The sequence below is a fragment of the Streptomyces lanatus genome (assembly GCF_014655715.1).
Lineage (GTDB): Bacteria > Actinomycetota > Actinomycetes > Streptomycetales > Streptomycetaceae > Streptomyces > Streptomyces lanatus.
The window spans coordinates 1-56,206 of sequence record NZ_BNBM01000014.1 but is presented as its reverse complement, the minus strand read 5'-3'; the positions used below and the strand labels follow the sequence as shown (position 1 = coordinate 56,206).

The following is a 56,206-nucleotide window of genomic DNA, read 5'->3' as shown; positions in this document are numbered from 1 at the left end:
CCAGAGCGGACGGCGATCCTTCCGCGACCCTTCCGCGATCCTTTGTAGCGGCCATCCGAGTCACACGTACCTCTCGGGTCACGCTTTTGTCACAGAATCACGACACGCGTTTCGGTCCATTGGACAAGCCTTAGGCATCGACCGGCCGTCACACGGACGAGGGATTCTCTGGGCCTTGTGCAGGCATTCGATCGTAATTCCCGCGTGTCGCGCGGACCGGTTCGAGAGCCCGGCGGAAAAGTTCCCGAGGAACTGTCCGCTGCGTCTCTTCTTCCCGATTCCACGCGAGCCGCGGGAGGGAGCGCCGCACAGAAAGTACATGGTTCCACCACAGAACCTCCGTACGCCCCCTGTCGGAGCGCGGCCGACGCGAGCATCATGGCGTGAACTCGCGTCGACGGGTGCGACGCGGGCTTCAGCGGGCCCGGGACGCGACGAGCGAAGGGGCGAGCGAGCGATGGGGACGCAGTCCGCGCAGGCGACGGCACGGCCCATGCCGAGCAGACAGCCGGGCGGCCGGGTGGTCGTCGACTGGCTCACCACCACCGACCACAAGAAGATCGGCCATCTCTACCTGATCACGTCGTTCGGGTTCTTCCTGGCCGGCGGTGTGATGGCCCTGCTGATGCGGGCCGAACTGGCCCGGCCCGGGATGCAGTTGCTCAGCAACGAGCAGTTCAACCAGCTGTTCACCATGCACGGCACGATCATGCTGCTGCTGTTCGCGACCCCGAGCTTCGCGGGCTTCGCCAATGAGCTGATGCCGCTGCAGATCGGCGCCCCGGACGTCGCCTTCCCGCGGCTGAACATGTTCTCGTACTGGCTGTTCCTGTTCGGCGGCCTCATCGTGATGGGCTCGCTGATCGTGCCGGACGGACCGGCGGGCTTCGGCTGGTTCGCCTACGCCCCGCTCAACAGCCTGGAACGCTCCCCCGGCATCGGCCCCGACCTGTGGATCATGGGCCTGGCGCTGGCCGGCTTCGGCACCATCCTCGGCGCGGTCAACTTCATCACCACCATCATCGGGATGCGCGCCCCCGGCATGACGATGTTCCGGATGCCGATCTTCGTGTGGAACACGCTGTTCACGTCGATCCTGATCCTGATGGCGTTCCCGGTGCTGGCGGCGGCGCTGCTGGTGCTGGAGGCGGACCGCCGGTTCGGGTCGGTGGTGTTCGACGCGGGCAACGGCGGGGCGCTGCTGTGGCAGCACCTGTTCTGGTTCTTCGGCCATCCCGAGGTGTACATCATCGCGCTGCCGTTCTTCGGCATCATCAGCGAGATCATCCCGGTGTTCTCGCGCAAGCCCATGTTCGGCTATCTGACGCTGGTCGGGGCGACGATGGCGATCACCGGTCTGTCGATCGTGGTGTGGGCGCACCACATGTTCGTCACCGGCGCGGTGCTGCTGCCGTTCTTCTCCTTCATGAGCTTCCTGATCGCCGTGCCGACGGGAGTGAAGTTCTTCAACTGGACCGGGACCATGCTCAAGGGCTCACTGTCCTTCGAGACCCCGATGCTGTGGGCGACGGGCTTCCTGGTGACGTTCCTGTTCGGCGGTCTGACGGGGGTGATCCTCGCCTCCCCGCCGATGGACTTCCATGTCTCCGACTCGTACTTCGTGGTCGCCCACTTCCACTACGTCGTCTTCGGCACGGTCGTCTTCGCGATCTTCGCCGGGTTCCACTTCTGGTGGCCGAAGTTCACCGGGAAGATGCTCGACGAACGGCTCGGCAAGATCCACTTCTGGACGCTGTTCGTCGGCTTCCACACCACGTTCCTGGTGCAGCACTGGCTGGGCGCGGAGGGCATGCCCCGCCGCTACGCCGACTATCTGGCGGCCGACGGCTTCACGGCGCTGAACACGGTCTCGACGATCGGCGCCTTCCTGCTCGGCCTGTCGACACTGCCGTTCCTCTACAACGTCTGGAAGACCGCCAAGTACGGCAAGAAGGTCGAGGTCGACGACCCCTGGGGCTACGGCCGCTCCCTGGAGTGGGCGACATCCTGCCCGCCGCCGCGGCACAACTTCCTCACCCTGCCGAAGATCCGCTCGGAGTCCCCGGCGTTCGATCTGCACCATCCCGAGCATGCGTTGGAGGCTCCGCGGCCCGCGCCAAGCAGCGAGTGAGCAGACCGTGGGCCGCCCTGATCGTCTCGACCAGCTCGGCCGGCTCCACCACCTCGAACTCGAAGCCCATGAGCATCACATGGATCACCATCACATCGAGGCTCCCGGCCCCGGTGCGCAGCAGACAGCTGTCGGGGCCGGCCGCCTCCAGCTGGCCCGCCGTCGGCGAGATGCTCTCCGCCGCCACCTCCAGGGGCACCAGCAGCCGGATCACGGCCTGCGAGGCGTACGCGCGCGTGGAGACGCCCCGGGAGACATACGCGGCGAGATCCTCGGCGGGCGGGGTGCGCGGGGTGAAGCGCGGGCCGTGCGGGGGCTTCGGGGTGACGCGGTCGACGCGGAACGTCCGCCAGGCCTCACGGTCGAGGTCCCAGGCGACCAGGTACCAGCGGCGCTCGCTGCACACCAGGCGGTGCGGTTCGACGCTGCGGCGGGTGGCGGCGCCCTCGTGGTCGCGGTACTCGAAGCGCAGCCGCTCGCCGTCCCGGCAGAGGTGGGCGAGCTCGGTGAGCACGGCCGGGTCGACGGCGGAGGGCTGGGGGCCGCGCAGCATGGGCACGGTGAAGGCGTTCAGGGCGCCGACGCGGCGGCGCAGCCGGTTCGGCAGGACCTGCTCCAGCTTGGCGAGGGCCCGTACCGAGGTCTCGCCGATGCCCTCGATGCCATGGCCGGCGGCGGTGCGCAGGCCGACGGCGACGGCGACGGCCTCGTCGTCGTCCAGCAGCAGGGGCGGGAGTTCGGCGCCGGCGCCGAGCTGGTAGCCGCCTCCCGTGCCGGGGCTGGCGTTGACCGGGTAGCCCAGCTCGCGCAGTCGGTCGACGTCGCGGCGGATGGTGCGCGGGGTGACACCGAGGCGGTCGGCCAGGTCGGCGCCGGACCATTCGCGGTGGGCCTGGAGGAGGGAGAGCAGCCGCAGGAGCCTGGCCGACGTGTCCAACATGGTCCGAGTCTGCCAGTCGCCTAGAAGGTGGCCTCTAAGGGCGTCACCCTGAGCGGCGTCCCCTCATGGCGGCATTCCACGCTGAGGTTGCCACCGCGCGTCTCGTACGGCACCCGGGACGCCGACGGATGCACTTCCATGGCGCCCGGCACCAGCCGGTCCGGGTGTTCGTCCCTGACGCTGGCGTACGCGTCCCAGTGGCCCTCCGGCAGCGGGACACTGCTGGGCAGGGCGGCGCGCAGCCGGCCGGTCGTAGCCGGCGTCAGGGGCAGGGTGACCTCCTCGTCGCCCTCGCGGTGGCGCAGCACGAGATGGGCCTCCGCGGCGGACCCGACGGCGGTGACGTCGAAGGTCAGTCCGCCCGCCGAATCCGCGATGCAGTCGGCGCTCAAGGGTGCGGCCTGCGGCACGGGCGTCATGCGCTGCGGCTCCTCCCTCGGCTCTCGGCTCTGTCGGTTGGACCGGCGATACGGCCTTTTGGTTGCCCGTCACGGCTGGTACGGCAGCTGCGGAACCTCGAAGCAGGTGGTGTTCATGTCGCCCTGGGAGATCCAGCCGCGGCCGTCCTCCCAGCGGGCCACCGACAGACAGGTCCGGCGGCTCTTCGGCGGCTCCGGCAGCCGCTCGAAGGTGACCGGGATCAGCAGGCCGTCGGCGGTGTATCCCTGGCTGCGGTTCATGTGGTCGTCGACGCACGCGCGCGTGACGCCCTGTTCGGCGCAGGCCTTCGCCGCGTCCGTGAACCACATGGCCGCCGCCCAGCCCTCCAGCTGCCACTGCGAGTGGGTCTCCAACCCCTTCGTGGCGTCCCTGAACTCCCGTACGGCGTCCTGGTCCGTGTCCTCGTAGTCGCGGGACGACCCGGTCGCCCACAGGGCGTTGCGGCAGCGCGGGGCGTCCTTGTAGTCCTCGGCGACGGTGGACGTCCAGTTCTGTACGTTCGTGACCTTGGCGGTGACATCGGCGCCGACGTCGTCCATCGCCTCGCACAGCCGGGCGTTGCCATGGGTGTCGATGGCGTCGAAGACGAGGTCGGCGCCCTGTTTCTTCAGGTCGGCGGCGACCGCGCGGAAGTTGGGCAGGGCGAAGTCGACCTGTTCGGTGACCACCTTGTAGCCCTCGGCCTTCAGGCCCCGTTCGACGAGCCGGGCGTAGGCGGCCGACGCGGGCTGGTTGTAGGAGACGACGGCGGCCGTACGGGCACCGTGCTCGCGTTTGAAGTAGCGGTAGACCTCCGTGCCGCCGTACTGCTGGCCGTCCCAGCCGGTGGTGCCGTCGCGGGGCGCGAGGCTGCCATAGATGCCGTACAGGTGCGGATAGGTGTCGTAGGCGGCCCCGATGGGCTGGCCGCCGATGTCGGGCACGCGTGCGCGTGAGACGCGCGCGGCGCCGGCGTAGTCCAGGGCGGTGGTGGCGACGAGGGCGACGACCTTGTCCTCGTCGATCAGCTCGTGCACGCACTCGTTGTTGCCGACGCCGCTGCCGCCGTCGTCGCACAGGCGTACCTCGACGCGGCGGCCGTCGATGCCGCCGCGCGCGTTCAGGCGGTCGAAGTACGCCTTGGCGCCGTCGCGCGGGCCGGTGAAGGCGTTGCCGCCGACCGGGCTGGTGGCGCTGGTGATGATGCCGACGCGGATCGGGCCGCGGTCCGGCTCCGAGGGAGTTCCCCGGTCCCGGTGCTCGAAGTCGCTCTCCGGCAGCCTGCTGCCGCACGCCGTGCTCAGAGTCAGCAGCAGCACGAAGATCGCCGCCTCAGCACCCCGGGATCGATGACCCATTGCCGCTCATCTGGACCAGCGCGCACAGGGTCTTGGCGGACACCTTCCAGGTGCCGTCCTGTTCGATGGCGGTTCCGGCGGCGTTCGGCAGGGCGGTGGCGCCCTTCAGGGTCAGGTCGTAGGTCACGTTGGCCTCGGTCGGCGAGGTGAACTCGACCTTGGAGACCTTCGCCTGGACCTGTCCGCCGCGCTCGTCACCGCTGAACGCCTGCAGGACCGGCGCCATCTGCTCGCCGTTCTCCAGGACGGTCTGTTTGTCCTCCGTGGTGGTCTTCGGGTCGAAGAACTTCTGCCAGTTCTGCCTGATCTCCGTCTCGGCCGCTCCCGCGTCGGCGGGGGCGGAGGCGGCCGGCGACTGCTCGGTCCGCTCGACGGTCGGGGTCGGCGGGGTCTCGCTGCCGCCGCCTCCTTCGTCGTCGCTGCATGCCGCGAGGGCCGGAGCGAGGAGGAGAAGCAGGGCGGCCGCCAGTGCCGTACCCCGTCCCCTGCGCGCGTCGCGCCGCCTGAGGTCGCTCCCGAGAACCATCTGGCTCACCACCGGGTGTCGATCCGGGCCGTGTGCGCCCGGTGCTTTCAGGGTCAGCTTGCAGGAGGCATAGTGCAAGCCATTGGCTGACATGGACAGGCACATGCACGGAAACCCCGTGTGCATGCGTGAGAACCCGACGTGTGGGAGCCGGCGATGCGGACAGCGCGACTGCGGACCGTGCACCCCGTCCTGTGGGCCGGCTGGGCCGCGCTCGCCGCGGGGGCGGTGCTGTGCGTCATCGGCTGGTACGGCGTCTCCGGCGAGCGGTTCGCCGAGCGGCAGCTGCCGTATCTCGCGTCCTGCACGGTGCCCGGCGCCGCGCTGATCATCGCCGGGGCGGTGCTGCTGACCCATGGCCGCAGCGCCCTCGCCGCCGCGCGCGTGGAGGAGCTGTACGCCCTTCTGGTGGCCGCGGAGCCCACCGACGCCGAAGAGTCCGGGCCGGGCGCCACCGCGCCGCTGGCGGTCAGCGGAGACCTCCTCATGGTCCCCGGCGGCACGCTCTGGCACCGGGCGGACTGTCCGCTGGTCGCCGGGAAGGTGGAGGCCGTCCCCGTCGATGCGAAGCTGGTGAGGAGCGGCGAACTGGGCCCGTGCCCGATCTGTGAGCCCGCCGAAGCGGATGACTGATGTCCTCCCTGACGTACGACCTCACCCTGGCCGGTCTGTCGGTCGGCAGCGCCGCCGCGCTCACCGGGATCGGCCTGATCGTGACGTACCGCGCGACGGGCGTGCTGAACTTCGCGCACGGCGCGATCGCGATGGTGTGCGCCTACCTGCTCCGCCAGTGCGTGGTGGAGTGGGGCTGGCCGCTGTGGGCGGGCGCGACGGTGACGCTGCTGCTCGTGGCGCCCGGGATCGGGATGCTGCTGGAACGGTTCGTCTTCCGACCCCTGTCCGTCCTGGGCAGCGACCCGGCGCAGACCCTGGTGGCGTCCATCGGGGTGTTCGTGCTGCTGGTGGGCGGGGCGGCGCTGCTGTGGGGCCAGGGGGCGCGGGACGACGCGCCGGAGCTGGTGTCGGCTGACCCGTGGGGCCAGCTGGCGGTGGCGCTGCTGCTGGCGGCCGGGGTCGGGGCGGTGATCCGCTGGACCCGCTTCGGCCGCGAACTCCGCGCGGTGGTGGACGACCGTCAACTGGCGGTCCTCGGGGGCATCGACGCGGACCGGGTGGCGGCAGCGGGCTGGGCGTTCGGCTCATTCACGGCGGGCCTGACAGGCGTACTACTCGCCCCCTACGTCCGCCTGGACCCGTACGGCATGCCGCTGCTGGTCATGGAGGTCGTGGCGGTGGCAGTGGCCGCGAGGATGCGCAGCCTTCCGGTCGCCGTCGTGACGGCGCTGGCCATCGGCGTGGCCCAGAGCCAGCTGACGCGCCTGCACCCGTCGGGCTGGGGCGCGCCCCTGCTCCAGGCGGTCAGCACCAACCTCTTCGTGGTGGCCCTGCTGATCGCGGCCCTGGCCCTGCCGAGCGTGGGCACGCGCGACGCGCTCCCGCGCACGGCCACCGCGCGCGTGCCGACACCTCCGGGCGCCTGGATCGTGGCGCTCGTCCTCTTCCTGCTCCCGCTCGGCTTCGCGGGCTCGGATCTGCACACGTCGGTGCAGGTGCCGGCGCTGGGCGTCGTCCTGCTCTCCCTGGTCGTCGTCACCGGCCGCGGCGGCCAGATCTCCCTCGGACAGGCGGCCTACGCGGGCCTGGGCGCGCTGTTCACGGCCCTGCTGGCGGCCGGCCGCTTCCCGGGCCTGCCCCGCCTGCCGGAGCTCGCCGCACTGGCGCTGGCGGTCATCCTGGTGGCTCCGCTGGGCCTCCTGACCGGCTGGCCGGCGATCAGCCGCCGCGGCCTGGCGCTGGCCCTGGCCACCTTCGCGGTCGGCGTCGGCGTGAGCCGCTTCGTCTTCGCCCAGCCGTACGCGATCGCGGGCCTGTCGCTCGGCCGCCCGGCGGGCTTCGAGGGCGACCGCGCGTACTACGTCCTGGAACTCACCCTCCTCGCGGCGGCCCTGCTCGCGACCTGGCTGCTGCGCCGGGGCCGCACGGGCCGGGCCCTGGCGGCGATGCGGGACCACGAGTCCGGGGCGTCGGCGGCGGGCGTCCAGGTGCCCTCCCTCAAGCTCCTGGCCTTCGTCTCGGGCGCCGCCCTGGCCGCCCTCGGCGGCGGCATGCTCGGCATGGGCCTGCGCGCCTTCGACCCCGCCGCCTACGACCCGGTCCGCGGCCTCCTCTGGTTCGCCGCGGTGGTCGTCCTCGGCGCCGACAGCACCCTGGGCGCCCTGCTGGCCGCGGCCCTCCTCGTAGGCCTCGACGCGGGCGCCAAGGGCGGCGTGGCGGCGGCCCTGATCGGGGTACTGGCGGTGACGGTGGGGCGCTTCCCCGGGGGACCGTACGAGGCGCTGCGAACGGCGACGGAGACATTCCGGCTCCGGCGGGGGGTGCGGCTCACGGGGCTGGGCGCACGGGTGCGGGGGCGGCTGCGGCCGGCGGGGCGGGGAGTGGGGCCGCAGCCTGCTTTGGCGGGGGTGACGGCGTCCGGATCGGCGGAGACGACTCCCCCCACGAACCCGACACCCGCCGACGGCGCCAAGCCCCCACAAGGGCCACCCACACCCGACGACGATGCCCGCACAGGCGGTGCGGGTGGGAATCCGAACGCGGCCGAAGGCCGCGCGCACCCCCACCCCCCGGCACTCTCCACGCACCACCTGCACGCCCGCTACGACGGCTTCACCGCCCTCTCCGACATCACCCTCACCATCCCACCCGGCCACATAACCGCCATGGTCGGCCCCAACGGCGCAGGCAAATCCACCCTGTTCCACTGCCTGGCAGGCACCCACCACCCCACACACGGCCAAGTCCTCCTCGGCCCCCGGGACATCACCCACCTGTCCGCCCACACCCGCACCCGCCTCGGCATCGCCCGCACCTTCCAGCAACTGTCCGTGTTCCCGACCCTGACCGTCGCGGAGAACGTCCGCGTGGGAGCCGAACAGGGCCACGTCCAGGACCCGTCGGCCGTGGAGCGAACCCTGAGACTCCTGGGCCTGGACGGCCCCGTACGCGCCCTCCCCGCCGCCGACCTCCCCACCGGCACCCTCCGTCGCGTCGAACTCGCCCGAGCCCTCGCCGGCGCCCCGCGCGTCCTCCTGCTCGACGAACCCGCCGCCGGCCTGGACACGGCGGAAGTCACCGCACTCGTCCGCGTCCTCAAGGCCCTCGCCGCCGACGGCATGGCCCTCCTCGTCGTCGAGCACGACCTCGACCTGGTCGCCGACCTCGCCGACACCGTGCACGTCATGGCGGCGGGCCGCATCGTCGCCTCCGGCCCACCCGACCGCATACTGGACGCGGCAGGCACCCAGGAGGCCCCCGCATGACGGCCGTCTCCCTGCGCCACGCGCGCGTGCGCTACGGCCCCCTGGAGGCCCTCCACGGCGTGACGATCGCCGCCGCCGGCCCCGGGCTGACCGTCCTGCTGGGCCGTAACGGATCCGGCCGTACGACCGCCCTGCGCGCCCTGGCCGGCACGGTGCGGCTCTCGGGCGGCGCGGTGGTGTGGGACGGCGTCGACGTGACCCGAGTCCCGGCGTACGAGCGGGCCCGCCGCGGACTGTGCCTGGTCCCCGAGCGGCAGGCGGTGTTCGGCTCCCTCACCGTGCGCGAGAACCTCGAACTGGCGGCCGTGTCGTACGACATCGCCCTCGACGCCTATCCGGCGCTTGAGCCGCTCCTGGCGCGCCGCGCCGGCACCCTGTCCGGCGGTGAGCAGCGCATGCTGGCGCTGTCCCGCGCCCTGCTGGCACGCGCGCGTGTCGTGCTCGTGGACGAGCCCGCGCAGGGCATGTCACCCACGGTCGCCGCGCACACGTACGAGTTGCTGAGCGGACTCGACGCGTGCGTGATCGTCGCCGAACAACGACTGCCGCCCGTGCTGCGGGACCGGGCGGCACTCGTCCACGAACTGCGGCGCGGCGCGGTCGTGTTCAGCGGAGAGGCGTGTGAATTCGCGCGCCGGGCAGCAGCGCGCCCCACCGGTTCAGGCCCTTCGGCCTGAGCAGCAGCGAGCCGGGGGTCAGCCGGTGGTCGGCGGCGACGCCGGGCTTCTCCCACTTCATCCGGCCCTTGAGCCCGTACCGCCGGGAGCAGTGCGGCCAGGCCCCCCAGCCCTGCACGGCCACGACCTTGCGGGCGATGGTGATCTGCTCCTCGCGGGAGGCGAGATCCGCGCGCGGGGCGTACTTCAGCCCGCCGAAGCCCTCCCAGGTCGGCTGCGAGAACTGGAGCCCGCCGAAGTGGCCGTTGCCGGTGTTGATCCGCCAATTGCCGCCGCTCTCGCACTTGGCGACACAGCCCCAGGGCCAATGGTCCTTGGCACAGGCCAGTGCCGCGGGTTTGGGCGGTGGTCCGGCGGCCGGTAGAGGAGGCGCCACCTGGGGCGCGTGTGTGGCGTGTGCGGCCCCCGGCGTGACGGCGGTCAACAGGGCGGTGGCCAGGGCGATCGTGAGCGATGCGTATTTCATATCAGCACGCTAGGCAGCTTATTGCCGCCGGCCGGTGCGGCACGTCGAAGGGCCGCGGGGCCCCACCCGGTCGGCGGACCGGGCGGGGCCCCTGGAGCCTCGCTCAGAGTTCGAGACGCTGTCCGGGCACGATGACATCGGGATCGCCGCCGATGACGGACTTGTTGGCGGCGTAGAGCTGCCGCCAGGTGGTCCCGTGCCGGGCGGCGATGCCGCTCAGCGTGTCGCCCTCGCGGACGGTGTAGTCACCGCGGGAGGCGTCGCGGGTCGTGTGTCCCGACGAACGCTCCGGCGTCCGCGCCGGAGTCGACGGGGCGGCCTTCGCGGAGGACGAAGACGCCTCGGGTGCGCTCCCGTACGCTCCGGCCCGGGCCGAACAGGTGGGCCACGCGCCCCATCCCTGGGCGCGCTGGACCTTGGTGGCCACGGCGATCTGCTGGGCCTTGCCGGCCTGGTCCGCCGTCGGCGCGTAGGCCGTACCGCCGTACGCGCGCCAGGTGGAGGCGGAGAACTGGAGCCCGCCGTAGTAGCCGTTGCCGGTGTTGATGTGCCAGTTGCCGCCGCTCTCGCACTGGGCGATGCGGTCCCACACTCCGCTGTCCGCCGCCGCGGCGTTGCCGGTGGCGGCCAGCAGTCCGAGCGGGGCGAGCAGTGCCGCCCCGGCGAGGACCGCCGTCGTACGCGTGCGACTTCCGTTCGAAGCCTTCGGCGCCTTGCGAGCGTTGTCGTGAGTGTTATCGGCACATTCGGACATGTAGTTCCCTCTCGAAGCACTCGGGGTCCCCCAAGGCGGAACACCGCCGACCACGCCATGGGGCGCGTCGGTGGCGCTCGCCCCGTCCGCCGGAAGGTCGTGCTGCGAGCTGGCTGGTGCGGTCGGCGGACGTACCCGAGCGGTGCTCGTTGCACACGGCGGAGGAATGTAGGGACCCGGAGCGGCCGAGATCAACCAACTCTTTGTCATTCCAGGCCAGTTCGCCGTTACCTCCGGTATCGGCGATTTTCGGCCACCCACTTCATTCGCTGATTTCCGGATTTGTCGACCAGTGGACCTGACGATCTGTGATGCACCCCACGCAACCAACTTCCTTGGATTTCCTAGGACTTGACGGTGAGTGGGCAATTCCGCACGCAAGGTGACCCTGCGCTTCGGATGGTTCGATTCCGTTCGCTGTCGTGCGTGACTCCCGCCACAGATCCTCCGTTGTCTTCTTCATGAGCCCGGGACCCGCCCGGATCACGGGCCGGGAGCCACCCGGCCCCACCCGCACCACATCCCGAGGAGCCACCCGTGCCGCGCATGCTCGACGTCAGCGACGAGGTACGTGCCGAGATCGGCGACGAGGAAGCCGACCGGCTGCTCGCCGGAGAGAACTCCCCCGGCAGTTACGACTGCACGTCCTGCCGCACCCCGGGCGATTCCGAGCAGGAACGCACCAGCACCGTCCTGTTCATCGGGGACGAGACCGCCGTCCTCGCCTTCGCCCACGCCACGTGCCTTCCGTCGCAGGTCGTCCAGGTCACCGAGGAGCAGCTGCAGGGCGCCGTGAAGTCCATCACCGGGGACACGGTCGACCTGGAGCCGGACAAGATCGTGCCCGAGCAGGCCGTGCTCGGGGTGACCAGCGGACTGGTGCTGATCGCCGGGGAGTTGCACCCCGCGCTCGTCGTCGAGCCGACCGGCCCCATCGTGCGGCCCGGCGCGATCGGCGCCGGGGACGACTTCCTGCCGCTGCTCATCGAACAGGGGTTCATGCCGGTGACCGAGCTGGCCGATGTGCCGCCGGTGCTGCACGGCTGGTCGGTGCTGCTGGCCATGGGGCAGCTGCACGCGGTGCTGCAACCGGGGCCGAACGGGGGGCAGCCGGTCGCGTGGTGGCAGGCGCATCAGCCGCTGCTGGTGACCGACGGGTGGCGCGCGGCGGCCAACAAGCACCAGCAGGTACTGATGTTCGCGGCACCCGTGGGCTCCATCGGCCGCCAGCCCAGGGAGGACCTGCTCCGGGAGGCGCTGGACAAGGCCGCGGCGAACGGGAAGCTGGTCGGAGCGGCACTGCCCCTCGCGGGCACGTGATCGCACCCATGCGGCGGAGCGGCACACCGGCGCGGCCCCGCGCCCCTAAAGGCATGCCGCCGAACCGCATCCCATGAAGCCTGACGTCGTTTGGACATACGTGCATGCATACGACGTTCCCCGCCTTCAGGGCGGGCCATCGCCCACGCCGATCTACGACGCGCTCTACGCCGAGTACGTCAAGTCCTTCCGTTCGCTGCCGGGTGATCGCAGTGGTGAGGAGGACCTGGGGTTCATCGCGTTCGGGAACATCCAGCGGAGTACGGGCTCGTACGGCGGCCATCGCCCGGGGTCGTTCAGCAGTTCGTACAGCGCCTACAGCGCGGGGGCGCACAGCGCCCGCAACGGCAGCGGTGGTCAGCAGCCGCAGTGGCAGCGCGTGGGGCACATCGGTCCGCAGGGCACGGGGATGCACCATGTCCCGGCCGCGCTGCCGCCGGCGCGCCGGGGCTGAGCACACACGACGAAGGGGCGGCCCGCCACGGGCCGCCCCTTCGTCGTGTGTCCGTTACTTCTTCTTGCCGCGCTTCTCGCGCACCCGCACCGAGAGATGGATCGGCGTGCCCTCGAAGCCGAACTGCTCGCGCAGCCGGCGTTCGATGAAGCGGCGGTAGCCCGCCTCGATGAAGCCGGAGGCGAAGAGCACGAACCTCGGCGGCTTGGTGCCCGCCTGGGTGCCGAACAGGATGCGGGGCTGCTTGCCGCCGCGGATCGGGTGGGGGTGGGCGGCGACCAGCTCACCGAGGAAGGCGTTCAGCCGGCCGGTGGGGACCCGGGTCTCCCAGCCGGCGAGGGCCGTCTCGATCGCCGGGACCAGCTTCTCCATGTGGCGTCCGGTCTGCGCCGAGACATTCACCCGGGGCGCCCAGGCGACCTGCCCGAACTCGGTCTCGATCTCCCGCTCCAGGTAGTAGCGGCGCTCCTCGTCGAGGGTGTCCCACTTGTTGTAGGCGATGACCATGGCACGGCCGGCCTCGACGGCCATGGTGACGATCCGCTGGTCCTGCACGGAGATGGACTCGGAGGCGTCGATGAGGATGACGGCCACCTCGGCCTTCTCCACGGCGGCCGCGGTGCGCAGCGAGGCGTAGTAGTCGGCACCCTGCTGGAGGTGGACGCGCTTGCGGATGCCCGCGGTGTCGACGAACTTCCAGGTCACGCCGCCCAGTTCGATGAGCTCGTCGACCGGGTCACGGGTGGTGCCGGCCAGTTCGTTGACGACGACGCGCTCCTCCCCCGCCACCTTGTTCAGCAGGGAGGACTTGCCGACGTTCGGGCGGCCGATGAGCGCGATCCGGCGGGGGCCGCCGATCCCGGCGCTGCCGAAGGTCTGCTGGGGCGCCTCCGGCAGCGCCTCCAGGACGGCGTCCAGCATGTCGCCGGTGCCACGGCCGTGCAGCGCGGAGACCGGGTGCGGCTCGCCGAGGCCGAGGGACCACAGGTAGGAGGCGTCCGCCTCGCCGCTGGGGCCGTCGACCTTGTTGGCGCACAGCACCACGGGCTTGCCGGCCTTGCGCAGCAGTCGTACGACCGCCTCGTCGGTGTCGGTGGCGCCCACCTTGGCGTCGACGACGAACACGACGGCGTCGGCGGCCTCGATCGCGAACTCGGCCTGCGCTGCGACGGAGGCGTCGATGCCGAAGACGTCCTGCTCCCAGCCGCCGGTGTCGACGACCTTGAAGCGGCGGCCCGCCCACTCGGCCTCGTAGGTCACGCGGTCGCGGGTGACGCCGGGCTTGTCCTCGACGACGGCCTCGCGGCGCCCGATGATGCGGTTGACGAGAGTCGACTTGCCGACATTGGGCCGCCCGACGACGGCGAGGACGGGCAGCGGGCCGTGGCCTGCCGCCTCGATGGCGCCCTCGACGTCCTCGAGGTCGAAGCCCTCTTCCGCGGCGAGCTCCATGAACTCCGCGTACTCGGCGTCGCCAAGCTCTCCGTGGTCGTGCTCCCCGCCCGAGCCCTCGGAGTGGATGTGGTCGTTCATGAAGTCCGTACCTCGTCGTTCATCGTGGTGATCGGTGGAACGCCCGGTTTCTCCCGGCTGATCCACTACTCAGTGTCGCCTAGCGGCCGGTCAGCCGCCTGGCGTTTTCCAGGTGCTCGGTGAGCTGCTTCTGGATGCGCACGGTCGCCTCGTCCAGCGCCCTGCGCGTGCGCCGCCCGCTGCCGTCGCCCGCGTCGAAAGGCTCGCCGAAGACGACATCGACCCGGTGCCGCAACGGAGGCAGCCCCTTGACCAACCGTCCGCGCTTCTCGGAACTTCCCAGCACCGCGACCGGGACGATCGGGGCGCCGCCGCGCACGGCGAAGTAGGAGAGCCCGGCGCGCAGCGAGGCGAAGTCGCCCTCGCCGCGGGTGCCCTCGGGAAATATGCCGAGGACGCCGCCGTTCTTCAGGACGTCGAGGGCCTGTGTGATGGCGGTGCGGTCGGCGGAGTGCCGGTCCACCTTGAGCTGGCCGATGCCGGTCAGGAAGGGGTCGAGCGGGCCGACGAAGGCTTCCCTCTTGATCAGGAAGTGCACCGGCCGGGGTGCCACGCCCATCACCATCGGCCCGTCGATGTTGTGGCTGTGGTTGACCGCGAGGATCAGCGGCCCGGTCGCGGGCACCTTCCAGGCACCCAGGACCCGCGGCCGCCACAGCCCGTACATCAGGCCGACGCCGATGCGCCGCCCGATGTCGGCACCCCGCTCTGACGGAAGGCTCACTTCGCGGCTCGCTTCTCCTCGACGAGCGTCACGACGCACTCGATGACCTGCGGCAGCGTCAGCGCGGTGGTGTCCACCTCGACCGCGTCGTCCGCCTTGGCGAGCGGCGAGGTCTTGCGGCTGGAGTCGGCCGCGTCACGCTTGATCAGGGCCTCACGGGTGGCGTTGACGTCGGCGCCCTTGAGCTCACCGCTGCGCCGGGCCGCGCGGGCCTCCGCGGAGGCGGTGAGGAAGATCTTCAGGTCGGCGTCGGGCAGCACGGTCGTACCGATGTCGCGGCCCTCGACGACGATGCCGTACTCGGCGGAGGTGGCCAGCGTGCGCTGGAGCTCGGTGATCCGGGCCCGGACCTCGGGCACCGCGCTGACCGCGCTGACCTTGGAGGTGACCTCCTGGGTGCGGATCGGGCCGGCCACATCGGTGCCGTCGACGCTGATCGTGGGGTTCGCCGGGTCGGTGCCGGAGATGATCTCCGGCTTGGCGGCGACGGCCGCGATCGCGGTCGGGTCCTCGATGTCGATGCCGTTGCTCACCATCCACCAGGTGATCGCCCGGTACTGGGCGCCGGTGTCGAGGTAGCTCAGCCCGAGCTGCGCGGCGACGGCCTTCGACGTGCTCGACTTGCCAGTGCCGGAGGGGCCGTCGATGGCGACAATCACGGGCTTGGCGGCACCGTTTTCCACGGGGGGACACCTTCCTGGTGCGGTGAGGCGGGAGTGTGGGGACGCGAGGGCGCCCCGCACAAGGTTACCGGGCTCCCGTCACTCGTCCGGCCGCGCACTGTTCAGGGCCCTACTGCCGGATCGCCCAGCCCCGCTCCCGCAACGACGCCGACAGCACCGGCGCCGCCTTCGGCTCCACCATCAGCTGGACCAGACCGGCCTGCTGCCCCGTGGCGTGCTCGATCCGCACGTCCTCGATGTTGACCCCGGCCCGGCCGGCGTCGGCGAAGATCCGCGCCAGCTGTCCCGGCTGGTCGTCGATGAGTACGGCGACGACCTCGTAGACCCGCGGGGCGGCCCCGTGCTTGCCGGGCACCCGCACCTGGCCGGCGTTCCCGCGCCGCAGCATGTCCTCGATCCCGGCGGTGCCCTCGCCCCGCTTGGCCTCGTCGGACGACTGCAGCGCGCGCAGCGCCCGCACCGTCTCCTCCAGGTCGGCGGCGACATCGCCGAGGAGGTCGGCGACGGGGCCTGGGTTAGCGGAGAGGATGTCGATCCACATCCGGGGGTCGGAGCCGGCGATCCGGGTCACATCGCGAATGCCCTGGCCGCACAGCCGTACGGCCGTCTCCTCGGCGCTCTCCAGCCGCGCGGCGACCATGCTGGCCATCAGATGGGGCATGTGGGACACCAGGGCGACCGCGCGGTCGTGGGCGTCGGCGTCCATGACCACCGGCACGGCACGGCAGTGCGAGACCAGTTCCAGGGCGAGGTTCAGCACCTCGGTGTCGGTGTCGCGGGTGGGGGTGAGCACCCAGGGGCGGCCCTCGAAGAGGTCGCCGCTCGCGGCCAGCGGGCCGGACTTCTCGCGGCCCGACATGGGATGCGTGCCGATGTACGACGACAGGTCGAGCCCGAGCGCCTCCAGTTCGCGGCGCGGTCCGCCCTTGACGCTGGCCACGTCGAGGTAGCCGCGGGCCACGCCCCGGCGCATGGCGTCGGCGAGCACCCCGGCGACGTGCGCGGGCGGGGCGGCGACGATCGCGAGGTCGACGGGCCGCTCGGGCGCCTCGTCGGTGCCGGCGCCGAGCGCGGCCGCCGTACGGGCCTGCTCGGGGTCGTGGTCGGCGAGGTGGACGACGACGCCCCGCTGGGACAGGGCGAGCGCGGCGGACGTACCGATGAGGCCGGTGCCGATGACGAGTGCGGTTCTCACTGGGCGATGTCCTTGCGCAGGGCGGCGGCGGTACCGAGGTAGACATGCGCGATGTCGGCGCGGGGCCGGTCGGACTCGATGTGCGCGAGGACGCGGACCACCCGGGGCATGGCGCCCTGGATGTCGAGTTCCTGGGCGCAGATCAGCGGTACGTCGACGATGCCGAGCTTGCGGGCGGCGGCCGCCGGGAAGTCGCTGTGCAGATCGGGCGTGGCCGTGAACCAGATGCTGATCAGGTCGTCCACGCCCAGGCCGTTGCGCTCCAGGATCGTGGTGAGCAGGGCCCCGACCTGCTCGTCCATGTGGCCGGCCTCGTCCCGCTCCAGTTGGACGGCCCCCCGGACCGCTCGTACCGCCACGACGCTGCTCCTTGCTGATGTACGGATCGGCTCTGCGACTGTCCAGCCTAGTCAGCCCGGGTGCGGGGGACGCGGGTCGCCCGCCCGCTGAGACACCCCGGGCCCCGGACGGTCGGCTTTGGGTCAATGTCACCCGTCCATCCCGATTTCGCTACCGGACCGCGAACGCCACCGTGCGCCTCTGGACGGCGGGCCATGGCTCCGCTCTCATGGGCGTCAAGCTCGCCTCGGGGGAGGCCTCATGAAGCGTCCCGGACCCTTGCTCACCTTGCTCGCGGGACTGTTGGTCGGTGTGTTCATGCTGTCGCTCAACGCGACGACGGGGACGAGAAACGCGTCGTCATCACCGCCGACGACCGCGACCCCGACTCCGACTCCGAAGTCGTCCCCGGCCCCGTCACCGTCGCCCTCGAAGACCCCGATCCCCGACGCCCGCTACACCGGCCGCACCGACGACGACTCCGCCTCCGTGGCCGTGACCCTGCGCGGCGGAAAGGCCCTCGCGTACTACTGCGACGGCCGCGCCGAGGAGGCGTGGCTGAAGGGTGACGTGAACGACGACGGGACCATGCGCCTGACCGCCGAGGACGGCTCCGTGCTGAACGGCGCCCTCAAGGAGGGCAACCGGATTCGCGGCACGGTCGACGTCGGCGGCGGGAGCCAGGCCTTCACCGCCGACCGGACGACGAAGCCGGCCGGTCTGTACCGGGCCACCGCCACCGTCAACGGCACCGAGACCGACGGCGGCTGGATCGTGCAGCCGGACGGCGGTCAGGTCGGCATCCTCACCCGCGACGGCCGCCCCGCACCCGCCCCGCGGCTCGACCCGGGCACCGGCGCGGTGACGGTCGACGGACAGCGCCTCACGGCCCGCCCCGCCACACCTTGACCCCCGGGAGTCGATCATGACCGTCGACCCGAACGCCGTCACCCAGGACTTCCCGTCCCCGGGGCCCGGCCACCGCCGCCCGGGCGCGGCCCGCTATCTGATCCCGGCCCTGGTCGCCGGCGCGGTCGCGGTCGCTCTCGGGGCGTACGGCAAGGTCCATGACCCCGCCGGGACGGTCTTCAACCTCGCCGGGTTCAGCAGCACGATCGCGTTGAAGTCCTGGCTGGCGACGGCGGCGGTGTTCTTCGCGCTGGTCCAGCTGGTCTCGGCGCTGATGCTGTACGGCAGGCTGCCGGGGCCGGCCTGGTCGTCCGCGCTGCACCGCTGGTCGGGCCGTGTGGCGTTCCTGCTCTCCGTCCCGGTGGCGGTGCACTGTCTGTACGCGCTGGGCTACCAGACATACGATTCGCGCGTTTTACTGCACTCCATCCTGGGTTGCTTCTTCTTCGGTGCATTCAGTGCGAAGATGCTGTTGCTCCGCTCGGAGCGACTCCCGGGCTGGCTGCTGCCGATCGTCGGCGGTCTGGTCCTCACCGCACTCACGATCATCTGGCTCACATCCGCCCTCTGGTTCTTCCGCACGTTCGGAGTGACGACATGACCAACCGTCCGACGCGGCGCACGATCCTCATCGCGACGGGCGCGACAGGCGCGGCGGCGCTCGTCGCGGGCTGTGGCGATTCCGGCGGCGACGGCGGCTCGGCCGCCAGCCTCACCCCCGGCCAGCAGCTGGCCACCACCACCGACATCCCGGTGGGCGGCGGCAAGATCTTCGCGGACGAGGAGGTGGTGGTGACCCAGCCGAAGGCCGGCGAGTTCAAGGCGTTCTCCGCCATCTGCACCCATCAGCAGTGCACGGTCTCCACGGTCGAGGACGGCACGATCAACTGCCCCTGCCACGGCAGCAAGTACCACATCGCGGACGGTTCGGTGGCCCACCCTCCGGCGCCGAGGCCGCTGCCGGAGAAGAAGATCACCGTGGACGGAAATTCGATCCGTCTGGCGTGATCCGCCGCGTACGCTCCGGGGCATGCTCCCCGAGACCCTGGTGCGCGACCACACGATCTACGCCTGTGTGATGGGTTCGCGCGCCTTCGGTCTGGCGACGGACGACAGCGACACCGACCGCCGGGGCGTGTTCCTCGCCCCCACGCCCCTCTTCTGGCGCTTCGAGAAGCCGCCGACGCATGTCGAAGGGCCCCTTGAGGAGCAGTTCAGCTGGGAGCTGGAGCGCTTCTGCGAGCTGGCCCTGCGCGCCAACCCGAACATCCTGGAGTGCCTGCACTCCCCCTTCGTGGAGTACGTCGACGACACCGGCCGTGAGCTGCTGGCCCTGCGCGAGGCCTTCCTGTCCCGCCAGGCGTACGAGACGTTCACGCGCTACGCGCTCGGTCAGCGCAAGAAGCTGGAGGCCGACGTCCGCGTGCACGGCGCCCCGCGCTGGAAGCACGCGATGCACCTCCTGCGCCTCCTGGCGAGCGCCCGCGACCTGCTGCGCACCGGGCATCTGACGATCGACGTCGGCGACCGGCGCGAGCAACTGCTGGAGGTCAAGCGCGGCGAGGTGCCCTGGCCGGAGGTGGAGTCCCGGATGACCCGCCTGGCGGGCGAGGCGGAGGAGACCGTGCACGCGAGCCCTCTCCCGGCCGAGCCGGACCGGCGCCGCGTGGAGGACTTCCTCGTCCGGGTCCGCCGCGCCTCAGCCCTCCAGCCGGACCCGTACGACGAAGGCGTGCAGGGCGGCATGGGCATCGGGGGCGTCGGGCAGGGCTGAGGCGGCCTGCGCCTCGTCCAGCACGCCGTGCAGCCGCTCCACGTCGGCCGCCACGCGCGCGTGGTCGACATCGGCGGCCCCGTGCTCCCGCTCAGCCTTGGCCACGATCAGCTCCGGCAGATAGCCGGGCGCGTCGACCTCGCCGATCAGCGTGGGCAGATGCGCCTGCACCTCACCGCTGCGCATCAGATGCACCCCGGTGAGCAGCGCCCGGAAGGTGTAGAGCAGCGGCTTGAGTTCGCCGGTCTTCTCGAACAGCCGCCACTGCGTGCCCGCGAATCCTCGATAGTGATGGGCGTGGTGGCCGGTCAGGACACCCGGGGCGAGGCCTGCCAGCTCCCGGTGGGCGTCGGTGGTGTGCACGACGAGCGGGGAGAGCAACTGCTCCAGGACGTAGCCGTTGCGGCGCAGCATCAGCCGTACGAACTTGCGCAGGTCGTGGGTGACCAGGTCCATCTCGACGCCGTCCCGGTCCCACATCCGCGAGCGCGTCTCGTCCGGTTCCCGCAGCCCGACGAGGTCGGCGACCGGCAGCAGATGGACGCCGCGCAGGTCGACGTCCGAGTCGCGCGACGGGAAGCCGTACAGGTGTGCGCCGGAGACTGTCGCGAACAGCAGCGGGTCTGGCTGTTCGGCGACTACGGGCGCGAGGTCGATGTCCAGGGCGTCGATCATCGCTCAAGCGTCCCAGAGCGCCCCGAGGGTCATCAGGTCGCCCTGGTACTCGATCCGGTCCGCCCACTCGGTCGGCCAGGCGTCCGCGCCCAGGCAGGCGCCCGCGAACGCGCCGGCCAGACAGGCGATGGAGTCGGAGTCCCCGGACGTACAGGCGGCCCGGCGCAGGGCCGTCAGCGGCTCGTCGACGAACCACAGGAAGCACAGCAGCCCGCTCGCCATGGCCTCTTCCGCGATCCAGCCCTCGCCGGTCGCCAGGCACGGGTCGGTCTCGGGCGACGCGGTGCGCACGGCCTCCTGGAGGCGGTCCAGGACACCCAGGCACTCGTCCCAGCCGCGCGCGATGAAGTGCTCGGCCGACGGGTCCTGGCTACGGGTCCACAGATCGCCGAGCCAGCGCTCGTGGTAGTGGGTGCGGTTCTCGTAGGCGTACGACCGCAGCAGCCCGACCAGCCCGGTCGGCTCGGCGCCCTGGGCGAGGAGGCGTACGGCGTGTGCGGTCAGGTCGGACGCCGCGAGCGCCGTCGGATGGCCGTGGGTGAGCGCGGACTGCAACTGGGCGGCGCCCGCGCGCTGTTCGTCGCTGAGACCGGGGACGAGCCCGATCGGCGCGACACGCATGTTGGCGCCGCAGCCCTTGGAGTTGATCTGGCTGGCGTCCTGCCAGGGCCGGTTCTCATCCTTGAGCAGATTGCAGGCGACCAGACAGGTCCGGCCCGGCGCGCGGTTGTTCTCCGGTGACTGGTACCAGTCCACGAACTCCTCGCGCACCGGCCGCTCCAGCCGCTTCGGCCCGAGCACACCCCGGTCCATCGCCGTCCTCAGCCCCTTCCCCAGCGCCAGCGTCATCTGGGTGTCGTCGGTGACGATCGCCGGCGTCGGCAGCTCCATCTCGCGCCATGGCCCGCACTTGGCGAGGATCGACGGCACGTCGTTGAACTCGGTCGGGAAGCCGAGCGCGTCCCCGAGGGCGAGGCCGAGCAGGGAGCCGGTGGCGGCGCGCTTGCGGACGGTGGTGGTGGTCATGCGGGGTGTCCTTCCGGGGTCGGCCGGAGCAGGGGCGGGTGGAGGGCGGTGGCGGTACCCGCGCGGTACAGCGCGGCCGGCTTGCCGCGCCCGCCGGTGAGCCGGGCGGCGCCGGGCACGGGTGCCACGAAGCCCGGCGTGGCGAGCACCTTCCGGCGGAAGTTGGGCCGGTCCAGGGCGGTGCCCCACACCACCTCGTACACGTGCTGCAACTCGCCGAGGGTGAACTCGGGCGGGCAGAAGGCGGTGGCGAGACAGGTGTATTCGAGCTTGGCGCCGACCCGTTCCTGCGCGTCGGCCAGGATGCGGTCGTGGTCGAAGGCGAGCGGGCCCGCCTTGTCGTACGGCACCCAGCGGGCCTGTGCGGCGTCGCTGCCGCCGTGCGGTTCGAGCGAAGCGAGGTGGGGGTCCCCCCGGAGGGAGTCTGGGGGAGGGTGGGGCAGCAGGGCGGTGAAGGCGACGGTCACGACCCGCATCCGGGGGTCGCGGCCGGGTTCGCTGTAGGTGCGCAGTTGCTCCAGGTGCAGCCCGGAGACGTCCGACAGGCCGGTCTCCTCGGCGAGTTCGCGCCGGGCGGCCGTCTCCGCCGACTCGTCCGGCTGCACGAAGCCGCCGGGCAGCGCCCAGTGCCCCTTGAAGGGCTCCTGTCCGCGCTCGACGAGCAGGACGTGCAGGACGCCGTCGAGGATCGTGAGGACGGCGAGGTCGGCGGTGACGGCGAAGGGTTCATGGGCGTACTTGTCGTACGCGTACGTCCCGTCCATCTCGGCCATGTGGACCCACCCCCTTAATAGTCACTACGACTATAAAGAAGGTGGGCCCCGGCCACAACCCCTAGGCCCGACGCGGTGCGAACGCCGCCACCGCCGCCCCCACGGCCGCCGCGCCCGCGCTCACCCACAGCGCCGCCCCGGCGCCGTCGATGAACGCCTCCGGTGAGCCATAGCCGCCGTACGTCGTGAACACGGCCGCGGCGATGGCGACCCCGAAGACGCCGCCGAGTTCGCGCAGGGCGTTGTTGACGCCGGCCGCGACACCCGCGTCGCCCAGCGGGACGGACGAGGTCACGGCGTTGGCCACGCTCGGGAAGACCATGGAGATGCCGACGCCCGCGACGATCAGCGGGAGGACGAGGCTGCCGTATCCGACGCCGGGTTCCAGCTGTCCGGCCAGCAGGGCGAGGCCGGTCGCCTGGAGCAGCAGGCCGCCCAGCATGAACGGCCGGTTCCCGAACCGGTCGGCCAGCGCCCCGGCGATCGGTGCGATCAGCAGGGGCGTGGCGTTCCAGACGAGGATCCGGACGCCCGCCTCCAGCGGGGAGTAGCCGAGGCCGAGCTGGAAGAGCTGCGTGATCATGAACAGGGCGCCGAGCAGCGAGGCGAAGAGCAGGAAGGCGGAGGCGTTGGCGGTGGAGAAGCCGCGCCGCCGGAAGTGCGACAGGGGCAGCATCGGATAGCGGGCCCCCTTGCGCTCCCAGCCCAGGAAGGCTGCGACGAACACCACCCCGACCGCCAGCGCGGCCAGCACCTCGGCGCTCCCCCAGCCGACCTCGGGCGCCCGCACCGGCGCCCAGGCGAGGCCGGTCAGGCCCAGGGCCGCCAACGCCAGTCCGATCAGGTCGAGTTGGGGGCGGGTGCCGTAGCTCTCACGCAGCTTGGTCGCGGCGAGCGGCAGCATGGCGAGCCCGATGGGCACGTTCAGCCAGAAGATCCACTGCCAGGACAGCCCTTCGGTGACGGCCCCGCCGAGCACCGGCCCGGCGGCCACCCCGAGTCCGGTGACCCCGCCCCACATCCCGATGGCGACGCCCCGCTTCTCGGCCGGGAACGCCTCGCTGATCAGGGTCAGGGTGAGCGGCAGCAGTACGGCGGCCCCGGCGCCCTGGATGACGCGTGCGCCGATGAGCTGGCCCGGGCCCTGGGCGAGGGCCGCGGCGGCCGAGGCCAGCGTGAAGACGGCGAGGCCCACGACGTACATCCGGCGCCGCCCGAACCGGTCCCCGAGCGCGGCGCCGGTCAGGGTGAGACAGGCGAAGACGAGGTTGTAGGCGTTGATCGTCCATTCCAGCTGGGACAAGCTCGCCCCGAAGTCGGCCCGCAGGGCGGGCAGCGCGGTGGCGACGACCACGACGTCGAGGGAGCACAGCAGCGCGCCGAGCCCGGCGAGGGCGACGGTCCACACGCGGCGTGGCGCATGTTCGGCGGGGGGTGGTGTGCGGAGGGGGGCTTTGAGGGTCTCGGTCATGGTGCTGCCTTCCGTGAGATCACGACGGTCACTCACGGAAGGCAGACCCGGCTCACCCCGGAAAGGAATCGCGGCGGCCCAGGAAGGCCAGCAGCCGCACATCGGCACGCGCGCGTGGCGGCACGTCGACCGGCGCGCCGAACCGCACCCCCCGGTCCTCCTCCGCCACCACACACCGGGCGACGCTCAGCAACTCGGCCGCGAGCGGGACGGGAAGGGGCCTGGGCAGGCCGCAGGCTTGCGCCACGTCCCACCCGTGCACGGCTATCTCCACCGCCCCCACGGCCCCCATCACCCGTACATCCAGCGGCCGTTCGCCCACCAGGGTCGTGTGTGGCGGCCCGGCGGCCCAGGCGCCGAGCACCGCGCACGCGCGCGTACGGAAGCCGCAGACGCGGTCGGCACGCGGGAGCAGATCGATCCGCCCGCCGGTCAGCCCCTCGTAGAGCGCCTCCAGCGAGTCGTCGAGGTGCGCCAGCAGCTCCCCCAGGTCCCACTCGGCGCACGGCGTCGCCCGCCCCGGGCTCGCCGACCCGACCTCGGCGACGCTGCCCAGCGCATAGGCGAGCGAGCGCTCCAGCAGCTCCCCGGAGTTCACGGCAGCTCCTTCGACAGTCCGAACCGGACCAGCACGGCCGGATCGAGGAAGGCCGTGATGCGGGCCAGGGAACCGTCCACCACGGTCAGCACCTGCACGGAGTGCCCCCGGAAGACCCCGTCCTCCTCGCGTACGTACATCGCGACGGCCGGCTGCCCGTTCGCGCGAATGGGCAGCATCCGCAGGGCGCCCGTCTCGTGCACACCTGCGTGCAGGAAGCACAGCACGTCCTTCTTGCCGCGGTACCACTCCAGGAAGGGCGGCATCTCCAGTTCGACGCCGTCCTGGAGGAGGCCGATCAGGGAGTCCAGGTCGGCGTTCTCGAAGGCGGCCACATAGCGGTCGAGCACCTCGCGGTCGGCGGCGCCCTCCGGCTCCTCGACCAGGTCCTCGTCCGGCGCCAGCTCGTCGAGGCGGGCACGCGCGCGTTGGAGGCTGCTCTTCACGGCCGCAGTGGAGGTGCCGAGCAGCGCGGCCACCTCGGTCGCCCGCCACGCCAGCACGTCCCGCAGGATCAGTACGGCCCGCTGCCGCGCGGGCAGATTCTGCAGCGCCGCGACCAGTGCGAGGCGCAGACTGCCCCGCGCTGCGACGACGCTCGCCGGGTCGATCAGCGTGTCGGGCAGCGGCTGGAGCCACGGAACGTCCGTCACAGGGGCCGTCAGCGGCTCCTCGGGCGCCTCTGCGGGCCCGCCGAGCCCCGAGGGCAGCGGACGTCGCGCGCGCCCCTCCAGGGCCGTCAGACACGTGTTGGTGGCGATCCGGTGCAGCCAGGTCCGCAAGGACGCCCGGCCCTCGTAGCCGTCGTAGGACCGCCAGGCCCGCAGATACGTCTCCTGCACCAGATCCTCGGCCTCGTCGACCGAGCCCAGCATCCGGTAGCAGTGCGCGAGCAGCTCCCGCCGGTACGGGTCGGTCAGCCGTACGAACTCGTCGCGGTCCACAGTGGTCGCACCCATCCCCGCTCCCTCCGTCACTCATACAGACTGGCGGAGCGGCGAAAACGAATCGGCCGGCCCCGGAGCGATTCCGGAACCGGCCGAGACAGTCGGGTGTCTACAGATCGACTTCCTGCATCAGCATCCCGACCTCGGTGTTGGACAGCCGGCGCAGCCAGCCCGACTTCTGGTCGCCCAGGGTGATCGGCCCGAAGGAGACGCGCACCAGCTTGTCGACGGGGAACCCGGCCTCGGCGAGCATGCGGCGCACGATGTGCTTGCGGCCCTCGTGCAGGGTGACCTCGACCAGGTAGTTCTTTCCGGTCTGCTCGACGACCCGGAAGTGGTCCGCGCGCGCGTAGCCGTCCTCCAGCTGGATGCCGTCCTTGAGCTTCTTGCCCAGGTCGCGCGGGATCGGGCCGACGATGTGCGCGAGGTAGGTCTTCTTCACGCCGTACTTGGGGTGGGTGAGGCGATGGGCCAGCTCACCGTGGTTGGTGAGCAGGATGACGCCCTCGGTCTCGGTGTCGAGCCGCCCGACGTGGAAGAGCCGGGTCTCACGGTTGGTGACGTAGTCGCCCAGGCACTGCCGCCCCTCGGGATCCTCCATGGTGGAGACGACACCGGCGGGCTTGTTGAGCGAGAAGAACTGGTACGACTGCGTGGCGACGGTCAGCCCGTCGACCTTGATCTCGTCCTTCTCGGGGTCGACGCGCAGCCCCTGCTCCAGCACGATCTCGCCGTTGACCTCGACCCGCGCGTCCTCGATCAGCTCCTCGCAGGCGCGCCGGGAACCGTAACCGGCCCGCGCGAGCACCTTCTGCAGCCGCTCGCCCTCCTGCTCGGCGCCCGGGAAGGTCTTGGGGAGCTTGACGTCCTTCTTGCCGGCGTAGCGCTCGCGGTTGCGCTCCTCGGCCCGCGCGTCGTACTCACGGGAGGTCGCCGGAACCGAACGGCCCCGACCGGTGCCCTGGCCCTGCCGGGGCCCGCCCTTCGCGCCACCGCGCGCCGAGGCACCGCGCCCCGACTTCGGGCCGTCCGGGGAGGCGCCGGGGCCCACGTCGTAGCGGCGCTCCTCGGGGCGGGGCTTCCTCGGTCGGCCGCCCTGCTTGTCGTCGCGGGCATTGCCGGCGCCACGGTAGTTACCGCGGCCCCCACTGCTCCCGCCGCGGCCGCCGCTGTTGCCACCACGGCTCCCGCCGTTGTTTCCGCTGCTGTTCCTGCCGCTGCTGCTTCGCATCAAATTTCCGTCTAGTTGTCGTCTGCGTCCTCGGAATCCGGAGCGTCCGGATCGAACGACGGTACGCCCTCCTGGGTCTCGGCCTCGATCGCCTCCGCCTCCGGGAGGAAGGGCGCGAGCTCCGGGAGCTCGTCCAGACCGCGCAGGCCCATCCGCTCCAGGAAGTAGTTCGTCGTCCTGTACAGGATCGCACCTGTTTCGGGTTCCGTGCCCTCCTCCTCGATCAGCCCGCGCTGAAGGAGGGTGCGCATCACGCCGTCGCAGTTCACTCCGCGCACGGCGGAGACCCGGCTACGGCTGACCGGCTGGCGGTACGCGACGACGGCGAGGGTCTCCAGAGCGGCCTGGGTGAGCCGCGCGGTCTGCCCCTCCAGGACGAGACGCTCCACGGCCGCTGCGTACTCGGGCCGGGTGTAGAAACGCCAGCCACCGGCGACGAACCGAAGCTCGAAGCCACGGCCCTGTGTGAGGTACTCGTCAGCGAGTTCCCTCAGGGCCCTGGCGATCTGCCGCTTGGGCCGCTCCAGGAGCTTCGCGAGGTGCTCCTCGGTCGCGGGCTCGTCCACGACCATCAGCATCGCCTCCAGGGCGGGCTTGAGATCGAGGTCCGCGACGCCGCGCAGCCCGGCCGGAAGCTCGGTGGTCTCCTCACTCACGCCTTCTCCTCCTCCTTCGGCAGCTCGGGCGGCCGGTCGAACTCATCGGTCACCTGGGGCGCGTCATCCCCGTCCCCACCGGTCCACCGCACGACCAGCTCCCCCAGGGCGATCTCCTGGTCGAGGGCCACGGCCTTCTCCCGATACAGCTCCAGCAGCGCCAGGAATCGCGCTACGACGGTGAGGGTGTCGTCGGTGTCCCGGACCAGGTCCCTGAAGCTGGCCTCCCCGAGCTCCTTCAGCCGCGCGACGACGATCCCGGCCTGCTCCTGCACGCTGACCAGCGGCGCGTGGATGTGATCGACGTAGACCTGTGGCTTCGGCTTGGGCTGCATCGCCTTCACCGCGAGCTTGGCGAATCCTTCCGCCCCGATGCTGATGACGACCTCGGGCAACAGCTCGGCATGGTGCGGTTCGAGCCCGACGGTCCGCGGATAGCGCCGCGCCTCGTCGTCGAGCCGCCGGCTGAAGATATCGGCGATCTGCTTGTACGCCCGGTACTGCAGCAGCCGCGCGAACAACAGATCCCGCGCCTCCAGCAACGCGAGGTCCGCCTCGTCCTCCACCTCGGCGGAGGGCAGCAGCCGGGCCGCCTTCAGATCGAGCAGCGTCGCCGCGACGACCAGAAACTCGGTCGTCTCATCCAGATCCCAGTCCGGCCCCATGGCCCGGATGTGCGCCATGAACTCATCGGTCACCTTGGACAACGCGACTTCGGTGACATCGAGCTTGTGCTTGGAGATCAACTGGAGGAGGAGGTCGAAAGGCCCCTCGAAGTTGGAAAGCCGCACTTTGAAGACACCGTCACCGGGGTCTTCGGGGTCGGGGGCGGGGGGCTCGGCAAGGCCCGCTGCGGCTTGCTCGGCGGACAGATCGCCCATGGCCGCCGCTGCCTCCACGACGGACGGATCGGGAACGACCGTCGCGGCCACTTCAGCGAGCGACTCAGCGACACCCGCCACGGCCTCTGCGGCGCGCGGCTCGGCTACCCCTTCGGCGGGCGGTGTGGCCGTCTCTGCGGCAGGTGGCTCGGCTACCCGGTCGGCCGGCGATTCCGCTGACTCCTCTGCCGACGGCCCGGCAACGCCCTCCGACGACTCGCGCTCCGCCTCCGCAGCAGGCGACAGGACCGGCTCGACCCGCGGAGCGCCCGGCCCCCGCCCCAGCACACGCCGACGGCCACCGGAGGCACCGGCGCCGCGGATGGGAACGTCGTTCGAGGTCATAGCCCCCGCAGGCTACCGCTACCGCCCGCGAAGCCGTCGTACCAGGATGCTGGCGTCTCCGCGGCTCTCCAGATCCGCGAGGACCACGGCCACCGCCTCACGCACGATCCGCCCACGGTCGACGGCCAGCCCGTGCTCACCCCGGAGCACCAGACGGGCATGCTCCAGATCCATGAGCTCCTCGGCCGAGACATACACGGTGATCTTCTCGTCGTGCCGTTCGCGGCCACTGGGCCGACGCGAGGCGGACCGACCGCGCTTGCGCGATGCGGCACCGGAATTGGAGGAAGAGGCGGCGGAGGGGGAAGCGCCGGAGGCAGCCGTGGTCGTACCGGCAGAACCTTCCTGCGCCCCTTGACGCCGAGCGGAGCGCTCCGCGGACCGGCTGCGCGACTCACCGGCGTCGGCGGACTCCGCGTCGGCCGCCACATGCTCCGCGCCGTCGCCGTCACCGCCCTGCGCGGGCACCGACTGCGGTGCGTCCTCCGCGGCGGCGGCCGCGTCGCTCTCCCCCGCGGGAGCCGGTACCCGGGCCTCGCCGTTGGCGGGGCGCCGGGGAGTGGACGGCTGGAGCGCCATACCCCCTGTCGTACGGAACAGTTCGTCGGCCCCCGGCAGACTCACTCGGCGTGACACCGGGCGAGCACCTCCCTGGCGAGCTGGCGATAGGCGGCGGCACCGACGGAGTTGGAGGCGTACGTGGTGATCGGCTCACCGGCGACCGTGGTCTCCGGGAAGCGGACCGTGCGCCCGATGACCGTGTGGTAGACGTGATCGTCGAACGCCTCGACCACACGGGCCAGCACCTCGCGGCTGTGGACCGTGCGCGAGTCGTACATCGTGGCGAGGATCCCGTCGAGCTCCAGCTCCGGGTTGAGCCGCTCCTGGACCTTCTCGATGGTCTCGGTCAGCAGCGCCACACCGCGCAGCGCGAAGAACTCGCACTCCAGCGGCACGATCACCTTGTGGGCGGCCGTCAGCGCGTTGACCGTGAGCAGACCGAGCGAGGGCTGACAGTCGATCACGATGAAGTCGTAGTCGGGCAGCAGCGGCTTCAGGGCGCGCTGGAGCGTCGACTCACGCGCGACCTCGGAGACGAGCTGGACCTCCGCGGCCGACAGGTCGATGTTGCTGGGCAGCAGGTCCATGTTGGGGACCGCCGTCTTCAGGAGCACCTCGTCCGCCGACATGCCCCGCTCCATGAGCAGGTTGTAGACGGTGAGGTCGAGCTCCATCGGATTCACGCCGAGGCCGACCGAGAGCGCGCCCTGAGGGTCGAAGTCGACGAGCAGGACCCGGCGTCCGTATTCCGCGAGTGCCGCACCCAGGTTGATGGTCGACGTCGTCTTGCCGACGCCGCCCTTCTGGTTGCACATCGCGATGATCTTCGCGGGGCCGTGGTCGGTGAGTGGACCCGGGATCGGGAAGTACGGCAGCGGACGCCCGGTCGGGCCGACGCGCTCACGGCGCTGCCGGGCAGCGTCGGGCGCGAGCGTGGCCGCGTACTCGGGGTCTGGCTCGTACTCCGCGTCGGGGTCGTAGAAGTGCCCCTCGGGCAGTTCGTCGTAGTCGGCGAGTTGGTTGTGGGGCGCGCCACTTCCGTCGCCGGCCATGGCGTTCACGTGATGGCCATCCATGCTCATGTGTGCTGGCTGAGTCACCCGTGGTGTCAGGTGACTCTGGTGGGCTGCGAAGGTGCGCACCGCGACGGAGCCGACAGCCTCGAATCCCGCGGGACCCTGGCCCCGTACCGGCATTCCTGGTTGACCACCCCCGGGAGAAAATGTCGACTCATTCACAAGTCGTCTTACCTCCTTGGTGACCAGGAAATTTCTAGACAGGTCAGCGTGGCACCATGCCGACAGTCGGCGACTCTATGGCGTGTCGGGCGTTCGCAGCAACACAATCCGCCGGACCGGGCAGATGTGTCGACAATGAAACATCCCGCTGTCAAGGGCGTACGGCCGTCGCACGGCAGGTTTCAAGGGTGTGCGAATCGGTCGAAGGGTTGCGTTCGAGGCGAGTTGACCGAGAGTCGCAAAGTGACCATACACACATCCGGCCGGACCTTTTCGGGCAAGGTCCGGCCGGGTGCGTACGGTTGACGACTGGTGTTGACGTATCGCCTTTATCAGAAAGTGACTTAGCCGATCGACCGTCCGATCGGCCTTGCGAACGGCTCAGTCGAGCAGCGTCGCGAGCTCCACGTGCTCCAGGCCGTGCGCCTCCGCGACCTCGCGGTAAACCACCTTGCCGTCATGCGTGTTGAGGCCCTTGGCCAGCGCTGCGTCACGGCGCAGCGCCTCGACCCAGCCCTTGTTGGCCAGCTCGACGATGTAGGGCAGCGTGGCGTTGGTGAGCGCGTAGGTGGAGGTGTTGGGCACGGCGCCGGGCATGTTGGCGACGCAGTAGAAGACCGAGTTGTGGACCGGGAAGGTCGGCTCGGCGTGGGTCGTCGGACGCGAGTCCTCGAAGCAGCCGCCCTGGTCGATCGCGATGTCGACAAGGACACTTCCCGGCTTCATACGGGAGACCAGCTCGTTGGTGACCAGCTTCGGGGCCTTGGCGCCCGGGATGAGGACGGCGCCGATGACGAGGTCGGCCTCCAGGCAGGCCTTCTCCAGCTCGAAGGCGTTGGAGACGACGGTCTGGATCTTGGTGCCGAAGACCTTGTCGGCTTCCTTGAGCTTGTTGATGTCCTTGTCGAGCAGGGTGACGTGGAAGCCCATGCCGATGGCGATCTGCGCGGCGTTCCAGCCGGAGACGCCGCCGCCGATGACGACGGCCTTGCCGGCCAGCACGCCCGGGACACCGCCGGGCAGCACACCGCGGCCACCGTTGGCGGCCATCAGGTGGTAGGCGCCGACCTGCGGGGCGAGGCGGCCCGCGACCTCGGACATCGGGGCGAGCAGCGGCAGGGCCCGGGAGGGCAGCTCGACGGTCTCGTAGGCGATGGCCGTGGTGCCGGACTCGATGAGGGCGTCCGTGCACTCCTTGGAGGCGGCCAGGTGCAGATAGGTGAAAAGCGTCTGGTCCTTGCGGAGCCGGTGGTACTCCTCGGCGATGGGCTCCTTGACCTTCAGCAGCAGGTCGGCGGTGGCCCACACCTCGTCGGCGGTGCCGAGGATCTGCGCGCCGGCGGCGACGTACTCCTCGTCCGGGATGGACGAGCCGATACCGGCGCCCTGCTCGATGACCACCTGGTGGCCGTGGCGCACCAGCTCGTGCACGCCGGCGGGGGTGATGGCCACCCGGAACTCGTTGTTCTTGACCTCGCGGGGGATGCCGACCTTCACGTCGATCACGGTCCTTGGCTCAGAGGGTGTGGGGGCATTTCCATACATACCCAGGCGTGCAGGGCACACCAGGAGACACCGCAGGAGAAGGTGCGGCAGAGCCAGTCTAATGAAGGTGTTCTCGCTGTCTAGCCTTTCATTGCATCAATCTTCTGGAGATGCGCTACGGATTTCGCAGGCACCAGGGTCTCCCTCCGGCTCGAAACCCTCTTGCTCGGGCCCAGACCCGGCCACATCTGGGCTCTCGGCCTCCTCCCCCAGCATCCGCTCGGCCGCGCCCCGGTGCAGCTGCGCCGCCGCGGGATCACCGAGACGGTCCAGGGTGTCGGCGAGCCGCATGTACAGGGCTCCCTGCAGCCGCGGGTCCTCGGCGCGCCGCGCGCAGTCCACCGCCTCCTGGCAGGTGCGCAGCGACTCCTCGGGCCGCCCGGCGTACTCCTGGACCCGGGCGAGCTCGCTCAACGCCCGCGCATGGCCCGCGACATCGCCGTTCTTGCGGTGCCCGGAGACCGCGGCCCGCCAGTTGCGCAGCGCCTCGCCGTACCGGCCCGCATAGGTGTGGGCCTCGGCGATACGGCCGTACAGCCGGGCGGCGTCGGCCCGCTCGGCCCGGGCCAGCCGCTGGGCGAGGGCGCGGCCGAACCAGTCGGCGGCCCGGTCGTAGTCCCCGAGCTCCAGATGGGCGCCGCCTACGGATTCCATCGCGCGACCGGCCGCGTACGGGTCATTTCCTTCCCGTCCGGCATCCAGCGCAGCCCGAAATCGCACCAATGCCGCCCGGGTGCGCCCCGTCCGGGCGTCGATGTCGCCGAGGTTCAGCAGGGCCGCTGCCTTCTCGCGGGGCAGTTTCCGGCGCTCGGCGACATCGAGGACGAGGCGGTGGATGTCGTACAGGTCGGGGGCGGCGGCCTGGGTGCCGAAGTGCGCGACCATCGCCCTGACCAGCTGGGACATAAGGCGTCTCGCGAGGGTGTCCAGCTCGCCGTCGGCGACCGCCGTGCGGGCCGAGGCCAGCAGGGCGGGCCCCCGGATGCTCAGCCAGTCGGCGGCCGCGCGGGGGTTGGGGAAGCGCAGGGCGCGGGGCATCCCGAGGAGTTTCTGCCGGGTCTCGGGGCTGTCGGTCTCCGTGATCGCCCGGCACGACTGCAGCAGCCGTACGGTGCGCTCCAGCATCCGGGCGCGGGCGAGCTGCAGCTCTCCGGGGCGGTCCTGGGTCTCGGTGAGGGCCTTCAGGAGCGGGTGCAGACAGGCCGGGACCTCGTACTGGGGCAGCGGCGAGTCGACGGCGTGCAGCATGCCGAGGCCGACGAAGTCGTCCAGCGTGGTGTGGGCGCTGTCCACCGAGGAGCCGGCCAGCGCGGAGGCGGTGTGCGGGTCGACGAGGCCGCCGGGAGCGAGGGAGAGCAGCCGCAGTATCCGGGCGGCGGGCGTCGGCAGGCCGGTGTAGGCGAGGCGGAAGACCCGGCTGAGCGGGCTGCCCTCCTCGCCCTCGGCGCGCAGCTGTTTGGCGAGGTCGGCCACGGCGGCCTTGGGCCGGGCGGCGAGCCATCCGCCCGCCAGCATCAGCGCGGCCGGCTGCCCCTGGCACACCTCGACGAGGCCCTCGGCGGCCCGCGGGTCGACCGTGATACGGACCGACCCGGCGTGCCGCGACAGCAGCTCCACGGCCGACTTGGTGTCGAGGCCGCCCAGCGTGCAGGGTCGGACGTCGGAGATGCCGGTGAGCGGTCCGCCGGAGACGGCGACGGCCAGGCACTCGGGGGTGTCCGGCAGCAGCGCGTCGACCTGCCCGGCCTCGGCCGCGTCGTCGAGCAGCAGCAGGACCCGGCGGTCGGCGAGCGCCTCGCGCAGGGCCGCCGTGAGGTCGTCCTCGGCGGCGCCGGGCGGGGTCGGCCGGTCCAGGGCGCCGAGCAGTTCGCGAGCGGTGCGCTCGACGGGGACGGGGGTGCCGTCGGGGTCGGTCAGCCGGGCGCGCAGGACACCGTCGGGGTAGTCGTCCCCGACCTGGCGTGCCAGTTCCTCGGCGAGCGAGGTGCGGCCCGAGCCGGGGCGGCCGGCGATGAGCAGCACACGCGCGCGTGGCGCCTTGCGGCCGGAGAGGGTGTCCAGACCCGCGCGCTCGATGTCGGCGCGCAGCTCCTTCAACTCGCGGGTACGGCCCAGGAATTGGTTCCCGTCGGAGGTCCGTGCCGACACCTGCACGCCGCCTGTGTCCACCACCTGATCCGTCACGGGCCACACTCCCGTCCCACGCACGCGCAAGCCCGCCGGGACTCCGGTTCGGGCGTATATCAGAGCCTAGTTCACGCTCTGCTACGTTCCGGGCGGAGCGAGGCGGGCATGGCGGGACGTCGCCCGATCGGATCAACAGATCGTAGGACTCGGGGTCGAGCGGCGCCGGTGGAAGGGGCGCGGGGCTGTGTCAATATGCGGCTCCGCCGCGGGCGCGACCGGCCACGACGGCGCCGCGCCCGAACAGAGCCCCCGGCCTACACCTCAAACGGCCTCGCAGGCCAAGCCGCCCCCGCCGGACGCAACGCGTCAAGCCCATCACCCGCCCGCGCGGCAACCAAAGACAGCACCCCCACAACAAGGCAGTTGTTATGCAGCTCGCCCGCCAGCACCCCCCGCACCAGCTCGGACACCGGCACCCGCGCGTGCTCCAGGTCCGCCTCCTCGTCCTCCACCTCGAACCGCTCCCCCTCCGCCTCGGACAGATTCCGGGCGAGGAAGATCCGTACGGCCTCGTCGCAGCCGCCCGCGGTGGTGTAGACGTCCGTCAGCACCCGCCAGTCCTCGGCCTTGACGTGCGCCTCCTCGTACAGCTCGCGCTGGGCGGCGTGCAGCGGGTTCTCGCCGGGGACGTCGAGCAGGCCTGCCGGGATCTCCCACAGCTTCTGGCGCACGGGGTGGCGGTACTGCTTGATGAGCAGGACCCGGTCCTGGTCGTCGAGGGCGAGGACGCCGACCGAGCCGGGGTGGACCTGGTAGTCGCGCCGTACGACCGACCCGTCGGGCATGACCACGTCGTCCGTGCGGACGGAGGTCTTGTTGCCCACGAAGGGGGTGTCCGTCGCCCGGATCTCCCACTCCTCCGGGGTGTCCTTGATCGTCATGCCCTGCCCTTCCACGTGCGCAAAGAAAAACCGGGGTGCCAACCTTTGAAGGTTTGCACCCCGGCCACCGTACAACTGTCGTGTTACTTCGAATTCTTGCGCTCGACCGACGCCTTCACCAGGCCGGCGAACAGCGCGTGCGGGCGCGTCGGGCGCGAGCGCAGCTCGGGGTGGGCCTGCGTGGCCACCAGGTAGGGGTGGACCTCGCGCGGGTACTCCACGTACTCGACGAGCTTGCCGTCCGGCGACGTGCCGGAGAACTGGATGCCCGCCTTCTTCTCCAGCTCCGCGCGGTAGGCGTTGTTGACCTCGTAGCGGTGACGGTGCCGCTCCTCGACGTACTCCTTGCCGTCGTACACCTCGCGCACGATGGAGCCCTCGGCCAGCTTGGCCGGGTACATGCCGAGCCGCATGGTGCCGCCCATGTCGCCCTCACCGGCGACGATGTCGAGCTGCTCGGCCATGGTGGAGATGACCGGGTGGGAGGTCGCCGGGTCGAACTCGGTGGAGTTGGCGTCGGAGATGTCGGCGAGGTTGCGGGCCGCCTCGATCACGATGCACTGCAGGCCCAGGCACAGCCCGAGCAGCGGGATCTTGTTCTCGCGGGCGTACTTGATCGCGCCGACCTTGCCGAGCACACCGCGGTCGCCGAAGCCGCCCGGGATGCAGATGCCGTCGACGTCGCCGAGCTGCTGCTTGGCGCCGGCCGGGGTCTTGCAGTCGTCGGAGGTGACCCACTTGATCTTGACGCGGGCCTTGTTGGCGAAGCCGCCCGCGCGCAGCGCCTCGGTGACCGAGAGGTAGGCGTCGGGCAGGTCGATGTACTTGCCGACCAGGGCGAGGGTGATCTCGTGGTCGGGGTTGTGGACGCGGTCGAGCAGGTCGTCCCAGGTCGTCCAGTCCACGTCGCGGAACGGCAGGTCCAGCTTGCGGACGACATAGGCGTCCAGGCCCTCGCCGTGCACGGTCTTCGGGATGTCGTAGATGGACCGGGCGTCGGGACAGGCCACCACGGCGGCCTCGTCGACGTCGCACATCAGGCTGATCTTGCGCTTGATCGCGGTCGGCACCTCGCGGTCGCAGCGCAGCACGATCGCGTCCGGCTGGATACCGATGTTGCGCAGTGCCGCAACCGAGTGCTGGGTCGGCTTCGTCTTCAGCTCTCCCGAGGGGCCGATGTACGGCAGGAGCGAGATGTGGACGACGAAGACGTTGTCACGACCGACCTCGTGACGGACCTGGCGGACGGTCTCCAGGAACGGCAGCGACTCGATGTCGCCGACCGTGCCGCCGACCTCCGTGATCACGACGTCGACCTCGTCGGTCGCCATGCGGCGGATGCGGTGCTTGATCTCGTTGGTGATGTGCGGGATGACCTGCACGGTGTCGCCGAGGTACTCGCCGCGCCGCTCCTTGGCGATCACCGTCGAGTACACCTGGCCGGTGGTGACGTTCGCCGAACCGTCCAGGTCACGGTCGAGGAACCGCTCGTAGTGGCCGATGTCCAGGTCGGTCTCGGCGCCGTCGTTGGTGACGAACACCTCGCCGTGCTGGAAGGGGTTCATCGTGCCAGGGTCGACATTGAGGTACGGGTCGAGCTTCTGCATCACGACGCGCAGACCCCGCGCCTTGAGCAGCATGCCGAGGCTGGAGGCCGTCAGGCCCTTGCCGAGCGAGGAGGCGACACCCCCGGTGACGAAGATGTGCTTGGTCGTCGTGGATTTTGGCATGGCCAAGAGGGGGCTCCCGTGGTCGCGATCTTGAAGTGCGGTTCGGGGGTCTTCACGCCCACCGGTCCACGGGCTACCAGGGTATCAGCGACTAAGACCGATGACTTCCGGCCACGCTCCGCACACGAGCCGGCACGGATCCGCACGCCTCACCGGTTTCCCACCCATCGCTCACCCATTGCTCACCCGTTCGGCGGACCCGGGTTGCCCGGAGCGGCACGCAGATCATCTACGTGCGTCGTATCCTGCTCGGACATTCGCTGCCGAGCCCGGCCGGCAACACGGCACCACCCCTCGCCCGTAACCACCGGAACAACGAGAGCTCGTCAGTTCGTTGAGCAGAGATTGCTGAGCGGAGACCGTCGTTTTGCCTTACGGCCGAGACGACTGCTTTGCTTCAGCGCTCAACGACGCATTACAAAACCCACCCCTTGACCGCACTAAGCGAGAGCCCCCTGTTGCACAAAGGGGGGTGACGTGGCCGTTCGACTGGAGTTGCACGTGGCCGGGCGCATCGAAGACTACGCACTCATCGGAGACATGCAGACCGCCGCACTGGTCTGCCGGGACGGCACAGTGGACTGGCTGTGCCTGCCCCGCTTCGACTCGCATGCCATCTTCGCCGGCCTGCTGGGCACCGAGGAGCACGGTTTCTGGCGGCTCGGCCCCGCGCACGCCTCGGACTCCGAGCCGCCCACCGCGGCCCGGCGCAGCTACCGCGGCGACTCCCTGATCCTGGAGTCCGAGTGGGACACGCCGCGCGGCACGGTCCGAGTGATCGACTTCATGCCGCCGCGTGACGGCGCGCCCCAGCTGATCCGCATCGTGGAGGGCGTCTCGGGCCGCGTGCCGATGCGCTCGACGCTCAGGATGCGTTTCTCCTACGGCCGGGTGGTGCCCTGGGTGCACAAGCACGAGGGCCGTACGGTCGCCGTCGCGGGCCCGGACTCTGTGTGGTTCGACACGGAGGCCGAGACCTACGGCAAGTCGCTGACGACATACTCGGACTTCACGGTCGCCCCGGGTGAGCGGATCGCGTTCACGATCTCCTGGGAGCCCTCGCACAAGCAGCCCCCGGCGCTGCCCGAGCCGGAGCAGTCGCTGGAGGCGACGGAGGACTTCTGGCGCGAGTGGGTCGAGCACTGCACGTACCACGGCCCGTACCGTGAGGCGGTGATCCGCTCCCTGATCACGCTGAAGGCCCTGACCTACGCCCCGACGGGCGGCATCGTCGCGGCCCCGACGACCTCCCTGCCGGAGGACATCGGCGGCGTCCGCAACTGGGACTACCGCTACACCTGGCTTCGCGACGCGGCGATCACCCTCTCCTCCCTCCTGCGCACCGGCTACCGCGAGGAGGCCCGCGCCTGGCGCGAGTGGCTGCTCAGGGCGGTCGCGGGCGACCCGGAGAACCTGCAGATCATGTACGGCATCGCCGGTGAGCGCGAGCTGGGCGAGGCCGAGCTGGACTGGCTGCCCGGCTACGAGAACTCCGCGCCGGTCAGGGTCGGCAACGGCGCCGCGCACCAGCTCCAGCTGGACGTCTACGGCGAGGTCACCGAGGCCCTGCACCTGGCCCATATGACGGGGCTCGCGCGCAACGACTACGCCTCGGTGCTCCAGCTCAAGCTGATCCGCTACCTGGAGGACCACTGGCAGGAGCCGGACGAGGGCATCTGGGAGGTGCGCGGCCCGCGCCGCCACTTCGTGCACTCCAAGGTGATGGCCTGGGTCGCCGTCGACCGCACCATCAAGCTCATCGAGTCCGGGGACGCGGACGGCCCGCTGGAGCGCTGGAAGGAACTGCGCGACGAGATCCACCGGGACGTGTGCGACAAGGGCTACGACAAGGAGCGCAACACCTTCACGCAGTCGTACGGCTCCAAGGAGCTGGACGCCTCCCTGCTGCTGATCCCGCAGATGGGCTTCCTGCCGCCGGACGACAAGCGCGTGATCGGCACCATCGAGGCGATCCAGCGCGAGCTGTCCACCTCGGACGGCTTCATCCTGCGCTACCCCACCGAGGGCGAGAGCAAGGGCGTCGACGGCCTCCCCGGCGACGAGGGCGCCTTCCTGGCCTGCTCGTTCTGGATGGCGGACGACCTGGCGATGATCGGCCGCGTCGACGAGGCCCGCAAGCTGTTCGAGAAGCTGCTGTCGCTGCGCAACGACCTCGGTCTGCTGGCCGAGGAGTGGGATCCGGCCCTGCAGCGCCAGGTCGGCAACTTCCCGCAGGCCTTCAGCCACGTCCCGCTGATCGACACCGCCCTGCGCCTGACGGCGTCGGGGGCCTACGGCGGCTGAACAGGACCGCGAGCCGAAGCCTGCCTACGCTGGAAGCCATCAGCCCCTGTACGGAAGGGGGCGCCCCATGGCCTCCCCATCGAAGGCGGGCGCGGCCCTCGCCGCGCTGCGCGAGGATCTGGTCGGCGACGTGTTCGCCCCGTCGGATCCGGGCTACGACGACGCCCGGGCCGTCTTCAACGCGATGATCGACCGCCGGCCCGCGGTCATCGCCCAGTGCGTGGACGAGGACGACGTCGTACGGGCGGTGCGGTTCGGCAGGGACCTGGACCTCAATATCGCGGTGCGCGGCGGTGGGCACAGTGTGGCGGGCAGTGCCGTCAACGACGGCGGTCTGGTGGTCGACCTGCGGCACATGCGCGCGGTCTCCGTCGATCCCGCGGCCGAGGCGGTGCGGGTCGCGGGCGGGGCCACGATGAGCGATCTGGACCGCGCCTGCCAGCCGCACGCCCTCGCCACGACCGGCGGCCGGGCCTCCACGACCGGCGTCGGCGGCTTCGTCCTCGGCGGCGGCTCCGGCTGGCTGGACCGCTGGTGCGGACTGGCCGTGGACAATCTGCTCGGCGTCGAACTCGTCACCGCGGAGGGCGAGCGGGTGCACGCCAGCGCCGACGAGAACCCGGAGCTGTTCTGGGGCCTGCACGGCGGTGGCGGCAACTTCGGCGTGGCGACCGCGCTGACGCTGAAGCTGCACGAGCTGCCGGAGTTCTCCATCGCGCTGGTGCTGTACCTCCCCGAGTTCGCCCCCGAGGTCACCCGCACCTATCGCGACCTCATCACCACGGCCCCGGACGAGGCGAGCGGCGCGGTGCTGTATCTCACCGGCCCGCCCGAGGAGTTCGTGCCGCCGCACCTGGTCGGCACGCGTCTGTTCGGTGCGCTGCTGACGTACGTCGGGGCCGAGGAGGACATGCGCAAGCTGGCCGAGCCGCTGCTGGCGCTGCCGCACGAGTCCGAGGTCGTCGGGGCGATGCCGTACGCAGACGTCCAGTGCATGCTCGACGATCCGCCGGGGATGCGGAACTACTGGTCGGCGGAGTACCTGACGGGCGCGCCCGACGCCTACGTGGACACGTTCTGCGCCCGCGGCGAGTCCATCCCGTCGCCGACCCCCACCATCCACGTCCTGTTGCCCCTGGGCGGGGCGATCGCCGCCGGCCCGCACGAATACCCCGTGCCCTACCGCGACGCGCCCTGGGCCGTGCACCCCTTCGGGATCTGGGAGGACCCCGCGGACGACGAGCGCTGCATCCAGTGGGTCCGCGACGTCCGCGCCGAGGCCCAGCCATGGAGCACCGGCGCGGTCTACCTCAACTTCATCGGGGACGAGGGCGCCGAACGCGTCGTGGCCGGAGTGGGCACCGGGAACACACGCAGAATGGCCGACCTGAAGCGCCGCTACGACCCCGACAACGTCTTCCGTTTCAACCACAACATCAGGCCGGCCTGAGCGCCGTAAGCGTCCGCTCCCCGCCCGGATCCCCCGCCGTCGCCGGCACCAGGGCGATCTCGTCCAGCCCCGCCTCGGCGTACTCCTCGGCACGCGCGCGTATGGCGTCCTGGTCGCCCACCAGGCCGACCGTGCCGGCCGCGGCGGCGGGCAGGGCCCGCAGGAGGGTGTCGGGGTCGGCTCCGCTGCGGGCCAGTTCGACCGCCTCCCCGAAGCCGGCCGCCTCGAACATGTCGCTGTAGCCGGGGACGGTGAGATACCCGGCGATGCTCCGCAGGACCTGGGCGAGGGAGGCGGGGTCGGGATCGACGGCGACCGGCAGCCAGGCGGCCAGCGTCGGCGTACGGCCCACGCGGTCGGCCGCCGCGTCGAGCTTGCCCCGCAGCATGCGGACCTGGTCCGGCGAGACGATGTCGAGCAGCATCCGGTCGGCGTGCGCGGCGGCCGTGGCGATGGCGCGGTCCCCGAACGCCGCCACGGTGAGGGGCCCGCCCGGCGGCGGGAGGCGGCGCCTGAAGGTGCTGCCGGGGGCTACCGGTTCGCCCGGCTCGCCGTGCAGGAAGCCGCGTACGGCCGCCGCGGAGGCCTCCATCGCCGCCGCGGGCCGCACCCGCGGCACCCCGTGCACCCCCTCGACGACACGCACGCTGGACGTCCCGAGCGCCACCCCCACCGGCCTGCCCACGAGCGCCGCGACCGACGCGGCACCCCGCGCGATCCCGAACGCGTCGCGCACCGACACCGCCACCGGACCGGCCGTCAGCGCGACCCGCTCGGTGGCCCGCCCGATCGCGGTGGCGAGCACGAAGGAGTCCCAGGTCGGCCCCTCCCCCGCCCACACCTCGCGATACCCGAGCCGATCGGCGACCGCCGCCACCCGCAGCGGCTCATCGATCGCACTGTCGTCCTCCCGCGCCACGGCAACCACGCTGTAGTCCATGCCGACGCGGCTACCCCGCCCGGCCCCGCCTACCCACACCTTCGGAGCTGTCGGGACGCCATCCGCACAGGTAGCGTCCGCCTCATGGAGAGCGGGACGAACAGCGGATTCGACACCCAGGGCGCCGGGATCACCGTCCGGCGGGCGCTGGAGCTGCCCGGTCTGCGCAGTGGGCTGCCGGAGATCCTCGCGGGCGCCGACCGGCTGGGACGGACCGTGCGCTGGGTGCACGCGGGCGAGGTGCCCAACATCGCCTCCCTGCTGAAGGGCGGGGAACTGCTGCTGACCACGGGCTACGGCCTCGGCACCCGCCCCGCCGACCAGCGGGCGTTCGTGCGCACCCTGGCCGAGCGCGGCATCGCGGCCCTCGTCATCGAGCTCGGCGCCCGCTTCACCCGGCTGCCCGCCGCCCTGGTCGACACGGCGCGCACGGCGGGCCTCCCGCTGGTGCAGCTGCATCGCCAGGTCCCCTTCGTGACGGTCACCGAGGAGATCCACACCGAGATCGTCAACGGGCACTACGCGCTGCTGCAACGCGCCGAGGAGGTGCACCGCCGCTGCACCGAGGCCCTGCTCGGCGGCGGCGGAGTGCCCCAAGTGCTCGGCATCCTGGCGGACTTCAGCGGCAACCCGGTGTTCCTGGAGACGACGGACGGACGGCTGCTGTACGCCGCGGGGGCCGGCCCCGAGGGCGCCGACCCCTTGCAGGTGTGGGAGGGGCTGCGCGGCCAGCACAAGGACACGCCGCCGCCCGCGGGAGCGGTCCTGGTGGATGTGCCGGGCGGCGGCCAGGGAGCCGGCTCGGTCCGGGCGCGTCTCGCGCTGCTGCCCGTGCTGGGCCCGCTCGCGCCCGTGCACCGGATCGCCGCCGAGCGGGCCGCGGGCATCCTCGCCGTGGTGCTGATGCAGGCGCGCCAGGAGGAGGAGCTGGCGGCGCGCGGGCGCGGCGACTTCCTGACCGACCTCGCGGAGGGCCGTATCGCCGCCGAGGACGCCCCGGCACAGGCGCGCGTACTGGGCTTCAAGCCGGGTGACAGCCCGCTGCTGCCGGTCGTGATGCGGCTCGGGGACGGGCTGTCGCCGGGCGGCGGCTGGGCGGTGCTGGCGCGCGCGGTCGGGGAGGAGCTGGCGTCGGTGGGGGTGCCGGTCCTGCTGGGTGTACGGCCGGTCGAAGGGCGGGTCCCCCTTCTCGTGGGCCTGCGTGCGGAGGCGGAGCGGTCGGCGGTCGCGGACCGGGTCGCGGCGGCGCTGCGGGCGGGCGTGGAGCGGGCCGGGATCCAGCGGCCGGGGGCCCGGCCGCCGGTCGTGGTCGTCGGCGTCGCGGGCGGCTGGGCGGCGGCCTCGGCAGGGCTGCGGCACGCGGCGGAGACGGCCACCGCCGCGCAGGGGCTGTCCGACCGCCCCTGGTACGACGCCCGCCGCCTCGACATCGACCTGCTGCTGTGGCGGCTGCGCGACCACCCCGACCTCGCGGCCTTCGTGGACCGCGCGATCGGCCCCCTGCGCGACCACGACGACCGCTCCAAGCCGTCCCTGCTGCCCACCCTGGAGACGTACTTGGCGCACGCGGGCCGCAAGGCGGAGACGGCCCGCGAACTGCACCTGAACCGGCAGACGCTCTACAACCGCCTCGCCCGCATCGGCGAGTTGCTCGGCACCGACCTCGACGACCCGCAGACGGTACTGGCGTTGAGCCTCGCGCTGCGGGCCCGAAGACACGTCGCCTAGATCATGGGCCGGGGCTGCGTCAACTCGTCGTAGACACTCAGCACTTGGGCCACCGTCTCATCCTCGCTCGGCCAGGTCGCCGCCTGCCGCACCCCCCGCTCCCTCAGGACCTCCTGCCGCCCGGAATCGCCGAGGAGCCTTACGACGGCCTCGGCGAGGGCGTCCGGGTCGCCGTACGGGACGAGTTCGGCGGCGTCACCGACGAGTTCGGGCATGCCGCCGACGTCGGTGGCGACGAGCGGCACCCGCGCGTGGAGGGCTTCCTGGGCGAGGACAGACCGTGACTCCCAACTGCTCGGCAGCAGCGCGATGTCGGCGGCGGCGAGCAGCTCGGCGACGTCGTCACGGCGCCCGATGAGCCGCACGGGCAGCTCCTCGTCCTCGATACGGCGCTGCAGCTCGGCCCGCAGCGCCCCCTCCCCCGCGATCACGACCAACGGCACGGGATCGAGCCGCCGCCACGCGCGCGAGGCGTCCAGCAGTACGTCGTACCCGCGATGCCGCTCCAGCGAGCCGACGGCGATCAGCAACGGCCGCCCGGTCGCGCCGAGTTCGGCCCGCACCTTGGGGCGCAGTTTGTCCGGGTCGTCCCGCTGCACCGCGGGGCGCCGCCCGGGCAGTGCGACGGCGGCGAGCCGCGCGTCCCGCGCACCGGTGCGGCGGGCCCGGTCGACCAGCGCCGACGTGGTGCCGAGAACGACCGCGGCGGCCTTGACGACCCGCCGCTCCAACAGCCGTACGAGATGGGCGCGGGCGCCCTCCGCATGCGCCCGGTCGTGCCACGTCACGACGAGCGGAGTACGCCGTCCGCTCAGCGCCAGCACCGCGCGGAAGGAGGCGTGCAGTCCGTGCGCGTGGACCAGGTCGGCATCCGCGCACACCGCCCGCAGCGCGGCCACGGAGGCGGGATCGCTGCTGCGCGGCACATGCACATGCTCGGCGCCGGCCCCGGTGAAGTCGTAGCGCCGATCGGCCTCGACAGGGGCGCACACCGTGACCCGCACGCCCCGCGCGACCAGCCCCGAGGCCAGCGATCGCACATGCGCGCTGCTGCCGGCGTTGCCGCCGCCCAGCACCTGCACGGTGCGCAGCGACGACTGGCCGTGCGGTGAGTGGCTGCTCACGGGGGTCACGTGGCCGGGGCTCCTGGTGGTGGGATGGGGCGGTCACGAAGAACGTACAGAAGGATCGGGCGGAGGGGGTGTACCGCGAGGATCCCTACGCGTACGACGTGTTTACGCCAAGGATGCCAGCACGCACGGCCGTTCCGGGACCGCCGGGAGGACGCGGGGCGGGCAACGCGGCGACCGGAGTCACCTGCACGAGTGAGTCGGGGTGACGCTGGTGCACGAACACGCGCGCGTGGCGCACCTTTCAGGATCGGCCGCGCCCCAAGGACTCACTCCCCGCTGCTGATTTCACCGCTCCGCGGGCACCCGGATGTGCCTACACGTCCGCCCGAGCCGTCGCCAGCAACTCCTCCGCATGCGCCCGGGCGGTCTCCGAGTCCTCCTGTCCGGCGAGCATCCGCGACAGCTCCCGAACCCTCTCCTCGCCCTCCAGGACCTTCACGCCGGAGCGGGTGACCGACCCGTCGTTGGTCTTCTCGACGAGCAACTGCCGGTCGGCGAAGGCGGCGACCTGCGGCAGGTGGGTCACCACGACCACCTGCGCCGACTTGGCCAGCCGCGCCAGGCGCCGCCCGATCTCCACGGCCGCCTTGCCACCGACGCCGGCGTCGACCTCGTCGAAGAGGTACGTCGGCACCGGATCGGTCCCGGCGAACACGACCTCGACGGCGAGCATCACGCGCGACAGCTCACCGCCGGACGCGCCCTTGGCGATCGGCCGGGGCGGTGCGCCCGGGTGCGGGGCGAGCAGCAGCTCGACCTCGTCGACGCCCGACGGCCCGTAGGCGACGGGACGGCCGCCGACCTCCACACCGTCCGGGTCCTCCGTCTGCCGCAGGGAGAACGACACGCGCGCGTGCGGCATGGCGAGCGAGGCCAGCTCCGCCGTCACGGCCGCGGCGAACCGCTCGGCCGCCTCCGTACGCGCATCGGTCAGCGCCTGCGCCAGCCCGCCGAGCTCGGTCCGCAGCGCGTCCCGCTCGGCCGTCAGCTCGCCGATCCGGTCGTCGTCGCCGTCCAGCTCGGTCAGCCGCGAGCTGCCCTCCTCGGCCCAGGCCAGCACGGTGGCGATGTTCTCGCCGTACTTGCGCGTGAGCGCGTTCAGCGCGGCCCGCCGCTCCTCGACGGCCGCCAGCCGCAGCGGATCGGCGTCCAGGTCGTCGGCGTACCCCGCCAGCTCCCCGGCGACATCGCCGAGCAGGATCCCGATCTCCCCGATCCGGTCGGCCAACGCGGCCAGCGCCGGGTCGTGCGAGCGCACGGCGTCCAGGGCCCGCTGGGCGCCCGCGACGAGCGTGGCCGCGTCGATGCCCTCGGGGTCCTCCGGGTTGCCGGCGAGAGCGGCGTGAGCGGCCGTGGCGGCGGACGACAGCGCCTCGGCGTGCCCGAGCCGCTCCGCCTCCTCCGCGAGCTCCACGTCCTCCCCGGCGCGCGGTTCGACACCGGCGATCTCATCGAGCCCGAACCGCAGCATGTCGGCTTCCTGGGCCCGCTCACGCGCGCGCGTGACGATCTCCTCCAGCTCGACGGAGACCGCCCGCAGCCGCCGGTACGCCTCGCCGTACTTGGCGAACGGCACGGCGACGGCGTCCCCCGCGTACCGGTCGAGCGCCTGCCGCTGCCGGGACAGCTTCAGCAGCCCCTGCTGGTCGGTCTGCCCGTGCACGGCCACCAGTTCGTCGGCGAGCTCGGCCAGCATCCCCACGGGCACACTGCGCCCGCCGAGATGCGCCCGGGACCGCCCTTCGGCGGAAACGGTACGGCTGATGAGCAACGCACCGTCGTCGAGCTCGGCCCCCGCCTCCTCGACCCGTACGACGACCGGCGCGCCCTCGGGCACGGCGATGCGCCCCTCCACGACGGCCTTCTCGGCCCCGATCCGCACGAGCGCCGGGTCCGCCCGCCCGCCGAGCAGCAGCCCCAGGCTGGTGACCACCATGGTCTTGCCCGCACCCGTCTCGCCCGTCACGGCGGTGAACCCCGGCGACAGCTCGACGACCGCGTCGTCGATGACTCCGAGCGACCGTATCCGCATCTCCTCCAACACGGACACGACCTTACGAGGTCAGGGGCCGGGGATGCGACGGCCCCCGGGTCAGTGATGTGAAGGTGCAGGTGACGAATGTGTATCGCCGGCACATTGTCACCCAGGCGAGTGCAACGCGTTAAGGGGCGCGGGGCTGTATCGATTTGCGGCTCCGCCGCGTGGGCGCGAGCAACCACAGACCACCCGCAGCGCCGTGAATCCCCCACAACCCCCTACGAGCCGCTAATGAGGCGCACCTCGCCACCCAGCCACCGGCAACGCGAACTTCGCCACCAACCGATCAGTGAACGAAGCGTGATGCAGTCGAGCCAACCGCACCGGCACAGCCCCCCGCCGAACCTCCACCCGCGCCCCCGGGGGCAACTCCACAGTCCGCCGCCCGTCACACCACAGCACCCCCGGCGGGATATGCGGCAGAACCTCCACGGCGAGCACGGAATCCGGCGAGGTCACCAACGGCTTCGCGAACAACGCGTGCGCACTGATCGGCACCATCAGCAACGCCTCGACCTCGGGCCACACCACAGGCCCACCGGCGGAGAACGCATAAGCGGTCGACCCGGTCGGCGTCGACAGCACGATGCCGTCACATCCGAACCCCGTGACCGGCCGCCCGTCGATCTCCAGCACGACCTCGAGCAGCTTCTCGGCGCCCGCCTTCTGCACGGCGGCCTCATTGAGTGCCCAGTCGGTGTGCACGATGTCGCCGTTCTGATGCACGACGACATCGACGGTCATCCGCTCCTCGACCTCGTACGCCTTGGTGACGACCCGGTCGACGACCTTGTCGAGATCGTCCCGCTCGGCCTCCGCGAGGAACCCGACACGGCCGAGGTTGACCCCCAGCATCGGCACTCCGGACGCCCGGGCGAACTCGGCGCCGCGCAGCAGCGTCCCGTCGCCGCCGAGCACGATGAGCAACTCACACCCGTCGAGGCACTGCGGAGTCGCCTCCTTGATGAGTTCCACCTCGTCCGGCAGGGGCAGGTCCTCCGCCTCCGCCGCCAGCACCCGCACGCCGATCCCCGACCGCAGCAGTCCCTTGACCACCAGTTCGGCGCTGCGAATGGCCGCCGGCCGCCCCGTGTGGGCGAGGAGAAAAACAGTACGAGCTAGGTTCTGCATCAACGCGGCCCCTCCGCCACTGCTCGGTCAACGTCGGCCGGGTCCAGGGCGGGCGCCCCGGCACGCAGCCACAGAAAGTACTCGACATTCCCGGACGGACCGGGCAACGGACTCGCCGTGACCCCGTTCACCCCGAGCCCGAGATCCCACGCCTTCTCGGCGACACCGCGCACGGCCTCCGCCCGCAGTTGCGGACTCCGTACGACTCCCCCGCTGCCCAGCCGTTCCTTCCCCACCTCGAACTGCGGCTTCACCATCATCACCAGATCGGCGTCCGGCTTCACGCACCGCACCAGGGCGGGCAGCACCAGACCGAGCGGGATGAAGGACAGATCCCCCACGACAAGATCCACTGGTTCCCCATCGATCGCTTCGAGCGTCAACTCGCGTACGTTCGTACGGTCCTTGACGGTGACGCGTTCATCGCTTTGGAGAGTCCAGGCGAGTTGTCCGTATCCGACGTCCACGGCGACGACCTGCGCGGCTCCGGCCCGCAGCAGCACATCGGTGAAGCCTCCGGTGGACGCGCCGGCGTCCAGCGCCCGCCGCCCCCGCACCGCGAGTCCCTGGGGCACGAAGACCTCCAGGGCGCCCGCGAGCTTGTGCCCGCCGCGCGAGACGTACTCGGGGTCGCCGCCGTCGCTCTGGACGAGGATCGCCGCCGCGGTCTCCACCTGGGTGGCGGGCTTGGTCGCGACGGTCTTGCCGACGGTCACCCGTCCGGCGGCGATCAGCTGGCTGGCGTGCTCACGCGAACGCGCGAGCTTGCGGCGGACCAGCTCCGCGTCGAGACGGCGGCGTGCGACTCCTGCCACGTTCGGTTCAGCTCCTCATCCCAGGCATCGACGGGGGCGCCGGAGGTCCCGGGCGGGCGTCGAGCGCGGTGAGCGCGTCGCGCAGCCCCCGGTGTACATCCTCGTACACCTCCAGGTGCCCGTCGGTGGCGAGGTGGTCGGCGTCACCGAGGCGCTCCAGCTGGGCGTCGACCTCGGCGTCGCCGGTGGGGGTGCGGGGGATGTTCAGCGGGGCGGGGGCGGAGGGGTCGTGCTCGGCCTCGTCCTGGACCTCGGCCTCGACCGGGGTCTCCCCCTCGGCGTCCTCCACCGGGATCTCCGTCTCCGGAACCGTGTCGCTCATGCCCAGACGCTACCCCGAACCGCTGGGGTACCGTCGATCGCGATGGCCACGATCGAGGAGTGCCGCGCCGCACTCGAAAAGCTCTCGGACAACATGCAGCACGCCGAAGGGGACGCCCGTACGGCCGCGGCCCTGGACCGCTCGGTGAGCTGCCACATCACCGACCTGGACGTGACCTTCGCCGGCCGGATGACGGGCGGCCGGATCCAGGTCCACGAGACGCTCCAGGGCCCGCCCCGCGAGAAGGCCCAGATCAGACTGAGCATGACCGGCGACGACCTGGTCGCCCTGGTCGCCGGCGAGCTGCACTTCGCCAAGGCCTGGGGTTCGGGCCGGGTGAAGCTGCACGCGGGCGTGCGCGACCTGCTGCTGCTCAGGAAGCTTCTGTAGCCGCGACCTTCGCTTCGGTACGTGCCTTGCGCGCCGCCGGCACCACCAGCGGCGTCCCCGTCTCCGGGTCGTCGATGACCTGGCAGCGCAGTCCGAAGACGTCCTCGACCAGGCCGGCGGTGACGATGTCGTTGGGCGCGCCCTCGGCGATGACGGCGCCGTCGCGCAGCGCGATGAGGTGCGTGGCGTAGCGGGCGGCGTGATTGAGGTCGTGCAGCACGGCGACCAGGGTGCGCCCCTGCTCCTCGTGCAGCTGGGCGCACAGGTCGAGGACGTCGATCTGGTGCTGGATGTCGAGGTACGTCGTCGGCTCGTCGAGCAGCAGCAGCGGCGTCTGCTGGGCGAGGGCCATCGCGATCCACACGCGCTGGCGCTGACCACCCGACAGTTCGTCGACATAGCGATCGGCGAGCTCGGCGACGCCGGTCTGCTCCATCGACTCCTGGACGACCCGCTCGTCCTCGGTCGACCACTGGCGCAGGATGCCCTGGTGCGGGTAGCGGCCGCGGCCCACCAGGTCGGCGACGGTGATCCCGTCCGGCGCGATCGACGATTGCGGCAGCAGACCCAGGGTGCGCGCGACCTTCTTCGCGGGCATCGACTGGATGACCTGCCCGTCCAGCAGGACCCGGCCCTGGCTGGGCTTCAGCATCCGTGACAGCGCCCGCAGCAGCGTGGACTTGCCGCATGCGTTGGGGCCGACGATCACGGTGAAGGAGTTGTCGGGTATCTCCACCGACAGCTGCTCGGCGATGACCCGCTGGTCGTAGGCGAGGGTGACGTTGTCGGCGGACAGGCGGTTCACGGTGCTCCTTCGGTTGTTCAGCCCACTGCTGTAGTTGTCGTTGCCGTCGGCCCTCATATCCGGCCCGCCTTGCGCTCGGTCACCAGCAGCCACAGCAGATATACGCCGCCGAGCACACCGGTGACCACGCCCACGGGCAGCTGGTCGGCGCCGAAGACCCGCTGGGAGATCCAGTCGGCGGCGACGAGGAGGGCGGCGCCCATGCACAGGGAGGGCAGCAGGTTCGGTCCGGGCGAGCGGGTCAGGCGCCGGGCGAGCTGCGGGGCGGTGAGCGCCACGAAGCTGACCGGCCCTGCGGCGGCGGTGGCGGCCGCGGTGAGCAGCACGGCGGCCAGCATCAGCAGCAGCCGTACGCGTTCGACCCGCACCCCGAGGGCGTACGACACGTCGTCGCCCATCTCCATCATCCTGAGCCCGCGCGCGTTGGCGAGGACCAGCGGCACGAGGACGGCGCAGAGCGCGAGCAGCGGCCAGACCTGGGCCCAGTCCCGGCCGCTGAGGGAACCGGTCATCCACACGAGCGCGCGGGCCGCGTCGACCAGGTCGGCCTTGGTCATCAGATAGCCGTTGACCGCGGTCATGATCGCGGACATGCCGATGCCGACCAGGACCAGTCGATAACCGTGCACGCCCCGCTTCCAGGCGAGCAGATAGATGGCGAGACCCGTCGCGAGTCCGCCCACCAGCGCACCTACGGTGACCTCGCCGGCGCTCCCGGAGAACAGCACGATCATCACGAGCGCCCCGGCCGTGGCGCCCTGTCCGAGGCCGAGGATGTCCGGGCTGCCCAGCGGGTTGCGGGACAGCGCCTGGAACAGCGCGCCGCCGAGCCCGAGCGAGGCCCCGACCAGGAGCCCGACCAGCACGCGCGGCAGCCGCAGCTCGTTGACGATGAACTCCTGCCCGGCGTCGCCCCCACCGAACAGCGTTCTCAGGACGTCGCCCGCCCCGATCGGGAAGTCGCCGGTGCCGATCAGCAGCACACTCGCGGCGAGCCCGGCCAGCAGCAACAACAGGACGACGGTCAGCGCCCGCACGTCCAGTCGGACGGAGAGCCCGCCCGGGGTCCGTACGGCACGGTTGGCACGGGCGGACTTCACCGCACCCGGCACCGCGCCCGGCGCCGTGGTCCCCGCTTCGCTCTTCACTGCGGTCCTCACAGCTGGGCCGTCCTCCGCCGTCGTACGAGAAAGATGAAGACCGGGCCGCCGAGGATCGCGGTGACGATGCCGACCTGGAGCTCGGCGGGCCGGGCCACGATCCGGCCGACGACGTCGGCGCCGAGCAGCAGCACCGGCGACAGGACGGCCGCGTACGGCAGGATCCAGCGCAGGTCGGGCCCGGTGAAGGAGCGCACGGCGTGCGGCACCATCAGGCCGACGAACACGATCGGTCCGCACGCGGCGGTCGCGGCGCCGCACAGCACGGTGGCGGCGAGCATCGACAGCACCCGGGTGCGGTTCAGGTTGGCGCCGAGCGCCTTGGCGGTGTCGTCGCCCATCTCCATGGCGTTGAGCGGCCGGGCGAGGGCGAGCGCGAGGACCATGCCGGCCACGAGGAACGGCAGTACCTGCTTGATGGTCGAGTCCGTCGCCGAGGTCAGCGAACCGACCGTCCAGAACCGCATCTTGTTGAGCGCCGAGTCGTCCGTGATCATCACGGCCTGGAGATAGCCGTAGAGCGCGGCGGTGATCGCCGTACCGGCCAGCGCGAGCCGGACCGGTGTGGCGCCCCGGCTGCCGCCGAGGAACCAGACCAGCGCGCCGACCGCGGCGGCGCCGAGGAAGGCGAACCAGACGTAGACGTTCAGGCTGGTCACACCGAAGAACGTGATGGCGGTGACGACCGCCGCGGACGCGCCCGCGTTGATGCCGAGCAGCCCGGGGTCGGCGAGCGGGTTACGGGTGAGCGCCTGGAGCACGGCCCCGGCGAGACCGAGCCCGGCGCCCGCGAGCAGCCCGAGGAGGGTGCGCGAGATCCGGTCGTCGACCACGACGTCGCCGTAGGTCCCGGAACTCTCGAACAGCCCGTGCCAGACCTCCCCCAGGGACAGCTGTTTCGCCCCGATCGCGATGCTCGCCAACACGACGACCACCAGGATCAGGACAGAGACGAGCAGCCCAACGGCACGTATCGCCCGTCGGGTTGGGGGCACGGACTCGGACTCCGCGCGCTGTTCAGGAGGACTGTCGACCAACACGCAGTTAGGTTAGCCTACCCTCCCATTCAGCCACGATCCCGCTGCATGCCCTCCCTCACCCCGGTGCCCTACGACGACCTCACAACCCCAGTCGCGCCAGCGCCTTCCCCGAGTCCAGCCTGCACGAACCGTCCCCGGCCGCCGTCCAGGCCGCCGCGCACAGCGCCCGCAGCCCGTCCAAGGCCGCACCCTCACCGTCGAGTTCCAGCCGCTCCCCGCGCGCGGCAGCCCGCCAGCCACCGCACCGGAAGCCGTCCCCGTCATCGGCGACCTCCGGCTGCCCGGTGAGCATCCCCCGCAGATCGGCGTCGACATACGTCGGCCGGTGCCGCGGCGGCGCGGCCAGCAGCTGGGCGCCATCGGTCACCCCGGTCAGCACGAGCAGCGAGTCGACCTCCCCGTTGAACGCGCCCTCGATGTCCGTGTCCAGCCGGTCCCCGACCACCAGCGGCCGCTCGGCACCGGTCCGCAGGACCGTCTCCCGGTGCATGGGAGGCAACGGCTTGCCCGCCACCTGCGGCTCGGCACCGGTGGCTATCCGGACGACCTCCACCGCCGCGCCGTTGCCCGGCCCGATCCCGCGCGCACCGGGAATCGTCAGGTCGGTATTCGACGCGAACCAGGGCAACCCGCGCGCGATGGCATAACAGGCCTCCGCGAACCGCCCCCACGCCATCTCGGGCCCGCCGTACCCCTGCACCACGGCCACCGGATCGTCGTCCGCCGACTCGACAGGCTCGAGCCCGCGCTCGCGCAGCGCGACCCGCAGCCCCTCCCCGCCGATCACCAGCACCCGGGAGCCCTCCGGCACCTGCTCACTGATCAGCCGGGCCACCGCCTGCGCCGAGGTGATCACATCGTCCGCGACGGTGGGTATCCCCAGCGCCGTCAGATGCGCGGCCACGACATCCGGCGTCCGCAGAGCGTTGTTAGTGACATACGCGAGATGCATCCCGCCCGCCCGGGCCACGGCGAGCGACTCCACCGCATGCCCGATCGCGTTACCCCCCGCGTACACCACACCGTCGAGGTCGAGCAGCGCCGTGTCGTACGCCTCGCTCAGGGCCTGGCCACAGCCCGCGGGCCTCGTCCTGACGCTCTGGCTCATTCCGCATCGCTCCTCGTTCGACGGCTTTCCCCCGATCATCCCCCATGCCACTGACACCCGTACGATGCCTGGATGAACACAGCAGGTCACCCGGAAGCAACGGCGCGCCGAGGCCTCGAACTCACCCCGTTCAGAGGACTTCGTTACGACCCCGACCGGGTCGGCAGCCTGGCCGCCGTGACTTCACCGCCGTACGACGTCGTGGTCCGCCCCGACGGCCTGCTCCACCTCGAGTCGGCCGACCCGCACAACATCGTCCGTCTGATCCTGCCCCAGGCGGCCACCCCCGCCGCCCGCAACGAACAGGCGGCGAAGACCCTGCGCCGCTGGCTGTCCGAGGGCGTACTGACCGCCGACCCCGAGCCCTGCCTCTACGTCTACGAACAGCGGGACGGCGACGGCATGCTCCAGCGCGGCGTCATCGGCGCCCTGCGCGTCTCGGAGCCGTCCGACGGCCTGGTCCTGCCGCACGAGGACGTCATGCCGCACGTGGTCGCCGACAGAGCGGACCTGATGCGCGCCACCTCCGCGAACCTCGAACCCCTGCTCCTGACCTACCGCGGCAACGGCTCGGCGACCGAGACGACCGGCGTCATCGAGCGCACGGTCGAACAGCAGCCGCTTCTCGCCACCACCACGGAGGACGGTTTCAGCCATCGCCTGTGGTCGATCACCGACCCCGCGGACCTGGCCCGTGTCCAGTCCGACCTGACCCGCCACCAGGCCCTGATCGCCGACGGCCACCACCGCTGGGCGACCTACCGACGTCTACGCGCGGAGCACACCTCCCCCAGCCCCTGGGACTACGGCCTGGTCCTCCTGGTCGACACCGCCCGCTACCCCCTCCGCGTCCGCGCCATCCACCGTCTCCTGCACGACCTGCCGGTGCCGGACGCCCTGGCCGCCCTCGACGGCCTCTTCCGCGTCCGCCGCCTCGAAGTCCCGCTCGCCGAGGCCCTGGAAACCCTGGCCGACGCGGCCTGCGCGGGCAACGCCTTCCTCCTCGCGGGCGACGGCGCCTTCCACCTCCTCGACGAGCCGGACCCGGCCCTGCTCGACCGCACGGTCCCCGCCGACCGCCCCGCCGCCTGGCGCACCCTGGACGCGACGGTCCTGCACGCCACGCTCCTCGCCCACATCTGGCACATCCCCGAGGACGACCCGGCCCGTATCGCCTACATCCACGACACCGCCGCCACCGTCGACAAGGCGGAACGCGACGGCGGTACGGCCGTCCTGATGCACCCCGTCCGCGAGGAAGTCGTACGCGACCTCGCCCGCCTGGGCGTCACCATGCCCCGCAAGTCGACGTCGTTCGGCCCGAAACCGGCCTCGGGCCTGGTCCTGCGCACACTGGACCTCTAGAACGCCGAAGGGGCGGGACCCCGGCCCGGGATCCCGCCCCTCACCTCACGCGCGGCTCACTTCTCGCGGCCGTCGTCACCCTCGTTCTCGGCCTCGTCCTCGTCCTCATCGAAGGCGTCGACGAACTCGACACCGTCCAGCTCGGCAAGCCGGTCGGAGGCATCGGTGCTGCCGTCCTTGTCCGCCTCGACGGCCTTCGCGAACCACTCCCGCGCCTCATCCCGCCGCCCGGCGGCAAACAGCGCGTCCGCGTACGCGTACCGCAGCCGCGCGGTCCACGGCTGTACGGAGCTGGAGGCGAGCTCGGGGCTCTGCAGCGTCACGATGGCCGCGTCGAGCTGGTCCATGTCACGCCGGGCGCCGGCCGCGACGAGCCGCATCTCCACCTGCCCGGCCTTGTCGAGCTTCTGCACCTCGGGAGTGCCGGCCATGTCCAGCGCCTTCTCCGGCCGCCCGAGCCCACGCTCGCAGTCGGCCATCAGCGGCCACAACTCCGCGCCACCGGTCATCCGCCGCGCCGCCCGGAACTCCGCGAGCGCCTCCGAGTACTTCTGGTTGGCATACGCCGCGAACCCGGCCGCCTCCCGTACGGCGGCGACCCTCGACGCCAGCCGCAGCGCCACCTTGGAGTAGCCGTAGGCCCCCTCGGGGTCCTCGTCGATGAGCCGCGCGACCATCACCAGGTTCCTGGCGACATCCTCCGCGAGCGTCTTCGGCAGACTCTGCAGCTCCTGCCGTACGTCCTTGTCGATCTCGTCGCCCGTGACGTCCTCGGGGATCGGCAGCCGCTTGATCGGCTCCCGGTCCCGATCCCGGTCCCGGTCCTCACGGAAGCGCCCGCCACCGCCACCGCGCCGGTCGTCACGGCCACGGAAGCCACCGGGGCGGCCACCCCGGTCGTCCCGACGGTCGTCCCGCCGGGGACCGCGTCCACCACGGTCGTCACGACCACGGAACCCACCGCGGTCACCTCGGCTGTCGTCACGACGGAACCCACCACGGTCGCCGTCCCGACGCTCGCTACGGTCATCACGCCGGTCGTCGCGCCGCTCGTCGCGGCGGAAGGCCGGACGGTCACCACGATCCCCGCGGTCATCACGCCGGAAGCCACCACGGTCACGGTCATCCCGACGCGGCCCACGGTCACGATCATCGCGCTGGAACGACGGACGGGGACCACGATCACGATCGTCGCTGCGATAGCCGCGGTCGCGGTCATCACGCTGGTACGACGGGCGAGGAGCACGGTCACGATCGTCACGCCGCCCGTAGCCACCGCGGTCGGACCCACCACGGTTGTCATCACGACGGAACCCACCGCGGTCACCACGGTCATCGCCGCGTCGGTCGTCACGCCGGTCGTCGCGCCGGAAGGCCGGACGGTCACCACGATCCCCGCGGTCATCACGCCGGAAGCCACCACGGTCACGGTCGTCCCGACGCGGTCCACGGTCACGGTCATCGCGCTGGAACGACGGACGGGGACCACGGTCACGATCGTCACGACGGTCATCGCGCCGGCCGTAACCGCCGCCGCCCCGGTTGTCGTCACGCCGGAAACCACCGCCGCCCCGGTCGTCGCGGCGGCCGTAGCCACCGCGGTCGGACCCACCGCGGTCGGACCCACCGCGGTCGGACCCACCGCGGTCGGACCCACGATTGTCATCACGCCGGCCATCACGACGATCGTCGCGGCGGAAGGCCGGACGGTCGCCGCGGTCACCACGGTCACCTCGACCGCCTCGGTCACCGCGGTCACCACTGTCCCGTCGCCGCTGGTCGCGCTCCGGTCGGTCGTCGGGAGAGTTGGTGGACATCGGTGACTCCTGTCTTCGGTACACAAGCATTGTAAAAACAAAAGGACCCCTGGTCCCAGCTGAACGCTGGGACCAGGGGTCCTTCCAAAGATTGTTCGGCGGCGTCCTACTCTCCCACAGGGTCCCCCCTGCAGTACCATCGGCGCTGTAAGGCTTAGCTTCCGGGTTCGGAATGTAACCGGGCGTTTCCCTCACGCTATAACCACCGAAACCCTAATGGTTTCGAGCGAACAAGCACACTCTTCTGTTATGTGTTCTGCTCAAACCGACAACGGTCGTTGTCTCAGAACCAACACAGTGGACGCGAGCCTCTATGGACAAGCCCTCGGCCT

General features: G+C 71.5%; 53 protein-coding genes and 1 rRNA gene. 15 read left to right on the top strand and 39 right to left on the bottom strand.

The window, feature by feature from the left end:
• Positions 1-457 precede the first annotated feature (457 nt).
• Positions 458-2,131 (top strand): aa3-type cytochrome oxidase subunit I, encoded by a 1,674-nt coding sequence (gene ctaD / locus IE325_RS30900; protein WP_190073406.1) that lies wholly within the window; start codon positions 458-460, stop codon positions 2,129-2,131.
• Here the strand turns inward: ctaD and IE325_RS30895 are convergent.
• The 4 genes from IE325_RS30895 to IE325_RS30880 all read right to left on the bottom strand — a co-directional run bounded on the left by IE325_RS30895 (position 2,034) and on the right by IE325_RS30880 (position 5,375).
• Complete coding sequence (locus tag IE325_RS30895; RefSeq protein WP_190073405.1) at positions 2,034-3,071, bottom strand: helix-turn-helix transcriptional regulator; 1,038 nt, start codon at positions 3,069-3,071, stop codon at positions 2,034-2,036. The genes ctaD and IE325_RS30895 overlap by 98 nt on opposite strands.
• Positions 3,072-3,091: 20 nt before the next feature.
• A complete protein-coding gene (locus IE325_RS30890) occupies positions 3,092-3,490 on the bottom strand; it encodes a hypothetical protein (protein ID WP_190073404.1) in 399 nt (132 codons plus the stop codon).
• A gap of 69 nt (positions 3,491-3,559) precedes the next feature.
• The gene (locus IE325_RS30885; RefSeq protein WP_190073403.1) at positions 3,560-4,849 is read right to left on the bottom strand and encodes an ABC transporter substrate-binding protein; all 1,290 of its coding nucleotides are present in this window, start codon (positions 4,847-4,849) and stop codon (positions 3,560-3,562) included.
• Positions 4,824-5,375: an MTB12 C-terminal domain-containing protein gene (locus IE325_RS30880; RefSeq protein ID WP_190073402.1), complete on the bottom strand. Its 552-nt coding sequence runs from the start codon at positions 5,373-5,375 to the stop codon at positions 4,824-4,826. The genes IE325_RS30885 and IE325_RS30880 overlap by 26 nt, the downstream gene beginning before the upstream one ends.
• Before the next feature lie 156 nt (positions 5,376-5,531).
• Between IE325_RS30880 and IE325_RS30875 the strand changes: the two genes are divergently transcribed.
• From IE325_RS30875 to IE325_RS30865, 3 genes are read left to right on the top strand one after another with little or no spacing between them, the layout of a single operon-like run.
• Positions 5,532-6,008, top strand: coding sequence for a hypothetical protein (locus tag IE325_RS30875; protein ID WP_190073401.1), 477 nt, complete (start codon positions 5,532-5,534; stop codon positions 6,006-6,008).
• Positions 6,008-8,755 (top strand): ABC transporter permease subunit, encoded by a 2,748-nt coding sequence (locus tag IE325_RS30870; protein ID WP_190073400.1) that lies wholly within the window; start codon positions 6,008-6,010, stop codon positions 8,753-8,755. The genes IE325_RS30875 and IE325_RS30870 overlap by 1 nt, the downstream gene beginning before the upstream one ends.
• The gene (locus IE325_RS30865; RefSeq protein WP_190073399.1) at positions 8,752-9,432 is read left to right on the top strand and encodes an ATP-binding cassette domain-containing protein; all 681 of its coding nucleotides are present in this window, start codon (positions 8,752-8,754) and stop codon (positions 9,430-9,432) included. Before IE325_RS30870 ends, IE325_RS30865 begins: the two co-directional genes overlap by 4 nt.
• On the opposite strand, the gene IE325_RS30860 is transcribed toward IE325_RS30865, so the two are convergent.
• Together IE325_RS30860 and IE325_RS30855 are read right to left on the bottom strand one after the other, a co-directional pair.
• Positions 9,362-9,898, bottom strand: a complete 537-nt coding sequence (locus IE325_RS30860) for a transglycosylase family protein (RefSeq protein ID WP_190073398.1) — start codon at positions 9,896-9,898, stop codon at positions 9,362-9,364. The two genes, IE325_RS30865 and IE325_RS30860, sit on opposite strands and share 71 nt — an antisense overlap.
• A gap of 103 nt (positions 9,899-10,001) precedes the next feature.
• Positions 10,002-10,652, bottom strand: a complete 651-nt coding sequence (locus IE325_RS30855; protein WP_190073397.1) for a LysM peptidoglycan-binding domain-containing protein — start codon at positions 10,650-10,652, stop codon at positions 10,002-10,004.
• Positions 10,653-11,189: 537 nt separating this feature from the next.
• Here IE325_RS30855 and IE325_RS30850 point away from each other — a divergent pair.
• Together IE325_RS30850 and IE325_RS30845 are read left to right on the top strand one after the other, a co-directional pair.
• Positions 11,190-11,972 (top strand): DUF8842 C-terminal domain-containing protein, encoded by a 783-nt coding sequence (locus tag IE325_RS30850; RefSeq protein WP_190073396.1) that lies wholly within the window; start codon positions 11,190-11,192, stop codon positions 11,970-11,972.
• A gap of 100 nt (positions 11,973-12,072) precedes the next feature.
• Positions 12,073-12,426, top strand: coding sequence for a hypothetical protein (locus IE325_RS30845; RefSeq protein ID WP_190073395.1), 354 nt, complete (start codon positions 12,073-12,075; stop codon positions 12,424-12,426).
• A gap of 54 nt (positions 12,427-12,480) precedes the next feature.
• On the opposite strand, the gene der is transcribed toward IE325_RS30845, so the two are convergent.
• From der to aroH, 5 genes are all read right to left on the bottom strand, one after another.
• Positions 12,481-13,959: a ribosome biogenesis GTPase Der gene (der, locus tag IE325_RS30840; RefSeq protein ID WP_190073394.1), complete on the bottom strand. Its 1,479-nt coding sequence runs from the start codon at positions 13,957-13,959 to the stop codon at positions 12,481-12,483.
• Between the two features lie 79 nt (positions 13,960-14,038).
• Entirely contained in the window at positions 14,039-14,626 is a 588-nt protein-coding gene (locus IE325_RS30835) for a lysophospholipid acyltransferase family protein (RefSeq protein ID WP_229912140.1), read from the bottom strand.
• 53 nt (positions 14,627-14,679) lie between these two features.
• The gene (gene cmk, locus IE325_RS30830; RefSeq protein WP_190073392.1) at positions 14,680-15,366 is read right to left on the bottom strand and encodes a (d)CMP kinase; all 687 of its coding nucleotides are present in this window, start codon (positions 15,364-15,366) and stop codon (positions 14,680-14,682) included.
• Between the two features lie 109 nt (positions 15,367-15,475).
• Positions 15,476-16,561, bottom strand: a complete 1,086-nt coding sequence (locus tag IE325_RS30825) for a prephenate dehydrogenase (protein WP_190073391.1) — start codon at positions 16,559-16,561, stop codon at positions 15,476-15,478.
• Positions 16,558-16,920, bottom strand: a complete 363-nt coding sequence (gene aroH, locus IE325_RS30820) for a chorismate mutase (protein WP_190073390.1) — start codon at positions 16,918-16,920, stop codon at positions 16,558-16,560. The genes IE325_RS30825 and aroH overlap by 4 nt, the downstream gene beginning before the upstream one ends.
• Before the next feature lie 241 nt (positions 16,921-17,161).
• Here aroH and IE325_RS30815 point away from each other — a divergent pair, with 241 nt between their 5' ends.
• From IE325_RS30815 to IE325_RS30800, 4 genes are read left to right on the top strand one after another with little or no spacing between them, the layout of a single operon-like run.
• Positions 17,162-17,809, top strand: a complete 648-nt coding sequence (locus IE325_RS30815) for a hypothetical protein (RefSeq protein ID WP_190073389.1) — start codon at positions 17,162-17,164, stop codon at positions 17,807-17,809.
• Positions 17,810-17,825: 16 nt separating this feature from the next.
• Complete coding sequence (locus IE325_RS30810; protein WP_190073388.1) at positions 17,826-18,410, top strand: DUF6529 family protein; 585 nt, start codon at positions 17,826-17,828, stop codon at positions 18,408-18,410.
• Positions 18,407-18,817 carry a Rieske (2Fe-2S) protein gene (locus tag IE325_RS30805; protein ID WP_190073387.1) on the top strand — a complete coding sequence of 137 codons (411 nt, stop codon included), beginning with the start codon at positions 18,407-18,409 and terminating at the stop codon, positions 18,815-18,817. The genes IE325_RS30810 and IE325_RS30805 overlap by 4 nt, the downstream gene beginning before the upstream one ends.
• A 22-nt stretch (positions 18,818-18,839) precedes the next feature.
• Positions 18,840-19,583 carry a nucleotidyltransferase domain-containing protein gene (locus IE325_RS30800; protein ID WP_190073386.1) on the top strand — a complete coding sequence of 248 codons (744 nt, stop codon included), beginning with the start codon at positions 18,840-18,842 and terminating at the stop codon, positions 19,581-19,583.
• Here the strand turns inward: IE325_RS30800 and IE325_RS30795 are convergent.
• The 15 genes from IE325_RS30795 to pyrG all read right to left on the bottom strand — a co-directional run bounded on the left by IE325_RS30795 (position 19,509) and on the right by pyrG (position 36,328).
• On the bottom strand, positions 19,509-20,258 hold the full coding sequence (locus IE325_RS30795; RefSeq protein WP_190073385.1) for a nucleotidyltransferase domain-containing protein: 750 nt from the start codon (positions 20,256-20,258) through the stop codon (positions 19,509-19,511). The two genes, IE325_RS30800 and IE325_RS30795, sit on opposite strands and share 75 nt — an antisense overlap.
• Positions 20,259-20,261: 3 nt before the next feature.
• Entirely contained in the window at positions 20,262-21,284 is a 1,023-nt protein-coding gene (locus IE325_RS30790; RefSeq protein ID WP_190073384.1) for an ADP-ribosylglycohydrolase family protein, read from the bottom strand.
• Positions 21,281-22,048 carry an NUDIX hydrolase gene (locus IE325_RS30785; protein WP_190073592.1) on the bottom strand — a complete coding sequence of 256 codons (768 nt, stop codon included), beginning with the start codon at positions 22,046-22,048 and terminating at the stop codon, positions 21,281-21,283. The genes IE325_RS30790 and IE325_RS30785 overlap by 4 nt, the downstream gene beginning before the upstream one ends.
• Before the next feature lie 70 nt (positions 22,049-22,118).
• Complete coding sequence (locus tag IE325_RS30780; protein WP_190073383.1) at positions 22,119-23,528, bottom strand: MFS transporter; 1,410 nt, start codon at positions 23,526-23,528, stop codon at positions 22,119-22,121.
• A 52-nt stretch (positions 23,529-23,580) separates the two neighbouring features.
• Positions 23,581-24,126, bottom strand: coding sequence for a TIGR03086 family metal-binding protein (locus tag IE325_RS30775; protein WP_190073382.1), 546 nt, complete (start codon positions 24,124-24,126; stop codon positions 23,581-23,583).
• Complete coding sequence (locus IE325_RS30770; protein WP_190073381.1) at positions 24,123-25,085, bottom strand: sigma-70 family RNA polymerase sigma factor; 963 nt, start codon at positions 25,083-25,085, stop codon at positions 24,123-24,125. The genes IE325_RS30775 and IE325_RS30770 overlap by 4 nt, the downstream gene beginning before the upstream one ends.
• Before the next feature lie 97 nt (positions 25,086-25,182).
• Positions 25,183-26,304, bottom strand: coding sequence for a pseudouridine synthase (locus IE325_RS30765; protein WP_190073380.1), 1,122 nt, complete (start codon positions 26,302-26,304; stop codon positions 25,183-25,185).
• Positions 26,305-26,315: 11 nt separating this feature from the next.
• Complete coding sequence (gene scpB, locus IE325_RS30760) at positions 26,316-26,960, bottom strand: SMC-Scp complex subunit ScpB (protein WP_190073379.1); 645 nt, start codon at positions 26,958-26,960, stop codon at positions 26,316-26,318.
• Positions 26,957-28,186, bottom strand: a complete 1,230-nt coding sequence (locus tag IE325_RS30755) for a segregation and condensation protein A (RefSeq protein ID WP_190073378.1) — start codon at positions 28,184-28,186, stop codon at positions 26,957-26,959. Before IE325_RS30755 ends, scpB begins: the two co-directional genes overlap by 4 nt.
• Before the next feature lie 18 nt (positions 28,187-28,204).
• On the bottom strand, positions 28,205-28,822 hold the full coding sequence (locus tag IE325_RS30750) for a hypothetical protein (protein WP_190073377.1): 618 nt from the start codon (positions 28,820-28,822) through the stop codon (positions 28,205-28,207).
• A complete protein-coding gene (locus IE325_RS30745; protein ID WP_190073376.1) occupies positions 28,807-29,943 on the bottom strand; it encodes a ParA family protein in 1,137 nt (378 codons plus the stop codon). Before IE325_RS30745 ends, IE325_RS30750 begins: the two co-directional genes overlap by 16 nt.
• Before the next feature lie 423 nt (positions 29,944-30,366).
• Positions 30,367-31,491: an alanine dehydrogenase gene (ald, locus tag IE325_RS30740; protein ID WP_190073375.1), complete on the bottom strand. Its 1,125-nt coding sequence runs from the start codon at positions 31,489-31,491 to the stop codon at positions 30,367-30,369.
• Between the two features lie 135 nt (positions 31,492-31,626).
• Positions 31,627-33,714, bottom strand: coding sequence for a tetratricopeptide repeat protein (locus IE325_RS30735; protein WP_190073374.1), 2,088 nt, complete (start codon positions 33,712-33,714; stop codon positions 31,627-31,629).
• A 257-nt stretch (positions 33,715-33,971) separates the two neighbouring features.
• Complete coding sequence (locus IE325_RS30730; protein ID WP_190073373.1) at positions 33,972-34,598, bottom strand: NUDIX domain-containing protein; 627 nt, start codon at positions 34,596-34,598, stop codon at positions 33,972-33,974.
• Positions 34,599-34,681: 83 nt separating this feature from the next.
• Positions 34,682-36,328 (bottom strand): CTP synthase, encoded by a 1,647-nt coding sequence (gene pyrG / locus IE325_RS30725; RefSeq protein WP_190073372.1) that lies wholly within the window; start codon positions 36,326-36,328, stop codon positions 34,682-34,684.
• Between the two features lie 501 nt (positions 36,329-36,829).
• On the opposite strand from pyrG, the gene IE325_RS30720 reads away from it, so the two are divergent.
• Positions 36,830-38,632 carry a glycoside hydrolase family 15 protein gene (locus tag IE325_RS30720; protein WP_190073591.1) on the top strand — a complete coding sequence of 601 codons (1,803 nt, stop codon included), beginning with the start codon at positions 36,830-36,832 and terminating at the stop codon, positions 38,630-38,632.
• 67 nt (positions 38,633-38,699) lie between these two features.
• Complete coding sequence (locus IE325_RS30715) at positions 38,700-40,082, top strand: FAD-binding oxidoreductase (RefSeq protein WP_190073371.1); 1,383 nt, start codon at positions 38,700-38,702, stop codon at positions 40,080-40,082.
• Here IE325_RS30715 and IE325_RS30710 read toward each other — a convergent pair.
• Positions 40,069-41,022, bottom strand: coding sequence for an LLM class F420-dependent oxidoreductase (locus tag IE325_RS30710; protein ID WP_190073370.1), 954 nt, complete (start codon positions 41,020-41,022; stop codon positions 40,069-40,071). The genes IE325_RS30715 and IE325_RS30710 overlap by 14 nt on opposite strands.
• A gap of 84 nt (positions 41,023-41,106) precedes the next feature.
• Between IE325_RS30710 and IE325_RS30705 the strand changes: the two genes are divergently transcribed.
• Positions 41,107-42,750 carry a PucR family transcriptional regulator gene (locus IE325_RS30705; protein WP_190073369.1) on the top strand — a complete coding sequence of 548 codons (1,644 nt, stop codon included), beginning with the start codon at positions 41,107-41,109 and terminating at the stop codon, positions 42,748-42,750.
• Here IE325_RS30705 and IE325_RS30700 read toward each other — a convergent pair.
• The 5 genes from IE325_RS30700 to IE325_RS30680 form a co-directional block, all read right to left on the bottom strand.
• Entirely contained in the window at positions 42,747-43,883 is a 1,137-nt protein-coding gene (locus tag IE325_RS30700; RefSeq protein ID WP_190073368.1) for a glycosyltransferase family 4 protein, read from the bottom strand. The two genes, IE325_RS30705 and IE325_RS30700, sit on opposite strands and share 4 nt — an antisense overlap.
• A 313-nt stretch (positions 43,884-44,196) precedes the next feature.
• Positions 44,197-45,915: a DNA repair protein RecN gene (gene recN / locus IE325_RS30695; protein ID WP_190073590.1), complete on the bottom strand. Its 1,719-nt coding sequence runs from the start codon at positions 45,913-45,915 to the stop codon at positions 44,197-44,199.
• A gap of 234 nt (positions 45,916-46,149) precedes the next feature.
• Complete coding sequence (locus IE325_RS30690) at positions 46,150-47,055, bottom strand: NAD kinase (RefSeq protein WP_190073367.1); 906 nt, start codon at positions 47,053-47,055, stop codon at positions 46,150-46,152.
• Positions 47,052-47,867, bottom strand: coding sequence for a TlyA family RNA methyltransferase (locus IE325_RS30685; RefSeq protein WP_190073366.1), 816 nt, complete (start codon positions 47,865-47,867; stop codon positions 47,052-47,054). The genes IE325_RS30690 and IE325_RS30685 overlap by 4 nt, the downstream gene beginning before the upstream one ends.
• 7 nt (positions 47,868-47,874) lie before the next feature.
• On the bottom strand, positions 47,875-48,189 hold the full coding sequence (locus tag IE325_RS30680) for a hypothetical protein (protein ID WP_190073365.1): 315 nt from the start codon (positions 48,187-48,189) through the stop codon (positions 47,875-47,877).
• Positions 48,190-48,231: 42 nt separating this feature from the next.
• On the opposite strand from IE325_RS30680, the gene IE325_RS30675 reads away from it, so the two are divergent.
• Positions 48,232-48,579 carry an SCP2 sterol-binding domain-containing protein gene (locus IE325_RS30675; RefSeq protein ID WP_190073364.1) on the top strand — a complete coding sequence of 116 codons (348 nt, stop codon included), beginning with the start codon at positions 48,232-48,234 and terminating at the stop codon, positions 48,577-48,579.
• Here the strand turns inward: IE325_RS30675 and IE325_RS30670 are convergent.
• The 4 genes from IE325_RS30670 to IE325_RS30655 all read right to left on the bottom strand — a co-directional run bounded on the left by IE325_RS30670 (position 48,563) and on the right by IE325_RS30655 (position 52,692).
• Positions 48,563-49,441 (bottom strand): ABC transporter ATP-binding protein, encoded by an 879-nt coding sequence (locus IE325_RS30670; protein ID WP_190073363.1) that lies wholly within the window; start codon positions 49,439-49,441, stop codon positions 48,563-48,565. The genes IE325_RS30675 and IE325_RS30670 overlap by 17 nt on opposite strands.
• Positions 49,438-50,496, bottom strand: coding sequence for a FecCD family ABC transporter permease (locus tag IE325_RS30665; RefSeq protein WP_229912139.1), 1,059 nt, complete (start codon positions 50,494-50,496; stop codon positions 49,438-49,440). Before IE325_RS30665 ends, IE325_RS30670 begins: the two co-directional genes overlap by 4 nt.
• A gap of 44 nt (positions 50,497-50,540) precedes the next feature.
• Positions 50,541-51,584, bottom strand: coding sequence for a FecCD family ABC transporter permease (locus tag IE325_RS30660; protein ID WP_190073362.1), 1,044 nt, complete (start codon positions 51,582-51,584; stop codon positions 50,541-50,543).
• Between the two features lie 79 nt (positions 51,585-51,663).
• Positions 51,664-52,692, bottom strand: a complete 1,029-nt coding sequence (locus tag IE325_RS30655; protein WP_190073361.1) for an HAD hydrolase-like protein — start codon at positions 52,690-52,692, stop codon at positions 51,664-51,666.
• A 72-nt stretch (positions 52,693-52,764) separates the two neighbouring features.
• On the opposite strand from IE325_RS30655, the gene IE325_RS30650 reads away from it, so the two are divergent.
• Positions 52,765-54,057, top strand: a complete 1,293-nt coding sequence (locus IE325_RS30650; protein ID WP_190073360.1) for a DUF1015 domain-containing protein — start codon at positions 52,765-52,767, stop codon at positions 54,055-54,057.
• Positions 54,058-54,113: 56 nt separating this feature from the next.
• Here IE325_RS30650 and IE325_RS45875 read toward each other — a convergent pair whose 3' ends face one another.
• The 3 genes from IE325_RS45875 to rrf form a co-directional block, all read right to left on the bottom strand.
• Positions 54,114-54,842 carry a tetratricopeptide repeat protein gene (locus tag IE325_RS45875; protein ID WP_194717245.1) on the bottom strand — a complete coding sequence of 243 codons (729 nt, stop codon included), beginning with the start codon at positions 54,840-54,842 and terminating at the stop codon, positions 54,114-54,116.
• On the bottom strand, positions 54,734-55,816 hold the full coding sequence (locus tag IE325_RS45870; RefSeq protein WP_229912138.1) for a hypothetical protein: 1,083 nt from the start codon (positions 55,814-55,816) through the stop codon (positions 54,734-54,736). Before IE325_RS45870 ends, IE325_RS45875 begins: the two co-directional genes overlap by 109 nt.
• 151 nt (positions 55,817-55,967) lie before the next feature.
• Positions 55,968-56,084: ribosomal RNA gene (gene rrf / locus IE325_RS30640) — 5S ribosomal RNA — on the bottom strand.
• Positions 56,085-56,206 lie beyond the last annotated feature (122 nt).

What these genes read in the sequence shown, in the direction of transcription:
- ctaD (WP_190073406.1), top strand. Translation starts at nt 458, where the DNA reads ATGGGGACGCAGTCCGCGCAGGCGACGGCACGGCCCATGCCGAGCAGA.
- IE325_RS30895 (WP_190073405.1), bottom strand. Translation starts at nt 3,071, where the DNA reads ATGTTGGACACGTCGGCCAGGCTCCTGCGGCTGCTCTCCCTCCTCCAG.
- IE325_RS30890 (WP_190073404.1), bottom strand. Translation starts at nt 3,490, where the DNA reads ATGACGCCCGTGCCGCAGGCCGCACCCTTGAGCGCCGACTGCATCGCG.
- IE325_RS30885 (WP_190073403.1), bottom strand. Translation starts at nt 4,849, where the DNA reads ATGGGTCATCGATCCCGGGGTGCTGAGGCGGCGATCTTCGTGCTGCTG.
- IE325_RS30880 (WP_190073402.1), bottom strand. Translation starts at nt 5,375, where the DNA reads ATGGTTCTCGGGAGCGACCTCAGGCGGCGCGACGCGCGCAGGGGACGG.
- IE325_RS30875 (WP_190073401.1), top strand. Translation starts at nt 5,532, where the DNA reads ATGCGGACAGCGCGACTGCGGACCGTGCACCCCGTCCTGTGGGCCGGC.
- IE325_RS30870 (WP_190073400.1), top strand. Translation starts at nt 6,008, where the DNA reads ATGTCCTCCCTGACGTACGACCTCACCCTGGCCGGTCTGTCGGTCGGC.
- IE325_RS30865 (WP_190073399.1), top strand. Translation starts at nt 8,752, where the DNA reads ATGACGGCCGTCTCCCTGCGCCACGCGCGCGTGCGCTACGGCCCCCTG.
- IE325_RS30860 (WP_190073398.1), bottom strand. Translation starts at nt 9,898, where the DNA reads ATGAAATACGCATCGCTCACGATCGCCCTGGCCACCGCCCTGTTGACC.
- IE325_RS30855 (WP_190073397.1), bottom strand. Translation starts at nt 10,652, where the DNA reads ATGTCCGAATGTGCCGATAACACTCACGACAACGCTCGCAAGGCGCCG.
- der (WP_190073394.1), bottom strand. Translation starts at nt 13,959, where the DNA reads ATGAACGACCACATCCACTCCGAGGGCTCGGGCGGGGAGCACGACCAC.
- IE325_RS30835 (WP_229912140.1), bottom strand. Translation starts at nt 14,626, where the DNA reads ATGTACGGGCTGTGGCGGCCGCGGGTCCTGGGTGCCTGGAAGGTGCCC.
- IE325_RS30815 (WP_190073389.1), top strand. Translation starts at nt 17,162, where the DNA reads ATGAAGCGTCCCGGACCCTTGCTCACCTTGCTCGCGGGACTGTTGGTC.
- IE325_RS30810 (WP_190073388.1), top strand. Translation starts at nt 17,826, where the DNA reads ATGACCGTCGACCCGAACGCCGTCACCCAGGACTTCCCGTCCCCGGGG.
- IE325_RS30805 (WP_190073387.1), top strand. Translation starts at nt 18,407, where the DNA reads ATGACCAACCGTCCGACGCGGCGCACGATCCTCATCGCGACGGGCGCG.
- IE325_RS30800 (WP_190073386.1), top strand. Translation starts at nt 18,840, where the DNA reads ATGCTCCCCGAGACCCTGGTGCGCGACCACACGATCTACGCCTGTGTG.
- IE325_RS30795 (WP_190073385.1), bottom strand. Translation starts at nt 20,258, where the DNA reads ATGATCGACGCCCTGGACATCGACCTCGCGCCCGTAGTCGCCGAACAG.
- IE325_RS30790 (WP_190073384.1), bottom strand. Translation starts at nt 21,284, where the DNA reads ATGACCACCACCACCGTCCGCAAGCGCGCCGCCACCGGCTCCCTGCTC.
- IE325_RS30785 (WP_190073592.1), bottom strand. Translation starts at nt 22,048, where the DNA reads ATGGACGGGACGTACGCGTACGACAAGTACGCCCATGAACCCTTCGCC.
- IE325_RS30780 (WP_190073383.1), bottom strand. Translation starts at nt 23,528, where the DNA reads ATGACCGAGACCCTCAAAGCCCCCCTCCGCACACCACCCCCCGCCGAA.
- IE325_RS30770 (WP_190073381.1), bottom strand. Translation starts at nt 25,085, where the DNA reads ATGGGTGCGACCACTGTGGACCGCGACGAGTTCGTACGGCTGACCGAC.
- IE325_RS30765 (WP_190073380.1), bottom strand. Translation starts at nt 26,304, where the DNA reads ATGCGAAGCAGCAGCGGCAGGAACAGCAGCGGAAACAACGGCGGGAGC.
- IE325_RS30755 (WP_190073378.1), bottom strand. Translation starts at nt 28,186, where the DNA reads ATGACCTCGAACGACGTTCCCATCCGCGGCGCCGGTGCCTCCGGTGGC.
- IE325_RS30745 (WP_190073376.1), bottom strand. Translation starts at nt 29,943, where the DNA reads ATGCCGGTACGGGGCCAGGGTCCCGCGGGATTCGAGGCTGTCGGCTCC.
- IE325_RS30730 (WP_190073373.1), bottom strand. Translation starts at nt 34,598, where the DNA reads ATGACGATCAAGGACACCCCGGAGGAGTGGGAGATCCGGGCGACGGAC.
- pyrG (WP_190073372.1), bottom strand. Translation starts at nt 36,328, where the DNA reads ATGCCAAAATCCACGACGACCAAGCACATCTTCGTCACCGGGGGTGTC.
- IE325_RS30715 (WP_190073371.1), top strand. Translation starts at nt 38,700, where the DNA reads ATGGCCTCCCCATCGAAGGCGGGCGCGGCCCTCGCCGCGCTGCGCGAG.
- IE325_RS30710 (WP_190073370.1), bottom strand. Translation starts at nt 41,022, where the DNA reads ATGGACTACAGCGTGGTTGCCGTGGCGCGGGAGGACGACAGTGCGATC.
- IE325_RS30705 (WP_190073369.1), top strand. Translation starts at nt 41,107, where the DNA reads ATGGAGAGCGGGACGAACAGCGGATTCGACACCCAGGGCGCCGGGATC.
- recN (WP_190073590.1), bottom strand. Translation starts at nt 45,915, where the DNA reads ATGCGGATACGGTCGCTCGGAGTCATCGACGACGCGGTCGTCGAGCTG.
- IE325_RS30680 (WP_190073365.1), bottom strand. Translation starts at nt 48,189, where the DNA reads ATGAGCGACACGGTTCCGGAGACGGAGATCCCGGTGGAGGACGCCGAG.
- IE325_RS30675 (WP_190073364.1), top strand. Translation starts at nt 48,232, where the DNA reads ATGGCCACGATCGAGGAGTGCCGCGCCGCACTCGAAAAGCTCTCGGAC.
- IE325_RS30670 (WP_190073363.1), bottom strand. Translation starts at nt 49,441, where the DNA reads ATGAGGGCCGACGGCAACGACAACTACAGCAGTGGGCTGAACAACCGA.
- IE325_RS30655 (WP_190073361.1), bottom strand. Translation starts at nt 52,692, where the DNA reads ATGAGCCAGAGCGTCAGGACGAGGCCCGCGGGCTGTGGCCAGGCCCTG.
- IE325_RS30650 (WP_190073360.1), top strand. Translation starts at nt 52,765, where the DNA reads ATGAACACAGCAGGTCACCCGGAAGCAACGGCGCGCCGAGGCCTCGAA.